Source organism: Paenibacillus sp. NPDC101420, assembly GCF_050277435.1.
In the GTDB taxonomy this organism is placed as follows: Bacteria; Bacillota; Bacilli; order Paenibacillales; family Paenibacillaceae; genus Paenibacillus_AQ.
On record NZ_JBNNSE010000011.1, the window covers coordinates 56960 to 114630 of the forward strand.

At 42.6% G+C, this 57671-nt stretch carries 56 protein-coding genes and 1 pseudogene (2 of these 57 running past the window's edge); 41 read left to right on the top strand and 16 right to left on the bottom strand.

Features of this window, described 5'->3' with window-relative positions; all coding sequences use genetic code 11:
• From ACQKMP_RS28770 to ACQKMP_RS28785, 4 genes are all read left to right on the top strand, one after another.
• Positions 1 to 616 carry the 3' portion of a thymidylate synthase gene (locus ACQKMP_RS28770; RefSeq protein ID WP_339241585.1) on the top strand. The gene continues 365 nt to the left of window position 1, outside the view, so only the last 616 of its 981 coding nucleotides appear in the window; its start codon lies off the left edge, out of view; it ends in the stop codon at positions 614 to 616.
• Positions 617 to 669: 53 nt separating this feature from the next.
• Positions 670 to 1161: a dihydrofolate reductase gene (locus ACQKMP_RS28775; RefSeq protein ID WP_427472275.1), complete on the top strand. Its 492-nt coding sequence runs from the start codon at positions 670 to 672 to the stop codon at positions 1159 to 1161.
• A gap of 230 nt (positions 1162 to 1391) precedes the next feature.
• Complete coding sequence (locus tag ACQKMP_RS28780; protein ID WP_427472277.1) at positions 1392 to 2879, top strand: glutamate synthase subunit beta; 1488 nt, start codon at positions 1392 to 1394, stop codon at positions 2877 to 2879.
• A gap of 417 nt (positions 2880 to 3296) precedes the next feature.
• Positions 3297 to 5012: a proline--tRNA ligase gene (locus ACQKMP_RS28785; RefSeq protein ID WP_427472279.1), complete on the top strand. Its 1716-nt coding sequence runs from the start codon at positions 3297 to 3299 to the stop codon at positions 5010 to 5012.
• Positions 5013 to 5023: 11 nt separating this feature from the next.
• Here the strand turns inward: ACQKMP_RS28785 and ACQKMP_RS28790 are convergent, their stop codons facing one another.
• On the bottom strand, positions 5024 to 5887 hold the full coding sequence (locus ACQKMP_RS28790) for a pentapeptide repeat-containing protein (RefSeq protein ID WP_427472281.1): 864 nt from the start codon (positions 5885 to 5887) through the stop codon (positions 5024 to 5026).
• 186 nt (positions 5888 to 6073) lie between these two features.
• Between ACQKMP_RS28790 and ACQKMP_RS28795 the strand changes: the two genes are divergently transcribed.
• Positions 6074 to 8329 carry a DNA topoisomerase 3 gene (locus ACQKMP_RS28795; protein ID WP_427472283.1) on the top strand — a complete coding sequence of 752 codons (2256 nt, stop codon included), beginning with the start codon at positions 6074 to 6076 and terminating at the stop codon, positions 8327 to 8329.
• Positions 8330 to 8418: 89 nt separating this feature from the next.
• On the opposite strand, the gene ACQKMP_RS28800 is transcribed toward ACQKMP_RS28795, so the two are convergent.
• From ACQKMP_RS28800 to ACQKMP_RS28810, 3 genes are all read right to left on the bottom strand, one after another.
• Positions 8419 to 9144: a DsbA family protein gene (locus ACQKMP_RS28800; RefSeq protein ID WP_427472285.1), complete on the bottom strand. Its 726-nt coding sequence runs from the start codon at positions 9142 to 9144 to the stop codon at positions 8419 to 8421.
• Positions 9145 to 9247: 103 nt separating this feature from the next.
• Positions 9248 to 9994 (bottom strand): HAD family hydrolase, encoded by a 747-nt coding sequence (locus ACQKMP_RS28805; protein WP_042188784.1) that lies wholly within the window; start codon positions 9992 to 9994, stop codon positions 9248 to 9250.
• Positions 9995 to 10030: 36 nt separating this feature from the next.
• Positions 10031 to 10948 carry an ArsR/SmtB family transcription factor gene (locus ACQKMP_RS28810; protein WP_076283561.1) on the bottom strand — a complete coding sequence of 306 codons (918 nt, stop codon included), beginning with the start codon at positions 10946 to 10948 and terminating at the stop codon, positions 10031 to 10033.
• A 162-nt stretch (positions 10949 to 11110) separates the two neighbouring features.
• Between ACQKMP_RS28810 and ACQKMP_RS28815 the strand changes: the two genes are divergently transcribed.
• The 6 genes from ACQKMP_RS28815 to ACQKMP_RS28840 all read left to right on the top strand — a co-directional run bounded on the left by ACQKMP_RS28815 (position 11111) and on the right by ACQKMP_RS28840 (position 17614).
• A complete protein-coding gene (locus ACQKMP_RS28815; protein ID WP_042194031.1) occupies positions 11111 to 12265 on the top strand; it encodes an MFS transporter in 1155 nt (384 codons plus the stop codon).
• 90 nt (positions 12266 to 12355) lie between these two features.
• Positions 12356 to 13081: a phosphonate ABC transporter ATP-binding protein gene (locus ACQKMP_RS28820; protein ID WP_076283562.1), complete on the top strand. Its 726-nt coding sequence runs from the start codon at positions 12356 to 12358 to the stop codon at positions 13079 to 13081.
• Between the two features lie 28 nt (positions 13082 to 13109).
• The gene (locus ACQKMP_RS28825; RefSeq protein WP_427472288.1) at positions 13110 to 14399 is read left to right on the top strand and encodes a hypothetical protein; all 1290 of its coding nucleotides are present in this window, start codon (positions 13110 to 13112) and stop codon (positions 14397 to 14399) included.
• The gene (locus ACQKMP_RS28830) at positions 14392 to 15090 is read left to right on the top strand and encodes a response regulator transcription factor (protein ID WP_042128265.1); all 699 of its coding nucleotides are present in this window, start codon (positions 14392 to 14394) and stop codon (positions 15088 to 15090) included. The genes ACQKMP_RS28825 and ACQKMP_RS28830 overlap by 8 nt, the downstream gene beginning before the upstream one ends.
• Positions 15087 to 16544, top strand: coding sequence for a sensor histidine kinase (locus ACQKMP_RS28835; protein ID WP_042188776.1), 1458 nt, complete (start codon positions 15087 to 15089; stop codon positions 16542 to 16544). Before ACQKMP_RS28830 ends, ACQKMP_RS28835 begins: the two co-directional genes overlap by 4 nt.
• Positions 16545 to 16555: 11 nt before the next feature.
• Complete coding sequence (locus tag ACQKMP_RS28840) at positions 16556 to 17614, top strand: GNAT family N-acetyltransferase (protein ID WP_427472290.1); 1059 nt, start codon at positions 16556 to 16558, stop codon at positions 17612 to 17614.
• Positions 17615 to 17711: 97 nt separating this feature from the next.
• Here ACQKMP_RS28840 and ACQKMP_RS28845 read toward each other — a convergent pair whose 3' ends face one another.
• Entirely contained in the window at positions 17712 to 18935 is a 1224-nt protein-coding gene (locus tag ACQKMP_RS28845; RefSeq protein WP_339241566.1) for a glucose-1-phosphate adenylyltransferase, read from the bottom strand.
• Between the two features lie 216 nt (positions 18936 to 19151).
• On the opposite strand from ACQKMP_RS28845, the gene glgB reads away from it, so the two are divergent.
• The 6 genes from glgB (at position 19152) to ACQKMP_RS28875 (ending at position 26877) form a co-directional block, all read left to right on the top strand.
• Complete coding sequence (gene glgB, locus ACQKMP_RS28850; RefSeq protein ID WP_427472292.1) at positions 19152 to 21089, top strand: 1,4-alpha-glucan branching protein GlgB; 1938 nt, start codon at positions 19152 to 19154, stop codon at positions 21087 to 21089.
• Between the two features lie 48 nt (positions 21090 to 21137).
• Complete coding sequence (gene glgA, locus ACQKMP_RS28855; protein WP_042188772.1) at positions 21138 to 22562, top strand: glycogen synthase GlgA; 1425 nt, start codon at positions 21138 to 21140, stop codon at positions 22560 to 22562.
• A gap of 328 nt (positions 22563 to 22890) precedes the next feature.
• Positions 22891 to 23709, top strand: coding sequence for a transporter substrate-binding domain-containing protein (locus tag ACQKMP_RS28860; RefSeq protein WP_042188769.1), 819 nt, complete (start codon positions 22891 to 22893; stop codon positions 23707 to 23709).
• A gap of 106 nt (positions 23710 to 23815) precedes the next feature.
• Positions 23816 to 24481 carry an amino acid ABC transporter permease gene (locus ACQKMP_RS28865; protein WP_042128253.1) on the top strand — a complete coding sequence of 222 codons (666 nt, stop codon included), beginning with the start codon at positions 23816 to 23818 and terminating at the stop codon, positions 24479 to 24481.
• Positions 24468 to 25190, top strand: coding sequence for an amino acid ABC transporter ATP-binding protein (locus ACQKMP_RS28870; RefSeq protein ID WP_042188767.1), 723 nt, complete (start codon positions 24468 to 24470; stop codon positions 25188 to 25190). Before ACQKMP_RS28865 ends, ACQKMP_RS28870 begins: the two co-directional genes overlap by 14 nt.
• 157 nt (positions 25191 to 25347) lie before the next feature.
• Entirely contained in the window at positions 25348 to 26877 is a 1530-nt protein-coding gene (locus ACQKMP_RS28875) for a Ppx/GppA family phosphatase (RefSeq protein WP_427472295.1), read from the top strand.
• Here the strand turns inward: ACQKMP_RS28875 and ppk1 are convergent.
• On the bottom strand, positions 26825 to 28939 hold the full coding sequence (ppk1, locus tag ACQKMP_RS28880) for a polyphosphate kinase 1 (RefSeq protein ID WP_427472297.1): 2115 nt from the start codon (positions 28937 to 28939) through the stop codon (positions 26825 to 26827). The two genes, ACQKMP_RS28875 and ppk1, sit on opposite strands and share 53 nt — an antisense overlap.
• A 400-nt stretch (positions 28940 to 29339) precedes the next feature.
• Here ppk1 and ACQKMP_RS28885 point away from each other — a divergent pair, with 400 nt between their 5' ends.
• Entirely contained in the window at positions 29340 to 29999 is a 660-nt protein-coding gene (locus tag ACQKMP_RS28885) for a 3D domain-containing protein (RefSeq protein WP_042188764.1), read from the top strand.
• 131 nt (positions 30000 to 30130) lie between these two features.
• Here the strand turns inward: ACQKMP_RS28885 and ACQKMP_RS28890 are convergent, their stop codons facing one another.
• A complete protein-coding gene (locus ACQKMP_RS28890) occupies positions 30131 to 31012 on the bottom strand; it encodes a polysaccharide deacetylase family protein (protein WP_042188762.1) in 882 nt (293 codons plus the stop codon).
• Between the two features lie 185 nt (positions 31013 to 31197).
• On the opposite strand from ACQKMP_RS28890, the gene ACQKMP_RS28895 reads away from it, so the two are divergent.
• The 8 genes from ACQKMP_RS28895 (at position 31198) to ACQKMP_RS28930 (ending at position 37537) form a co-directional block, all read left to right on the top strand.
• Entirely contained in the window at positions 31198 to 32232 is a 1035-nt protein-coding gene (locus ACQKMP_RS28895) for an NADH:flavin oxidoreductase/NADH oxidase (RefSeq protein ID WP_042188760.1), read from the top strand.
• Between the two features lie 87 nt (positions 32233 to 32319).
• Entirely contained in the window at positions 32320 to 33024 is a 705-nt protein-coding gene (locus ACQKMP_RS28900) for a dihydroorotate dehydrogenase electron transfer subunit (RefSeq protein ID WP_427472300.1), read from the top strand.
• Entirely contained in the window at positions 33017 to 33949 is a 933-nt protein-coding gene (locus ACQKMP_RS28905) for a dihydroorotate dehydrogenase (RefSeq protein WP_427472302.1), read from the top strand. The genes ACQKMP_RS28900 and ACQKMP_RS28905 overlap by 8 nt, the downstream gene beginning before the upstream one ends.
• A 23-nt stretch (positions 33950 to 33972) precedes the next feature.
• Positions 33973 to 34311 (top strand): hypothetical protein, encoded by a 339-nt coding sequence (locus ACQKMP_RS28910; protein WP_427472304.1) that lies wholly within the window; start codon positions 33973 to 33975, stop codon positions 34309 to 34311.
• 70 nt (positions 34312 to 34381) lie between these two features.
• Positions 34382 to 35050 (top strand): PspA/IM30 family protein, encoded by a 669-nt coding sequence (locus tag ACQKMP_RS28915; RefSeq protein ID WP_042188756.1) that lies wholly within the window; start codon positions 34382 to 34384, stop codon positions 35048 to 35050.
• Between the two features lie 123 nt (positions 35051 to 35173).
• Positions 35174 to 35578, top strand: a complete 405-nt coding sequence (locus tag ACQKMP_RS28920; RefSeq protein WP_042188754.1) for a DUF350 domain-containing protein — start codon at positions 35174 to 35176, stop codon at positions 35576 to 35578.
• A 14-nt stretch (positions 35579 to 35592) separates the two neighbouring features.
• The gene (locus tag ACQKMP_RS28925) at positions 35593 to 36099 is read left to right on the top strand and encodes a DUF4178 domain-containing protein (protein WP_149647342.1); all 507 of its coding nucleotides are present in this window, start codon (positions 35593 to 35595) and stop codon (positions 36097 to 36099) included.
• A gap of 175 nt (positions 36100 to 36274) precedes the next feature.
• Complete coding sequence (locus tag ACQKMP_RS28930) at positions 36275 to 37537, top strand: molybdopterin molybdotransferase MoeA (protein ID WP_427472306.1); 1263 nt, start codon at positions 36275 to 36277, stop codon at positions 37535 to 37537.
• Between the two features lie 230 nt (positions 37538 to 37767).
• Here the strand turns inward: ACQKMP_RS28930 and xerS are convergent, their stop codons facing one another.
• The gene (xerS, locus tag ACQKMP_RS28935) at positions 37768 to 38850 is read right to left on the bottom strand and encodes a tyrosine recombinase XerS (protein ID WP_339796103.1); all 1083 of its coding nucleotides are present in this window, start codon (positions 38848 to 38850) and stop codon (positions 37768 to 37770) included.
• A gap of 164 nt (positions 38851 to 39014) precedes the next feature.
• On the opposite strand from xerS, the gene ACQKMP_RS28940 reads away from it, so the two are divergent.
• The 4 genes from ACQKMP_RS28940 (at position 39015) to ACQKMP_RS28955 (ending at position 41191) form a co-directional block, all read left to right on the top strand.
• Positions 39015 to 39560, top strand: coding sequence for a GNAT family N-acetyltransferase (locus ACQKMP_RS28940; protein WP_427472308.1), 546 nt, complete (start codon positions 39015 to 39017; stop codon positions 39558 to 39560).
• Between the two features lie 184 nt (positions 39561 to 39744).
• Positions 39745 to 39846 carry a sporulation protein YjcZ gene (locus tag ACQKMP_RS28945; protein ID WP_197069683.1) on the top strand — a complete coding sequence of 34 codons (102 nt, stop codon included), beginning with the start codon at positions 39745 to 39747 and terminating at the stop codon, positions 39844 to 39846.
• 184 nt (positions 39847 to 40030) lie between these two features.
• On the top strand, positions 40031 to 40678 hold the full coding sequence (locus tag ACQKMP_RS28950) for a TetR/AcrR family transcriptional regulator (protein ID WP_427472310.1): 648 nt from the start codon (positions 40031 to 40033) through the stop codon (positions 40676 to 40678).
• 33 nt (positions 40679 to 40711) lie between these two features.
• The gene (locus ACQKMP_RS28955) at positions 40712 to 41191 is read left to right on the top strand and encodes a flavodoxin domain-containing protein (protein WP_427472312.1); all 480 of its coding nucleotides are present in this window, start codon (positions 40712 to 40714) and stop codon (positions 41189 to 41191) included.
• A gap of 288 nt (positions 41192 to 41479) precedes the next feature.
• Here the strand turns inward: ACQKMP_RS28955 and ACQKMP_RS28960 are convergent, their stop codons facing one another.
• Entirely contained in the window at positions 41480 to 42415 is a 936-nt protein-coding gene (locus ACQKMP_RS28960; RefSeq protein ID WP_427472314.1) for a Gfo/Idh/MocA family protein, read from the bottom strand.
• Between the two features lie 111 nt (positions 42416 to 42526).
• Between ACQKMP_RS28960 and ACQKMP_RS28965 the strand changes: the two genes are divergently transcribed.
• Complete coding sequence (locus tag ACQKMP_RS28965; protein ID WP_427472316.1) at positions 42527 to 43483, top strand: helix-turn-helix transcriptional regulator; 957 nt, start codon at positions 42527 to 42529, stop codon at positions 43481 to 43483.
• A 170-nt stretch (positions 43484 to 43653) separates the two neighbouring features.
• On the opposite strand, the gene ACQKMP_RS28970 is transcribed toward ACQKMP_RS28965, so the two are convergent.
• The gene (locus ACQKMP_RS28970; protein ID WP_427472318.1) at positions 43654 to 44889 is read right to left on the bottom strand and encodes an MDR family MFS transporter; all 1236 of its coding nucleotides are present in this window, start codon (positions 44887 to 44889) and stop codon (positions 43654 to 43656) included.
• Positions 44890 to 45032: 143 nt separating this feature from the next.
• Between ACQKMP_RS28970 and ACQKMP_RS28975 the strand changes: the two genes are divergently transcribed.
• From ACQKMP_RS28975 to ACQKMP_RS28990, 4 genes are all read left to right on the top strand, one after another.
• A complete protein-coding gene (locus tag ACQKMP_RS28975) occupies positions 45033 to 46808 on the top strand; it encodes an ABC transporter substrate-binding protein (RefSeq protein ID WP_427472319.1) in 1776 nt (591 codons plus the stop codon).
• Positions 46809 to 47095: 287 nt separating this feature from the next.
• Positions 47096 to 48019, top strand: a complete 924-nt coding sequence (locus ACQKMP_RS28980) for a ketopantoate reductase family protein (protein ID WP_427472321.1) — start codon at positions 47096 to 47098, stop codon at positions 48017 to 48019.
• Positions 48020 to 48053: 34 nt separating this feature from the next.
• On the top strand, positions 48054 to 48467 hold the full coding sequence (locus ACQKMP_RS28985) for a VOC family protein (protein ID WP_042188733.1): 414 nt from the start codon (positions 48054 to 48056) through the stop codon (positions 48465 to 48467).
• Positions 48468 to 49311: 844 nt separating this feature from the next.
• On the top strand, positions 49312 to 49989 hold the full coding sequence (locus tag ACQKMP_RS28990; RefSeq protein ID WP_427472323.1) for a stalk domain-containing protein: 678 nt from the start codon (positions 49312 to 49314) through the stop codon (positions 49987 to 49989).
• Positions 49990 to 50329: 340 nt separating this feature from the next.
• Here ACQKMP_RS28990 and ACQKMP_RS28995 read toward each other — a convergent pair.
• Together ACQKMP_RS28995 and ACQKMP_RS29000 are read right to left on the bottom strand one after the other, a co-directional pair.
• Positions 50330 to 50515 (bottom strand): annotated as a pseudogene (locus ACQKMP_RS28995) (transposase); the annotation flags it as partial.
• 289 nt (positions 50516 to 50804) lie between these two features.
• Positions 50805 to 51200, bottom strand: a complete 396-nt coding sequence (locus ACQKMP_RS29000; protein ID WP_339796074.1) for a hypothetical protein — start codon at positions 51198 to 51200, stop codon at positions 50805 to 50807.
• 148 nt (positions 51201 to 51348) lie between these two features.
• Between ACQKMP_RS29000 and ACQKMP_RS29005 the strand changes: the two genes are divergently transcribed.
• A complete protein-coding gene (locus ACQKMP_RS29005; protein WP_427472325.1) occupies positions 51349 to 52287 on the top strand; it encodes a GNAT family N-acetyltransferase in 939 nt (312 codons plus the stop codon).
• 131 nt (positions 52288 to 52418) lie between these two features.
• Here ACQKMP_RS29005 and ACQKMP_RS29010 read toward each other — a convergent pair whose 3' ends face one another.
• The gene (locus tag ACQKMP_RS29010) at positions 52419 to 52595 is read right to left on the bottom strand and encodes a hypothetical protein (protein ID WP_339241515.1); all 177 of its coding nucleotides are present in this window, start codon (positions 52593 to 52595) and stop codon (positions 52419 to 52421) included.
• 237 nt (positions 52596 to 52832) lie between these two features.
• On the bottom strand, positions 52833 to 53291 hold the full coding sequence (locus tag ACQKMP_RS29015) for an Hsp20/alpha crystallin family protein (RefSeq protein ID WP_339241513.1): 459 nt from the start codon (positions 53289 to 53291) through the stop codon (positions 52833 to 52835).
• A gap of 116 nt (positions 53292 to 53407) precedes the next feature.
• On the opposite strand from ACQKMP_RS29015, the gene ACQKMP_RS29020 reads away from it, so the two are divergent.
• Genes ACQKMP_RS29020 through ACQKMP_RS29040 form a run of 5 tightly spaced genes read left to right on the top strand, consistent with a single transcriptional unit; the run spans position 53408 to position 55076 of the window.
• Positions 53408 to 53632, top strand: a complete 225-nt coding sequence (locus ACQKMP_RS29020; protein WP_036687577.1) for a spore germination protein — start codon at positions 53408 to 53410, stop codon at positions 53630 to 53632.
• 12 nt (positions 53633 to 53644) lie between these two features.
• Positions 53645 to 53866 (top strand): spore germination protein GerPB, encoded by a 222-nt coding sequence (locus ACQKMP_RS29025; RefSeq protein WP_081951137.1) that lies wholly within the window; start codon positions 53645 to 53647, stop codon positions 53864 to 53866.
• 48 nt (positions 53867 to 53914) lie between these two features.
• The gene (gene gerPC, locus ACQKMP_RS29030; protein WP_339241509.1) at positions 53915 to 54535 is read left to right on the top strand and encodes a spore germination protein GerPC; all 621 of its coding nucleotides are present in this window, start codon (positions 53915 to 53917) and stop codon (positions 54533 to 54535) included.
• Positions 54516 to 54692, top strand: coding sequence for a spore gernimation protein GerPD (locus tag ACQKMP_RS29035; protein ID WP_339241506.1), 177 nt, complete (start codon positions 54516 to 54518; stop codon positions 54690 to 54692). The genes gerPC and ACQKMP_RS29035 overlap by 20 nt, the downstream gene beginning before the upstream one ends.
• Before the next feature lie 3 nt (positions 54693 to 54695).
• Positions 54696 to 55076 (top strand): hypothetical protein, encoded by a 381-nt coding sequence (locus tag ACQKMP_RS29040; protein WP_427472328.1) that lies wholly within the window; start codon positions 54696 to 54698, stop codon positions 55074 to 55076.
• 239 nt (positions 55077 to 55315) lie between these two features.
• Here the strand turns inward: ACQKMP_RS29040 and ACQKMP_RS29045 are convergent, their stop codons facing one another.
• Entirely contained in the window at positions 55316 to 56272 is a 957-nt protein-coding gene (locus tag ACQKMP_RS29045) for an alpha/beta hydrolase (RefSeq protein WP_427472330.1), read from the bottom strand.
• Positions 56273 to 56359: 87 nt separating this feature from the next.
• Positions 56360 to 57671, bottom strand: the 3' portion of a protein-coding gene (locus tag ACQKMP_RS29050; protein WP_427472332.1) for an APC family permease. 11 nt of this gene lie beyond the right edge of the window; the window shows 1312 of its 1323 coding nt (coding positions 12-1323); its start codon lies off the right edge, out of view; its stop codon occupies positions 56360 to 56362.

Here is a 57671-nt window from a genome sequence, read left to right on the forward strand (position 1 = left end):
AGCAGAGATGAAAGCATTTTGTGATCGTGTCTTAGAAGATGATGCGTTCGCAGCGAAGCATGGTGACCTAGGGAATGTTTATGGTAAGCAATGGCGAAATTGGACATCTTCTACGGGAGAATCCATTGACCAATTACAAGATGTAATTCATCAGATCAAATCAAATCCTGATTCTCGTCGTTTAATTGTAAGCGCATGGAACCCGGAAGATGTTATAAATGCTGGGGCAAAAGGGAGTAAAGCAGCGTTACCACCTTGCCACGTTATGTTCCAGTTCTATGTTGCAAATGGTAAATTAAGCTGTCACTTGCTGCAGCGCAGCGCTGACTCTTTTCTTGGAGCTAACTTCAATATCCCGTCTTACTCCTTACTTACACATTTGATAGCACATGAGTGTGGTCTAGAAGTAGGCGAGTTTGTATATAGCATTAGTGATGCACATATCTATTCAAACCATGTTGATCAAGTAAAAGAGCAATTATCAAGAGATTTAAGACCATTGCCTACATTGGTTATTAATTCAAATAAGAAATCACTTTTTGATATCGAGCTGGAAGACCTTATCATTGAAGGGTACAATCCGCATCCTTCGATAAAAGCTCCGATCGCAGTATAAATTAATGGTTATCAAGATTTTTTGATCTATATAGGTAGGAAGGAGCGTGTATCATGAGTATTAGCTTAATATGGGCAATGGGCACCAATCATGTTATTGGAAAAGATAATGATATGCCTTGGCATTTACCGCTTGATTTCGCTTATTTCAAAGCGGAAACACTGGGGAAGAGAATGCTTATGGGCCGAAAAACGTGGGATTCGCTCGGAGGGAAGCCTCTAAAGGGCAGAACAAGCTTAATTATGACTAGAGATACTGATTATGCTCCTGAAGGTGCAGAGGTTGTACACACGCTTGAGGAAGCTCTCAGCGAGGGTAGAAAACACGATGAGCTGATGGTGATCGGCGGTGCGGAAATTTATAAGCTGATGTTGCCGTATGCTGACAAGTTGATGTTAACGCAAATTGAACAGGATTTTGAAGGGAATACCCGGTTTCCTGATATTGACTGGAGTGTATGGAAAGAGGTTTCCAATAAGAAGGGAATTCGTGATGAAAAGAATCCGTATGATTACCGTTTTCTTGTTTATGAACGTACGGAATAGCAATAAAACGTTTTCTCTGACATAACATGTGAAATAGTACAAAAAATCAGTAGATTAATCCATTACTGTGCAAAAGTAATGAGTGCTACTATAATTAAAATTAGAAATGATAATCTACAGGTATAGAATGTGCAGGTACTTCATTGCGCTGCTCACGACCATACGAAGCCGCAATATGCTACAATGTACTATACTTCAACACGAAGAGAACGGATGGGGGAAACGTAAACATGTCTACACCTACAGGTTTTATGGAGTATAAACGGCAGCTCCCAGGTGATCGGGATCCTGAGCAGCGGGTAAAAGACTGGGAGGAGTTCCACCATCATTTATCCGAGGACGAGCTTCAGACACAAGGAGCGCGCTGCATGGATTGCGGAACGCCGTATTGTCATACAGGAATTGATATGGCTGGAGGAACCTCGGGTTGTCCAGTTCATAATCTAATTCCAGAGTGGAATAATTTGGTGTACCGCGGACTCTGGAAAGAAGCCCTGGAACGTCTGCATAAGACGAATAATTTCCCTGAGTTTACTGGAAGCATTTGTCCTGCTCCTTGCGAAGGCTCTTGCACAGTGGGTCTAATTGGACAGCCGGTGACCATTAAGACCATTGAGTTAGCTATTATTGATAAGGGCTTTGAAGAAGGCTGGGTTGTACCTAATCCTCCAGAGAAACGTACAGGCAAAAAGATTGCAATCGTAGGCTCTGGACCTGCTGGACTCTCAGCAGCAGCTCAACTTAATAAGGCTGGACATACAGTAACTGTATTTGAACGCAGTGACCGCATCGGCGGACTGCTGACATATGGCATTCCCACTATGAAACTCGATAAGAGAGTTGTTCAACGTCGTGTAGATTTATTAGCTGCAGAAGGTATTAATTTTGTAGTGAATACAGAGATTGGCAAGGATATTCCTGCTCAACAGCTAGTGGATGAGTATGATGCGGTTGTTCTGTGTGGTGGAGCTACAAAGGCACGTCGTTTTAACGTTGAAGGCAGTGAGCTTAAGGGTGTTATGTACGCCATGGACTATTTAAATGGTACGATTAAGAGCTATTTGAATTCCAATCTTGAAGATGGCAACTATGTATCTGCTGAAGGTAAAGACGTGATCGTCTTGGGTGGCGGTGATACTGGATCTGACTGTGTTGCTACAGCACTTCGTCATGGCTGCAGCAGTATCACTCAATTTGGTACACATGAAAAAGCACCTCTTCAGCGTGATCCGATTGCTAACCCTTGGCCACAATTCCCGAATGTATATAGCCTAGACTACGCGCAAGAAGAAGCTAAAGCCATATTTGGGGATGACCCGCGTGAGTTCTCTATCATGACTACTAAATTTGTTGGTGATGAAGAAGGTAACTTGAAAGAGCTGCATACTGTACAGATCCGCCGGATCGTGGATGAGACAGGTCGTAAGATCTATCAACCTGTTCCAGGTACCGAAGCTGTATATCCTGCTCAATTAGCTTTGATAGCCATCGGTTTTGATGGGCCAGAACAAGATATTATTCAAGAGCTTGATCTTGAGACAGATCGTCGTTCCAATGTGAAAGCACGTTATGGTAAATTCAATACCAACGTGGATAAAGTGTTTGCTGCTGGCGATATGAGACGTGGTCAAAGCTTGGTTGTATGGGCCATCAACGAAGGACGCGAAGCTGCGCGTGAAGTGGATAAATACCTGATGGGTTCAACCGTTCTTGTTTAAAACGTTAAGATAATAATTGTCTAATAAGCCGTTTCAAAAGCAGTTTACCTGCTGGAGAAACGGTTTTTTAAATAAAGCGATGCTTGACGTAGATATCAGTATCATATAAATTAAATACACATGATAAAAGCATTGACCAAGGATCTACGATTCAAGAAGCGTTAGAACAGAGAGGGAACCCACCGGATGAAAGGTTCCTCAAACACGTGTGAGTGGTATCCTGCCTTGGTAGCTGTAGCGATAGTATCTACTAACCCGCTACCGGAATCGACCGTTATCCGATTTGAGGATTGCCAAATCAGAATAGATTGTATGTTGAGCTGGCAGTTAAATAAGGGTGGTATCACGACACATTCGTCCCTGACGAATGTGTCTTTTTGCATTTAGAGAGATAATTTCTGGGGGAGGGTATTTAAGATGCGACAAAGCAATTTATTATTAACAACACTGCGTGAGGTGCCTTCGGAAGCGGAGACAAACAGTCATCAGCTACTGCTGCGTGCGGGGTATATCCGTCAATTAGCTGCTGGAGTATATACCTATTTACCACTTGGACGGCGGGTTCTGCGAAAGATAGAAGCGATTGTGAGAGAAGAGATGGATCATTCCGGAACGCAGGAGATTTTAATGCCATCCATGCAGCCTGCGGAACTTTGGAAGGAATCAGAACGTTATGATGTTTATGGTAAGGAGTTGATGACTTTTAAGGATCGTCATGAGCGGGAATTCATTCTCGGTCCAACGCATGAAGAAGTAGTAACCACACTTGTGCGGAATGAGATCAGCTCCTATCGTAAGCTTCCTGTTACCGTGTATCAAATTCAGACTAAGTTTCGAGATGAACGGCGACCACGTTCCGGATTGCTAAGAGGAAGAGAGTTCTTGATGAAGGATGCGTACTCTTTTGACATAAGCTCAGAAGGACTTGATAAATCATACCACCAAATGTTCGATGCTTATCACCGGATATTTAAGCGATGTGGATTGAAGTTCAGAGCTGTTCATGCAGATTCTGGTGCAATTGGCGGAGAAGGGGGCAGCCATGAATTTATGGCACTGGCTGATATCGGGGAAGATACGATTGCGGTATGTTCCTCTTGCGATTACGCAGCCAATCTGGAGCAGGCAGAAGCTGTGCGTCCTGTTAAGAAGGAAATGAATTTCGAAGTACCAGCGATAGAGAAATTCCATACTCCAAATTTACGTACAATTGATCAATTAGAGCAGGAGTTGGAGATCCAGCCAGAGCAGATTATGAAAACATTGATCTACGAAGGTAGCGGACAATTCTTTGCTGTAGTGGTTCGAGGAGATCATGAAGTTAATGAGATAAAAGTGAGTAAATATATCGGAGCAATGGAGATCAGGCTTGCTGACTATGAAGCTGTGAAATTCTTAACGGGTGTAGAGAGTGGGTTTGTGGGGCCTGTGGGACTTCAATTAACTGTACTAGTTGATGCCGCAGTTGCTGAGATGACGGAAGGTACGACGGGTGCAGGAGAAAAAGATTATCACTTCCGTAATGTTGTACCTGGTAGAGATTTTGGGCTTGAGCATGTGGGGGATTTTCGCAATGTAGCGGAAGGAGAAGCTTGTCCACATTGCGAGGATGGCGTTCTTCATTTTCATCAAGGCATTGAAATCGGACATGTCTTTAAATTAGGTACCAAATACAGTGAGAAGCTTGGAGCTTCCTTTTTAGATCGTTCAGGCAAAAGTCAGCCTATGATCATGGGTTGTTACGGAATTGGAATCTCGCGACTATTGTCCGCAATTGTAGAACAGAATCATGATGATCAAGGAATAATGTGGCCAGTTGCATTAGCACCTTATCAGGTTCATATTTTGATGATGTCCATAAAGGACTCGGATCAACTGGAAGTTGCAGAGGAGCTTTATAATCAACTTACTAAGCTCGGTTTTGAGACGCTTCTAGATGATAGGGATGAACGTGCTGGCGTTAAATTTAAGGATTCAAGTTTGATTGGTATACCCGTAACGCTAGTAGTTGGTAAGGAGGCTGCACAAGGTAGGGTGGAGTATCTAGAAAGAGCCTCCGCTGCGGGTAAAGAAGTCTTAGAAAAGTTAGAAGCAGTTTCTCGTATCCAAGAATTCTTTTCGCAGCTGAATTAAACTTCTATAACTCAAACTGAAAGCCATTGTTCAGGGCGGGAAAGTGGTGGCGGTAACTTTGTGAGATCATCACCTATTGCCGCATTAATCTGACCCTGAGTTAGAAAAATGCTCTCTGATAGATCAGCGCCCCTAAGGTCTGTGTCACGGAAATCTGCACCAATAAGATCTGCACCTCTAAGATTAGCGCCTTTAAGGTCAGCGGCAATCAAATAGGCTCCCCTCAGGTTGGCGCCCCTGAGATCTGCATTTTTAAGATTTGCGCCGACAAGGTCAGCACCACGGCTGAAAGTTCTCGATGCTTTTTTTAGTTTACGACGAGCCTCAGTACGCACAAGTTCACTGACTTGCAGCAGTAACAGATTAATCTTTGCTCGATGAGCGTCAACATTCACCTTCTGTAGAGAATCAGGGTTAAGTAAAGTGAGTTGTTCCGTCTCATCGAGTGCTGTTTGCAGCTCAACATGTATTGAATGGGTTATATCTAAGTTCAATGATTCATTTAAGTACCATAGCAATTCGTGCAAATGCCACATGGCCGTAAATACCTCGAACATTTGCTTTGCAGTTTTTGGATTCTTCCGCCAGTCCTCACCGGTATAAGTAACCTGAGAAAGCTTTTGCCCAGCCCCAAAACAGTCATATACAGTACAACCACGAAATCCAAGCGCTCTTAAATCTGTATGTACACCACAGCGAAAGTCTGATTGTAGGTTATGGCACGGCTGGCCAGCTGCTTTATCCATAGCAAAATCCACTGAAACTGAAAAAGGTAGTGCGGAACAGCACAAACCGAAGCAGCTCTCACATTCTGCTTTTAAATAGTGACCGTTTTTGTCCTTATAAGGTTCTGTAAATTTGTGATTTTCAGACACGTTTTGATTCCTCCGATATATAAAACTCGTTTACCAAACTATTCTAATTCATAGAAAAGACAAAGGGAAGTCTGAATTTTACCTAGGCCTACTAACCAATCCATTAAAAAAAACCGAGGTTAATGGTATAATAGAATACTGGACGCATTTTGGACTTAAGAACGAAAAGGTAAGGAGCGATTGTTTTTGAAGACACTCATTATTGCGGAGAAACCGGATATGGGGCGGAATATCGCCGCCGCAATAGAACCGAAGGCCAAAAATTACCGTTCCTATCTTGAAGGGGAGCAGTACATTATTACTTGGGCAATAGGGCATCTAATCGGTTTGGCCGAGCCGGATGCTTATGATGTTAAATACAAAAAGTGGAATATTAATGATCTGCCCATTATTCCAGACCAGTTCAAACTGGTTCCTAATGCACGGACAATCGACCAGCTCAAGGTAATTGGAGATCTTGCGAAACGTAGCGATCTTCTAGTGAATTCATGCGATGCCGGGCGAGAAGGGCAGCATATCTTTTCACTCATTCAACGACATTTGAAGCTGGAGCATCCTGTGAAGCGGTTGTGGATCTCGGATCTGACGCCAGAGACCATTCGCAAAGGATTCCAGGAGCTGAAGGATGGATCGGAGTACGAGAATCTAACGAAAGCAGCAAAAGCTCGCAGTGAAGCGGATTGGCTCATCGGCATGAACGGATCACGTGCTTTTACTACAAAGCATAATGTGCTGCTGTCCGTGGGTAGGGTTCAAACTCCCGTACTCGCGCTGATTTACGACCGTCAGAAGACGATTGAGGCGTTCTCTTCCCTAAAGTTTTTTGAGGTGGAGGGACATTTTACTCAGAATGAAATGACCTATAAAGGCATGTGGCAGGGGGATCGGCTGACTGACGGGGATAAGGCGGAGGCGCTGGCTGCCAAGGTCAAAGGAAAACCGGGCCGGATTGAGTCTTACGAGGTTAAGGAAACAAAAGAGTATCCGAATAAGCTGTACGATTTGACGCTGCTGCAGCGTGAGGCGAATGGAAAGTACGCTTTTTCCGCAAAAAAGACGCTTGATATTGCTCAAGCGTTATATGAAAAGCATAAGGTGATTTCTTATCCGCGGACGAACTCCAACTATGTTACAGAACAGAATATTCCTGAGATGCATAAGACGTTATCCGCGCTGCAAGGGACGGCGTATGATGAGTGGGTGAAGGGTGCGAATCGCAATCTCGTTCATAAAGGGAATAAATTCATCTGCAACCCCTCGAAGGTTGAGGATCACCACGCGATTTTGCCTACATATCGTAAAGCATCAGGACTTAGTGCAGATGAAGGAAAGCTGTATGATTTGATTGTGCGGCGTTTTTTGTCTCAGTTCTATCCGGCAGCGGAGTATAAAGTGCATACGGTGATGACCGAGGTAGAAGAGGAAAAGTTCAAAACCACAGTCAAGGAATTATTAAGCCTCGGCTGGAAGGTCATTTACGCGGACCAGAAGAAGGATAAAGCGAAGACTTCCAAGGGTAAGAACAAGGATGACGAAGAGGACGAAGAGGTCGAAGTGAACGAACCATTTTCTATTGCTCCGGCAGAAGAAGTGGTTTGTAGTGAGGCTATTGTTAAAGAGAAAGATACTCAGCCACCCAAGCATTACACAGAAGGTACGCTGCTTCGAGCGATGGAAAGTGCCGGAAAGCAGATTGAGGATGAAGAGCTTCGCGATGCTATGAAGGATTCAGGGCTTGGAACTCCGGCTACCCGTGCAGCAACGATAGAACGGCTGAAGAATGTCGGATACATCGAAATGCAGGGCAAAAAAATTGCCATCACACAAAAAGGACGAACAGCCATTGAGCTGATTCGTGGAGCGGGTATTGAGCTGTTGACTTCACCGGAAATGACCGGACAATGGGAACGTCGTTTGAACGAAATATCGAGAGGAACGGCGTCGGATGGGCAGTTTATGGAGAATGTAAAAAGATTCGCCTGCATGATCGTAGACAAAGTACGAGTACAATCCCGGGCGTCCAAAACCTCATTTGAAGGGGAGACGCCTTCTGTCAATACAAGTGCTAAAGGGCGAAATGCTGGAAGTACATCTCGTAAAACCACCGACAAACCTGTGGCGCCGCGAAAGCGCAAGGCAAGTAGTGAAGAGGAATCTGCCAATTCAGGGCCTAAGGTCATCGGAAACTGTCCGCGTCCCGGCTGCGGTGGAATGATTTTTATGGGTAAAAAAGGCTACGGCTGCTCTCATTACAAGGAAGGCTGCAAATTCGTGATCTGGAAAGAGAATCATGGTCGTACACTCACGGATACACAAGTGAAGGCATTGATTGAGAAAGGTCGGACGGGCAAGCTAAAGCTTACCAGCGAAGACGGTACACCACTGGAAGGCAAGCTAGTGCTTCAAAATATGGATACGGGCCAATTAGCAATTGAATCATAGTCGATCAAAAAGAATGAGTGTACGGTAAAAAGGTGTCTCTAGCCATGATGGATACATGGCGGAGACACCTTTTTAATCATGCCTTATAATTATTCAGTGGATTTAGCCAGCTGCGCTTCAATCGCTGCAGTTAACCCTTCATAGGAGGAGTCAGGAAGCAGGGTTCCGTTTACCATAAATTTAGGTGTACCATTTACCCCGTACGATCCCGCGATCTTGAAGTCTTCTTTGACGTCGAACATGTAGGTATGATTCTTGAGATCTGTTTCGAATTGTGCGTAATCAATACCTTCAATGTTATCTTTGACGAAATTTAGAATGAACTTCTGTGTGGCCCATATTTTGCTTTCATCGCCTTGATTGGCGTACAGCTTATGGAGATATTCCCAGAACTTCTCGTTGCTTTGCTTAAAAATGGCTTCACCTGCACTTGCAGCAAGATAGGAATCTCGATCAAGGAAGGCAAAGTTCATGAAGAAAAGCTCAACTTTTCCGGTATCCACGTAGTCCTTAACAAACGTATCCAGATATTTCTCCGTCCAGTTTTTGCAGGCAGGACATTTGAAATCTGCAAATTCGATGACTTTGATTTTGGCATCAGGACTACCAAGATGAGGTTGCTTTTCATATTTCAGCCCATCAACAACAATGCTCCCCTTCACATCAGTGTAGTTAGGTAAACCCTCTGAACTGTCCGTCTTGTCATTTAGAATGAAGACAATAACAGCGACAAGGATTACAACAACTATACCTAAGAGCATGGGAAGCATTTGTTTGTTAGTTCGAGAATGGTTGGACTTCACTTTCTTGTTCATATCTCATCTCCTACCTCATTTAGGAATTATACAAAAATAGTATAATCATCCCAGAGGTAGAGTAGATATGTCATTTGTAACAATGTCTGAGGTTACTTTGCACCTAGAGTTTCTGCAGGGTAGCAGTACGAATAACAGGAGGCACCTCATGGATGGAGGAAATGGTCTTCACTGCTTGTTGCATTTCTTGCTCCAGTTCAATAAGGTTATAGCTCCATTCATTCTGTTGCTTCAGATAGATACTGTTAATGCCTGCGGTTACTGCCGGAAGTACATCTGTACGTAAAGAGTTACCAATCATCCAGGTGCGTTTGCGGTCAAAGCCTTGCGTAGTCAAAATATTTTCAAGTGCCTCAACATTTTTATGTTGACGAATATAGATCCGGTCATCAAAGTAAGCATCTAGCTTCATTTGCTCAATTTTACGTTGTTGGATCGTATCGTCTCCACCTGTATACAGGAATAAATGGTGACCATCCTGCTTCAGAGTATCAAGCGTTTCAACCATGCCAGGGTAAGCTTCGATTTCTTGATCATAGACGCTTAGTCCAAGCTTGTGTAACTGTTGTTCTTGAAAACGGTCCGTCGGACGATTATATTTGGCGCAGAAATAGCGGTAGGTAGCGATTAGGGATTTAGGGAAATTATCGCTGGCAAGACCACTTGTGTTGACCGTGTGCACGTCAATTTCTATTTGTTTATCACGTAATTCACTGGTGCTTGGGCCAAATTCATTAAACCAATCAGTCATTAGCTCAAAATATTGCCCTAAAATCAGATCGAAATATTTGTTGCAGTGGACCAGTGTATCATCTAGATCGAAAATCACCTGTTGTGTCATGTATTTCATATCTCTCACTCCTTGGATCTGTATCTGTATAGTGTTCTATAGATAAATATAAGACTCTAGGAACATTTGCAGCTCTGATGCGCCGTCAGGGCGAATACTGAAACGTTCATCTTGTTCACCTCTAAGATGGATGCGGAGTAGGCCGGCTACTCGTAGAATCATAAGGTGATGCATCAGCATTTCTCTGGATTGATTCAGATCAGATTGCATCTCCCACAACGACTTGGGTTCATGTGCGACATAGCGAAGCAATCGAAGTCTTGTGGGGTCGGAAAGTGCCTTGGTCATGCGCAAAAGCACCATAGGTGGTTCATTTTCGTCTTCTAAAGGTACATCTACAGGATATTGTACGATCACCATGGTTTTGTAGAAGCAGTAGGTGTTAATCGGACGATTATGAACAGTTGGCAGTAATACAATCGTCTTTAGATCCGTGATCTCCTCGAAAACTACACCGCCAGATGCGTATTCAATTAGAGAAATGGGGTCCATTTTGCTTTCAAGCATTTTTTTCTCAGAAGCATCTTCAATTAATAGCGGTAATATTTTGTGCTCCACATGGCGGAAGTATTGCTCGTACCAGAGACGCAAAAGTGGACTATAGCTGCTCCGAATCCGAAAAGCATCTTCAATCGTAAACTCCTGAATGAGCGGAGCGATCTGCTGATAACATTCTTCTATGGAGGCTGAATCCAGATCATCTAGGAAATGCTGCACTGAAGTTGCGGGTCCTCGAATGTAAACCCAGGCATATAGCACATCATAATCCGTAAAAGGCCACTCGGCGGCTTGCATTAAAGCTGTTACCTTATGAGGAGAAATGCGATCTTCCACATCACTTATCCAGTGGGGACCAATGTCCAAATTGGAGATCCATTTTCTAGTTACATATAACATAAAACTGTCCAGCAGTTCATAAACCGGCGATACGTCGATCTTTAATTCGTACTCCATGTCTCATGCACCCCCAGGAAATCCGTAACATCTTCATATTATCTCTTGTTTTGAAGAGGGTTGTCCACTATAATGTTCGGTGTTTGCCAATTGGCGTTAGAACAAATTAGCGTTATTAATTATAGGGGGATATCATCTGTGTCAGACCGGCCAAAATTATCTATTCGAAGTAACAGCAAAATGAATTTCATGATTCTTATCACCGCTACTATAGCGGCTGGACTCAGCCAAGGAATGCTGCTTCCCGTATTATCCATTCTATTGGAGCAGAAAGGAGTTTCCTCTTCGCTTAATGGACTTAATGCAGCTGCTTTATACATAGGATCATTCGGAATGACCTTGATTGCTGAAAGAGTTCTCGGAGCGATTGGATTCAAAAAATTGATTGCTGGCGGGATAAGCTTAGTCTTAGTAAGCTTGCTCTTATTCCCCTTTTTTCCTGGAATCAAAATATGGTTTGTGTTACGTCTACTTGTAGGTGTTGGTGATGCAGCTATCAATTATGCCGCCCAGCTATGGGTGCTGCTAATGACGCCTGCCGAGCATCGTGGACGAAATCTTTCCCTGTATGGGATGTCCTATGGCCTGGGCTTTAGCTTGGGGCCACTTGGAATTAGTCTGCTGCGCTTTGGTCAGGCAACACCCTTTATTGTTCTAGCTTTTCTTTTTTTGCTGGTCCTAATACTAGCCGTTACATTACTTCCGGATTCACGTCCAGATAAAGTTGAGAGTGGAGAAAGTCAGGTACGCCGTTTTGGACGTTGTTACAGTCTAGCGTGGTTCGCTTTAATTCCTGCACTCCTATACGGTTTCATGGAAGCAAGCTTAAACAGTAATTTTCCAGTGTATGGCCTCCGGATCGGATACAGCACGGATCAAATTGCAGCCTTATTGCCTTTTGCGGGCATTGGAGGACTGTTGTTACAATTCCCGCTAGGACTGTGGAGCGACCGTTTTGGTCGTAAGAAGGTATTGATTCTTACTGGGATTGGAGGCGGGATTGCCTTCGCATTACTGCCATTAGCAGGTGACCATTTCAAAGTGACTATGGTGCTGTTGATGATTGCTGGTGGACTTGTAGGCTCCTTTTTCTCGTTAGGGCTTAGTCTGGCTGCGGACATTTTACCACGACATTTACTGCCTGCTGCAAATGTGGTTGCTTCTTTTCATTTTAGTATAGGCAGTATTATAGGTCCAGGTATCGGCGGTTTGCTCATGCAAGTCGGCTGGGGCGGGGGGATTTTCGGCTTGATGGGCGCTTTATATATCGCCTTCGGATTGCTTGGGTTATTTTTCTCGCCACGGCAAAAAATTTGAGGTAAGATAAGAACGAGTGCTCGCATGGAAATTCATCTGGCTTTCAGAGTACACTATAGATTATAGATAAAGACAGGGAGAGGCTGAACTATGATCACAGTTGAACACTTAGCCAAGGCAGTTGGGGAAGATAAGAATCCAGTTCTACAGGATATAGGGTTTCAATTAGAACCGGGTGAGTTCGTAGCAATACTTGGAGCTAGCGGTAGCGGTAAGACCACTTTACTGCGCTGTTTAGCGCTGCGTGAGAAGTGGGATAGAGGGAATTTTAGAGTGGACGGTACAGATATAATGGCGAGTGCCTTTACAGGTAAAAGAAAAATCCGCCGCGAGTGGGCATACCTGGAGCAGAATGCAGAGCTCAATCCTAACCGTACTGCATTGAAAAATGTACTGATCGGCCAGTCTTCACAAACGCCGTTATGGCGAATGGTCACTGGGATGGTACGTTCAGATGATTATATGGGTGCAATGGATGAACTGGACGCCCTTGGCCTCCTGGATAAGGCGAAGATGAAGACAAGTCAACTTAGTGGCGGAGAAAGGCAGCGTGTAGCGATTGCTAGAGCGTTGACTCACGGTGCTAAAGTGATTTTAGCGGATGAACCGGTTACGGGATTAGATCCTAAATCCGCGGAGAGTGTCTTGGAAACATTGCGGAAGCTGTGTAAAGAAACCGGTCTTACGGTTGTAACGGTGTTACCGATTGAATTAGCGGAACGTTTTGCTACGCGTCTATGGGTACTAGAAGACGGCAGAATTAAGCATGATATAAAGGGGCGTAGATTAACGTTCCAAGAACGTGCAAATCTTTAAATATAGGACACGGATAAGGAAAAGAGTGATGAAGTTGAATATGAGAAGTCTTAGGTGCTTTGTAGCCGCAACGCTGACGTTATCCGTACTGTCGGGTTGTACTTTCATCAGTGATCCTGTTTCTAAGATGAAATCCCCACAATTGTCTGCTGACAAAGCAACACTTATGGCTGCTATTAATTCACTTAAGCCAGCAGGTTCCACGTTGATTCGTCCGACCAATGACGATGATAGTACCATCTTTACTGAGGATCTCAATAAGGATGGAGTTATGGAGACGCTAGTGTTCTATAGGACTCCAGGTGAAGCCGTACAGATTCACGGGATGATACTGGAGAAACAGGGCGACACATGGGTCAAAAAACTTGTATTCGATGGCGACGGGTCTGTGCTGGAATCGGTTGATTTGAAGGATATGACGGGTGATGGGAAGCTTGAAATTGTTACCGGCTATTCACAAGGTGAAGAAAAGGGTCTTGTCGTCTATAGCTATTCCAGCGGAACATTAGAAGAAGTGCTTTCACATCCTTATACTAAATATATGATTGATGATCTTAATGGGGATGGAATTGAAGACATAACCGTTGTTTACTTTAAAAGAAATGAATTTGCAACCATTTCGGTCTATCAGTACAATGATGGCTTTAAGGTACTCGATAAGCTTGATAATATCGATCCTTATTTTAATAATTATTACAATATTGTTGCAGGAAAAATCTCAGAGAATAAAGAAGGAATCGTATTGGATGCTGCGGTGGATTCCCAATCTGCCTATACCTCTATTGTCGTTATGGAGAATAACAAGCTGCGTGTGGCATTACCAGGCGATGCGCGGACTTATAAAGATCGTCGGATTGCAAGTGAAGATATTGATCATGATGGCATTATTGAAATTGGATTGCTTGAGGCGCCTAAAGGATGGGAGTATTTCGATCCAGCTGAAATTCCATACTTTACCTCCTATTATAAATGGGATGGGAAAGAAGGTCTGACCTTCGCAACCCAGCTATATCATGATCCATCGGATCGATTCAATATTAATTTTTCTCCGGAATGGCATGGAAAGGTGACAGTTGATACGAAATCGGTTCTGGATAAGAACCTTAAGTTTATCATGTCAGATACCGGTGAGACGGTTGCTGAGGTTTCCTTCTTTTCTCCTTCAGAATGGGATCGCGTAAAAAATGACGGTTGGGATTTGCTTGCACGTGATGCAGACAAGGTCATCGCCTACCGCGGTAAGTTAGAACAAAGTACAACAAAGGAAGGAAGCAATAAAATTGCTTCCCCTATAGAAAGGAAGGGAATAGATGAGTAAAGTACTGATACTGGAAGATGAGGAGTCCATTCGTAGTTTTATTGTCATTAACTTGAAGCGTAATGGGTTCGAAGTGATAGAGGCTGCGGATGGGCATGAAGCTCTTCACAAGTTAACCACGATCCCTGATATTGATATCGCTCTGTTGGATGTAATGGTTCCGGGTATTGATGGATTTGAAGTATGTAGACGGGTCAGAGAAACCAATGAGCGTTTGGGTATTATTTTTCTGACAGCCAAGGTTCAAGAGCAAGATAAAGTGTATGCATTGTCTGTAGGAGCGGATGACCATGTTAGCAAGCCATTCAGCCCCACAGAACTGATTGCTCGAATTCAATCTTTGCTGCGCCGAGTGAACGTTCATCGTGAACAGTCAGCGAAAGTTTCATTCGTTTCAGGGCCATTTACCTTGGATCTTATTTCCAAACATTTTAAACGTGATAATGAAGCGATTGAACTGACGCCAACGGAATTTTCGTTGATTCAATTCTTCCTCGAAAAAGAAAATACACCGCTCAGCCGCGATCTTCTGCTGGATCATGTGTGGGGCAAGGAGTATATGGGTGATCCCAAAATTGTGGATGTGAATATTCGTCGTCTGCGTCAAAAAATAGAGAATAATCCGTCAGAGCCAGAATTTTTGCAAACGGTATGGGGACACGGATATAGATGGAAAGGCCAAGTACAATGATTAAGAAGGGGATGCGCAGACAAATTGTTCTACACTACATTCTTGTAGTTTTTTTGGCGCTTCTCCTCGTAGAAGTTATCTTCCTGCTTGCCATCAGAACGTATTATTATGACAGTGTATATAGCAAGATGAAAAATCACATTACCACGGCAGAGTCGTTTTTTCATAAATACGAGCTAGATGGCGATAACAACTCGAATCAGCTGCAAGTACTGCTGGATAGATTTGAGCTGCCCAATACAGAGCTAGAAGTATTGACCATGAATGGTGACATGATTACCAGTTCAACCGGTTTTCAGCCTGATCGTACGATTACAACTAGTGACGTCCCTGAAGCGGTAGGGGGCAGTATTGGCCGCTGGGTAGGACGCCAGAGTGGTACTAACGAGAGTGTTATGGCTGTGTCCAAGATGCTGCAGGTTCACGGACGTGATACGTATATTCTAAGATATCTTACTTCACTTGAGGGTATCAACAACGATTTGCTTAATCTTACGTTACTGTCAATTGGAATAGGTGCAGCTGTTATGGCTGTTGTTATCGTGTTCAGCTTCGGACTTGCCAATTCAATCGTAAAGCCGCTCAATAACATTACGGCGGTATCAGCCCAAATGGCTAAGGGTAGATTTAATGTGCGGATTAAGGGGAATTACAAATTTGAGATTGGTGACTTGGCTTCAACGCTGAATTATATGGCTCAGGAAATTGTGCGCAGTAATCAGATTAAGGATGATTTCATCTCGTCCATTTCACATGAGCTTCGGACACCCCTTACTAGTATCAAGGGCTGGAGTGAAACCTTGGTCTCTGGTGGCTATGATCCGGAGGAGACGAAGCTTGGAGTCAGCATCATTTCCAAAGAAAGTGAACGCTTGATTGGTCTAGTAGAGGAGATTCTAGACTTTTCAAAGCTGCAGCAGAACCAAATGAAGCTGTCCATTGGGATTGTTGACGTGAAAGTGTTACTTCAGGAGACTATACTTAATATTTGGGCCAAGGCGGAGAAGAAACGGATTCACCTGCTTCTTGAATGTGAAGACGGGATCTATGTTAAAGGGGATGCCAATCGTCTAAAACAAGTGTTCTTGAATCTGGTAGACAATGCCGTGAAGTTTTCACATGAGGAGTCCAGTATAGAATTGTCTGCGAAGAGAATTTCGGCTACAGAGACTGCTATCATGGTTCGTGATAGTGGGATTGGGATTAGTGAAGCACATATCTCCAGAGTGAAAGACCGTTTCTTTCAAGTGGATGCGTTGAACGGGGGAACGGGCTTAGGTCTAGCCATCTCACAACAAATCGTGGAACTTCACCATGGGAAGCTTGAAATGGAAAGTGAGCTAGGTAGTGGAACTGAAGTTACCGTAATCTTGCCACTTACTGAGAAGCTGCCTGAAGTCAATTCAGATCATGTAGCACAAATAACAGCTACCTTACCTGAATCAGATGTCTAGGAGGTATGGAAATGGAAGTATGGGGGAATTCGATTAGGATCGTTCGTGGAGAACCTGATCGGACTGGTGATATCTTGAGGCTGCTGCAGGAAGCAGCAAATTGGATGGAACGAAATGGGATTAAGCAATGGACCCCCGGCCAATTTAACGAGAATGATATCACAGGCTATTTCACTGATAGACATGTTTATCTTGCGATTGACGATGAAGCAGTAGTTGGAATGTTCACATTACAATTCAGTGATCCTCAATACTGGGGAAGCAAAAACGATGAGTCTTATGCATATTTGCATAGATTAGCTGTAGCGGGTTCACACCGCAGTCAGGGACTTGGTCAGCATATGCTTAAATATGCTGCGGTGCGAGCCAAAGAACTTGGCTGCAGAGGACTCAGATTTGATACCGTCGCACATAACATTAAACTCAATCGTTATTATCAGAGCATGGGTTTTCATTACATGGGTACTAACGATATGGGAAATGGTCGTTTAGTGAACCTGTATGAGCATTTTGAGGAACAACCTGATTCCGATCGTCTGATTCTTAGATTTATTTCTGAATCGGACTTTGAGCACCTGAAACGATGGAGTGTCTCACCTGAGTATCTGAAGCAATGGGCTGGACCTTCACTAACTTTTCCTCTTGACGATGACCAGCTTACTAAGTATTTAGATGGGGCTAATCATCCAGCGAATTCTGATCGCCTTATTTTCTGTGCGGTGCATGAAGCTACTCAGCAGGTCGTGGGACACATCAGTTTTTCAGCCATAGACCGGGCGAATCGATCTGCACGTATTGGCGGAGTAGTAGTAGATACTGATTATCAGGGCAGAGGCTTTGGAACAAGGATGATGAATGAAATGCTCCGGATCGGATTTGAGAGCTTGGATCTGCATCGTATTTCTCTGGGAGCTTTTGCTTTCAACACTGTTGCCCTGAAAACCTATGAAGCATTGGGCTTTAAGCGGGAGGGTGTAGAGCGCGAATCAGCGCTGTTTGGGGAGCAATATGTAGATTGTGTGGAAATGAGTATTTTAGATCGAGAATGGTTAGCGCTCCATGAATCATAAAGGTTAACTTCTAACAACCGAAGGGGCTGTTGCTCTGGTCATGTTCGACCAGGACAACAGCCCCTTTTTATATAAAGTATTTATATATATAATGGTTTTATGAAGGGAGAACTTCCCGTAGACGTCCTGTCTTCTCATAAACATCCTGAAACAGACGGGAGGGTTGATTTCGAACCGCTGGCTTAGGAGCTACGGTCTCATTAGGTCCAACAACTACAATATTATTAATACTTCCCTTGACGACAGCACCATCCTTAATAATGGCGCCTTCGCCAATAATGGCATTTTCGATCTGTACTCCACGTCCAATGCGAACGCCAGGCATAATAACGCTTTGTTTAATTTGGCTCATTTTGCCAATTTCCACACCATTGAAGATTACAGAACGTTGCAAGCTGCCTTCTTGCGTGCAGAATTCATTCACGAGAGAGTCCGTTGATGGAATCTGAACACGTGGTTTATGAACAGCAAGCTTAGTCCGGCGACTCCGGCTATACATCGGCCAATGAGCTTTGTCGAGCTTCATGCCATTGTTTTTTTGCAGAAGATCCATATGTGCTTCCCAGAGACTACCCACAGTACCTACATCTCTCCAGTATCCTTTGAAGCGGTAAGCGAATAAATCATCATTCTGATCAAGCATCGTTGGTATAACGTCTTTACCAAAGTCATGACTGGAATTAGGATTAGCTGCATCCCGCAACAAGTGCTCCTTCAGATAAGCCCACTCAAACAGATATATACCCATAGAAGCTAAATTACTTTTAGGTACTTTTGGTTTTTCCGCAAACTCAGAGATTTTTAGTTCATCATTTACGTTCATCACTCCAAAACGACTAGCTTCATCCCAAGGAACCTCCATTACGGAGATGGTGGCTTTTGCAGCCTTCTCTACATGGTAATCCAACATTTTCCGGTAATTCATATGGTAAATATGATCACCGGATAGAATGAGAACATGTTCTGGATTACGGCTATCGATATACTCAATATTCTTATAAATCGCATCAGCAGTTCCTGTATAGCTGTCTCTGCCTTCAACACCGGAAGGAAGCAGGGTTACACCTTTATCCTTTTGACTATGTAAACCCCAAGGTTCACCTTCACCGATGTGTTCATGTAAGGATTCAGCTTCATATTGCGTCAGGACACCTACTGTATCAATTTTAGAATTTACACAATTACTTAGTGGGAAATCAATAATTTTATACTGTCCACCGAAAGGGACTGCAGGCTTAGCCATACTGGAAGTCAAGGGAGCCAATCTGCGGCCTTCCCCTCCTGCCAAGAGCATGGCGATACAATCTTTTTTGTTATTCATTTGTTATCCCTCCCATTTATTTTGTCAATGCTTGATATATAAACTCACGACAAGCACTTGAAACGACATAGGTGAAGTATATTGCTGTGTAAAAAGAAAAATTACAATTAATATTTCTTTATCAGAAAATCTTTTGTTTTCACATCAAATCATTTTCAAAATGGTAATATTCGGGTAATGTAATAGGTACAAGCATTCAAAAAAGGTGGTGTAGAATTGGCTGAAAAAGCAACAATCGATACCCTTCCGTCAGCATCTGATATTTATTTGTTCCATGAGGGCACCAATTATCGCAGCTATTCTATGCTGGGTGCGCACACTGCCGCTGAAGAAGGCGTTACGGGCGTGCGCTTTACCGTGTGGGCTCCTCATGCGACATATGTAGGACTAGCTGGTGATCATAATGGCTGGGATGGAACGCAGGACATGGACTCGTTATATAAGATACCCGATTCAGGATTTTGGAGTCGTTTTTTTCCGGGAATACAGCCGGGAACTTTTTACAAATACAGGATTGTTGCCAGTGATGGCTCCAGCTTCCTAAAAGCGGATCCTTTTGCCTTCAAAGCTGAGGTTCGACCGGCGACTGCATCCGTTGTTACGGATCTCAGTGGTTATCGTTGGGGAGATGCTGCATGGCGGAGAAAGAGTAAAGCTCCATATCATCAACCGATGAACATTTATGAGATGCATTTTGGAACTTGGCGTCAAAAAGAAGATGGGGAATTTTACAGCTATCAGGAAATGAGTGAATTATTAATTCCTTATTTGGTGGAAATGGGTTATACCCATGTTGAGTTTATGCCGCTTGCTGAGCATCCATACGATTTGTCATGGGGCTATCAAGGTACGGGGTATTTTGCGGCTACGAGCCGATATGGTGAACCCCATGAGTTGATGTATTTAATCGATCATTTGCATCAAGCTGGAATTGGTGTCATTCTGGATTGGGTTCCGGCCCATTTTGCAAAGGATGCACACGGTTTAAGAATGTTTGATGGCTCGCCACTTTATGAATATGCAGATCCAATGTTAGCGGAAAAACCAGGCTGGGGAACCCTATCGTTCGACTTCAGCAAGCCTGAGATTTCTTCGTTCCTCATTTCTAATGCACTCTTTTGGTTTGAGTATTATCATATTGACGGGATGCGTGTAGATGCGGTTACCAGCATGCTTCGTCTCGATTTTGAAAAGCAAGCTCATCAATATCGACGCAATGTGAATGGTGGTCTGGAGAATCTAGAGGCCATCAAATTTATTCAGAACCTGAATAAGGCGATATTTCAGTATTTTCCTAAGGCATTAATGATGGCAGAAGAATCTAGTGCTTGGCCGGGAGTTACAGCACCAGCTCATGAAGGTGGCCTCGGTTTTAACTACAAATGGAATATGGGATGGATGAATGACACATTGGGCTACATAGAACATGATTTTGGGGGGCGCCCTCATCATCATAATTTATTAACATTTCCAATATGTTATGCTTATGCCGAAAATTATGCATTACCGTTATCACATGATGAGGTTGTACATGGCAAAAAGTCGTTACTGGACAAAATGCCCGGTTCTTATGAACAAAAGTTCGCAGGACTTAGACAGCTGCTTGGTTATCAAATATCTCATCCCGGAAAGAAACTCCTGTTCATGGGTGGAGAATTTGGTCAATTTATTGAGTGGAAGGATCAGGAGCAGCTGGATTGGCTACTGCTGGACTATGACAGCCATCGCGGCATGCTAGCTTACACAGCTGCACTTAATAAACTGTATCGCTCGGAGAAAGCCCTGTGGGAGCTTGATCATTCCCAAGAGGGTTATCAATGGATTGATGCAGATGACAATGAACAAAGCGTAATTTCATATCTGCGAAAAGGCAAGAAGCCTGGAGATACGTTGCTGTTTATCATTAATTTTCAACCTGTCCAGCGTCAACAGTATCGTATAGGGGTTCCACGCCCAGGGACCTATGAAGAACTTTTTAGCTCGGAAGATGTAGCGTTCGGAGGTTCGGGTATACACAACTTGCCTCAGAAGAGCAAAAAGTTAGAATGGCATAATCAGGTGAACAGTATAGAGCTAACATTACCGCCTCTTAGCTTCCTGGTGTTTAAGAAAACGTCACGAGTGGGTAAGAGTAAAGAGGCAAATGAGTCATAGATTAAAGAACGAATAGAGAATCCGTACACTTTAAAGGGGGAAATAATCATGAAAGTTTTATTTGCCGCAGCTGAAGCTCATCCATTTATCAAAACGGGTGGTCTGGCCGATGTCATTGGGGCATTACCTAAAGCACTGAAGGGTGCCGGGGTAGATGTACGAGTGATTTTGCCTAAATATCGTGGGATTCCAGAAAAGTTCACTTCAAAAATGGAGCATTTAACAGAAGTGTATGTGCCAATCGGTTGGCGTAATCAATACTGCGGGATCGAACATATGGTTTATGACGGTATTCCCGTTTACTTTATCGACAATGAATATTATTTTGGACGGGACGGAATCTACGGATATATGGACGATGGGGAACGCTTCGCGTTCTATAATCGTGCGGTGCTGGAGTGTCTGCCAGCTATTGATTTTCAGCCGGACGTCTTGCATTGCCATGATTGGCATGCGGCTGTAATCCCAATGCTGCTTCAGGGTCATTATCGACACAATCCATTTTACAGCGAAATGCGAAGTGTATTTACCATACATAACCTGTTGTATCAGGGTGTGTTTCCATATGAGGTGCTTGGGGAGCTATTGGGTCTTGACAGCAGTTATTTTGGAGGCGTGGAGTATTACGGGAATGTGAATTTCTTAAAAGGTGGCATTGTATACAGCGACCGTGTCACCACAGTAAGTCCAACCTACTCGGAAGAAATTCGAACACCTTATTATGGTTACGGACTGGATGGATTGTTGAATGCGCGAGCGGATGTTTTGAGCGGTATTGTGAATGGAATAGATACAAAAAGTTATAATCCTGCAACAGATACAAGTCTTGCTACCCGTTATCGTTCTAATCTGGCGAAGAAAACGGAGAACAAATTAGCCTTGCAGGAGGAATTAGGACTACCTGTGGATGCTAATATTCCGATGGTGGCTATGGTTACTCGTCTTGTGGATTCCAAGGGTTTAGATTTGCTTACGCGTGTATTGGATGAGCTATTGTATAAGGATGACATTCAATTTGTTCTGCTTGGAACGGGGGATGAGTCCTATGAGCGATGGTTTAAGGAAGCGGCTTGGCGTTATCCGACAAAGCTATCTTCACAAATCCTCTTTAATGATGCACTCTCACGCAAAATATATGCTGCTAGTGATATCTTTCTTATGCCTTCCAAGTTTGAACCTTGCGGGATCAGTCAACTTCTCGCTTTACGCTATGGTAGCATACCTGTTGTGCGGGAAACTGGTGGCCTGAATGACACAGTTCAAGCTTATAATGAAGAATCCGGTGAAGGGAACGGCTTTACATTCAGTAACTACAACGCCCACGATATGATGTTTACACTTCGCCGGGCGATCTCATTATACAAGCAGCCTGAACACTGGAAAAAGATTACGAAAAACGCATTCGCTGGCGATTATAGCTGGAATGTATCGGCGCAACAGTACATTGATATTTATAATGAAATTACGGAATAAGGATTCATTAGATTCCGTAATAGGTTAATAAGGGAGTGCACTGAAGTATAACTCATACTTTAGTGCACTCCTTTTATTAATGAAAATTAGGGGCGATTTGCCGCATGATTTGGTTAAGTTAGGGAATAGTAAAAATGTATAAAATTATATAAAATTTGAATAAATATTGAATAATATGTTTCAGAAGAATGAATTCTTTGCTTTGAAACCCATTAAAAGGAAGTTATTGTCACAATTATGCCTTTGCATATTCATGCGTTCTGATTTATAATAAGTCGGTCAAAGAGACAACTTGGATTTTTTTCATACGAATAGGGGAGATATAGAAATGAACAAATGGGGTAAACTTAGTTTAGGTATGTTATTAGCAGTAGGCCTGTTGTCAGGCTGCGGTCAAAATAAAAATGATAGTGATACCGCTGCAAGTGGAAATGCAACTAACGGTGGGGCTACTAAGAAGCTTACTATGGGCACAAGTGCAGATTTTCCTCCGTACGAATTCCATAAAGTAGTAGACGGTAAAGATACTATCGTGGGCTTCGATATCGATATCGCTAAGGAAATTGCTGCTGATATGGGTGCTGAACTTGTAATTAAGGACTTGCCATTCGACTCACTATTGAACGAATTGTCCAGCGGAAGAGTAGATATTGTAATTTCTGGACTTAGCCCGACGGAAGAACGTAAAAAAGCTGTTGATCTTTCAGACATTTATTACAAGGCTGAGCAAGCGATTGTTGTGCGCGAAGCGGACAAAGATAAATACGCCACTATGGATGCTGTAAAAGGTACCAAAATTGGTGTGCAGACTGGATCCATTCAAGAAGAAATTGCTAAAGGGATCGAGGGAGCGAAAATCACTTCGCTTGGTAAAATCTCCGAAATCGTTCTACAATTGCAATCCAATCGTGTAGATACTGCTATCATTGAAGGGCCCGTCGCCAAATCATTCGTTAAGAATGTTCCTGGTCTTGTAATTACTGATGCTAAGCCAGAAGTTGAAGATGACGGTTATGCTATTGGTATTAAAAAAGGAAACAAAGAGCTACTGGATCAAGTAAACAGCACACTGACACGTTTAAACTCAGAAGGTAAAATTGATGAGTACGTAACGGCAGCTAGTGAGCTTGCAGATAGCACGAAGTAAAGAAACAACGGATATTTTTAAAGTCTGCTAAAGTAAATTGTATGTGTATACAGAAAATAGCGACAATAAGCTATTTTCTATTTTTTTGGAGATGGGAGGATAGGTTATGGACATTACTTTATTTAAAATGGCTTATGATTATCGTGATTTTTTCCTAACCGGTTTGCAGTATACCTTGCTGCTTGCTGTTCTAGGCGTCTTCTTTGGTTTTATTCTAGGGATTATTGTTTCCTTGCTACGTATGTCCAAATGGGGTGTGCTTCGCTTCTTGGCAACAGCCTGGGTAGAATTCCTTCGTGGTACACCTATGCTTGTACAACTGTTTCTGATCCATTATGGATTGGCTACATTCGGGATTGAGTTTACACCGATTCAGTCGGGGGCAATCACTCTATCCATTAACAGTTCTGCTTACCTTGCAGAGATTTTCCGTGCTGGGATACAAGGGGTAGATCGTGGACAAATGGAGGCAGCCCGTTCGCTTGGAATGAAGCAAGGGATGACTATGCGCCATATCATACTCCCGCAGGCACTCAAGAGTGTTCTTCCGGCAATCGGAAATGAATTTATTACCATTATCAAGGAATCATCGATTATTTCTTTTATCGGCGTTACGGATTTGATGTTTCAAGCACGAACGGTTACAACGATTTCTTACGATGGTATGACACCACTTGTAATTATCGCATTTATGTACTTTGTGCTGACATTTACGCTATCGAAGATCCTGGGTAGACTGGAAAGGAGGCTGAATACCGATGATCGCCGTTAAGAACTTGCAAAAAAATTACGGAAAGCTGGAAATTCTCAAGGGAATTGACTTGGAGATTCATAAAGGTGAGGTCGTCGTCGTTATCGGACCGAGTGGATCGGGTAAAAGTACCTTTCTGCGCTGTTTGAATCTCCTGGAGCAGCCAACTGGTGGCGAAATTACTTTTGAAGGTGAATCTATTACCTCCAAAAAGCACGATATTAATGTCACACGTGAGAAGATGGGAATGGTATTTCAGCAGTTTAACCTCTTTCCTCACAAAACAGTTCTGCAGAACATTACACTAGCACCGATTAAGGTGAAAAAACAGCAGCAGTCCGAAGCTGATAAATTCGCAATGGAGCTGCTCAAGACTGTAGGCCTAGAAGATAAAAAGGATGCTTATCCTGCTCAACTGTCAGGAGGACAGAAGCAGCGGATCGCGATTGCCCGGGCGCTGGCGATGCAGCCTCATGTGATGCTCTTTGACGAGCCAACCTCAGCCCTTGACCCAGAGATGGTCGGTGAGGTGCTGGAGGTTATGAAGAAGCTTGCAGAAGATGGGATGACAATGGTCATAGTTACGCATGAGATGGGCTTTGCACGCGAAGTGGGCGACCGTATTCTATTTATGGATGGCGGCGTGATTGTAGAGCAGGGTACACCTGCACAAGTATTCGGAAATCCTCAGCATGTACGTACACAGGATTTTTTAAGTAAAGTGTTATAAGTAAGTCAAATTGTAGCGGCGCTCGGGCAAGTTATCCGGGTGCCGCTTTATTTTTTTAACAGTTGCATAATTTGAGGATATAATGGACTGAGTTCATTTATTTATGTAAACCATGTATAATAGATGGTCAAACAACTTGAAAAGGAGTACATACATAATGAAAGATGATCTGCGCCGGATAGGCATTATCGATATTGGTTCTAACTCCATACGTCTTGTAATCTATGATACAACGCCGGAGGGAGGCTATAAGATCATCAAGGAGTGTAAGTACTCTGCGCGTCTTAGTGAGAAGATTACGAAGGAAGGTCGACTGGAGCAGAAGGATATGGAGACGATCATCCCAGTCTTGCGCCAGTTTAAGGAGATCTGCAATGCTTTTGATGTAGAAACCATTCGTGCGGGCGCTACAGCAGCAATCAGAAATGCTGCTAACTCCAGTGAAATTATTGCCTTTTTGTCAGAAGCTTCAACCATACCCATTGAGGTTATCAGTGGTCATCAGGAAGCTTACTTTGGCTTCTTAGGTGTCATAAATGCATTTAATGTTGAAGATGGTTATGTCATCGATATTGGTGGCGGGAGTACTGAAATCACACTTTTTCGCGGGCGGCGTTATCAACATAGTATTTCCTTTCCGTTCGGAGCGGTGAATACCAATCTTATGTTTGGTCAAGGTGGGAACTGGAATGGAGAGCAGATTCAGAAGCTCGAGACCTATGTTCTGGGGAGATTGGTAGAGCATGATTGGCTTAACTCAATAGCAGGTCTTCCACTGTTTGGTCTGGGAGGTACGGTTCGTTCTCTAGGTAAGCTGGATCAAAAGACTAGAGCATACTCATTACCTAACTCTCACGGTTACACCATGGCCAGTGAGACGATTGAGCATTTTATGAACACATTACCTTCAATGCCTTATGATAAGCGTAAAGACTTAGATGGGTTGTCTAAGAGTCGAGCAGATATCATCGTATCCGGGTTGATTATTTTCCATACGGTATATCAGTATATTGGGGCTAGCCAGGCTGTAATCAGCGGGGAGGGGCTCAGGGAAGGTATGCTACATGATCTACTGAAGCCGGAGCAACCGGTGCGAGACAGTGCGCTTGAATACAGTTTAAATACGATTATTCGGTTTGATATTCGTACTTCTAAACGGTATTTAGATCATATTAACAAGCTTGCTCTAAGTCTGTTTGACGCGTTCAAGGATGAGGAGAATAAAGCTGAACATGAGATGTTAATTTATGTATCCATCATGCTACATCGGACAGGGTCTAACATTAACTATTATCAATCTAAACGACACACCCTGTATTGGCTGATGAATTCACCGATTCGTGGACTGACACACCGCCAGCTTATCCTGTGCGCGATGATTGCCTCGTATAGCACAAAAAGCCGGAAGCAGAAATTGTCCCAGATGTATAAGGACATTTTACTGCCTTCCGACGAAGAGTGGATTCATAAGCTCGGATCGCTTGTGCAGCTAAGCATTGCACTAGACAGCACCGAGATCGGGATTGTAAGCGGCCTGAAGGCTAATCTCCACGGCAATACTCTTAATCTGGATCTTGAGGGCGCTTCAGCGCTTCTGATTGGTCTAGAGGACATTGAGAATGCCTTAAAAGCGTTTAAGAATGCTTGGGCGGTGAAGGTGAAACTCGATTTTCCTTCCAACGTGTAACATCCATTGCTGCGAACTGGCTCCGGAAAGGGGCCTTTTTGTCGTCTGGTTGCTCGTAATACCCATTAGGCTGTAAGAAGCTGGCCTTCACATTATCTTTAAGGGATAGTTCAAGAATCTTAACGATTTGTTTACGAATATTGCTGTCTCTTACCGGACACATCAGCTCGATCCGTCGGGTTAGGTTTCTAGTCATCCAGTCTGCACTAGATAAATACACCTCAGGCTTCCCGCCATTTTCAAAATAGTAAATTCTTGAATGCTCCAGAAAGCGGTCGACAATACTGCGAACCGTAATGTTTTCGCTCAAACCTTCAATCCCCGGACGAAGACAACAAACCCCCCGAACGATTAAATCGATAGATACACCGGCCTGTGCGGCACCATATAAATCGTCGATGACTTGTTGATTAGAGAGTGAGTTCATTTTGGCAATGATACGTGCAGGTCTTCCAGCTGCAGCATGCTCCGCTTCACGCTTCATCAGCTTTTGTAAGGAAAGGCTCATGTCCGTTGGAGCTACAATGAAGGAATTCCAGTCAAAATCAGCGGAATAGCCAGTCATTTGATTAAACAGTTCGGAAGCATCAAGTCCGATATCGCTTTGAGCAGTAAATAGACTGAGATCCGTATAGACTTTGGCTGTACTGTCATTGTAGTTTCCTGTGCCTACATGCACGTAACGACGTAATTCATGGCCTTCCTGACGGACAATCAAGGTGACTTTGGCATGCGTTTTTAGACCAACAAGACCATAAACGACATGACATCCGGATTTTTCAAGTTGGCGGGCCCAAGCAATGTTACGTTCCTCATCAAATCTGGCTTTTAACTCAACAACGACTGTTACCTGTTTTCCGGATTCAGCAGCATTAGCGAGTGCAGTGATCAGAGGAGAGTTTCCGCTCACGCGGTATAAAGTCATCTTAATGGCCATCACTTGTTCGTCCTCTGAGGCTTGAATGATAAAGTCCGTCATCGCATCAAAGGATTCGTAAGGGTGATAGACCAGGACATCTCGCTCACGTAATACCTCGAAGAAATCCTCGTTCTCTTCAAATTCAGCAGGGTAGACGGGTTCAATGCTTGGATAGTTTAAGTAACTAAAGCCCTTAATACTGCCGGCGAAATTACGAAGGAAACTTAGATCTAGCGGACCTTCAATTTCGAATACGAAATCTTCAATTTCAAACTCAGCTTGCAGCTGTTCCAAGGCATATGGATGAATTCCTTTTTGTACTTCAAGTCTTGCTGGAACACCGCGGCGACGCTTGCGCAGCTCCTTTTCAATCTCTTCTAGAAGATCCTCGGCCCCTTCTTCGTCGATCGTGAGATCAGAGTTGCGGGTCAAACGAAATTCACTAACGGCAACGGGCTCATAACCACTAAATAAAGTTTGAATGTGATGACGGATGACATCCTCTATAAATACGAACTGCCGTTTCTTACTGTTAGACCGGTGTGGTAGCGGGATACATCTTGGCAGATTAGATGGAATTTGCAGAATAGCAAAAAAAGGCTCTTCTTCAAGGCCATTCTTACGAGTAAGAACTACTGCTAAATAGATAAATTGGCTATGAACGAGTGGAAACGGTCGACTCTGATCTACAGCCATTGGCGTAAGTACAGGATAAATGATATCCCGGTAATATTGTTCTATGGACTGTTCTTGTGCATGAGTGAGATCCTCATAATCAACAAAAACGATACCTTCTTTATGCAAGCTCCGTGAAATATCACGGAAAATTCGGTATTGGTCGGCAACAATTTTGGTAACTCGCTTGATGAGACGTTTGTATAGCCCGGAAGGGGTGTAGCCAGTGAAATCTTTTTTAGTATAGCCTGCCCGGATTTGATCTTGAATTCCTGCCACTCGAACGCTTATGAATTCATCAAGATTGCTTGAGACGATAGCCAGAAATCTAGCCCGCTCCATTAGCGGATTATCAGGGTCTTGAGCTTCTTTCAGCACGCGTCGGTTAAATTCGATCCAGCTCAAATCTCTATTGAGGTAAGCAGTGGCTGGGCTGCTTTGGTTATTTTTATTCTCTTCTGTATTCATGGGACCTCCAAATATGATTCGTTGTCTATATCTATTCTATTTATCATATTCTATCATTCTACTATTGGATAAAGCATGAAATGTTAACGCTATGTAAAATCTTCGGGAATTTTATATGATAATTTTAAAAAATGGTGCATGTATCTTTTAATGTAGTTTACATAATGAAAAATATGTTAACCATAATCCGAAAAAATGACAATATTGAAACTTGATTTTTCACAATGGTAACAATTACATAAGCACAGGTTACAAAATTGTGATATATTAAGTCCTGTCAGTTTTACAAAAGACTGCAACACATCAAGAAATCACACACGGGTTGTACATAAGTACTTAAAATGTACACGAGCGTATACGGAAGTGATACCGTTCACGCCCATCTAATGAGGAGGCAATTATGAAGAACAGATTTAGAACAATTAAAACCCTTGCTGCAATTATGGGAATCAGTGCATTACTGCATGCCGTTCCAGCTCATGCAGACAGCGTTCATATCGCTAAGGATGGCAACACTTTTTATACTTTATCCAAGCAATATAATGTAGGTGTGAATGAATTAATGAAAGCAAACCCAAACGTTGCAGCACTTAACATTTACGAAGGTCTTGAAATTACTATCCCTAGTAAGATGCAGGCTGAGTCCGTAACTACAACTGACAAATCACCAGTGATTACACCAAGTCTGAATGTAAACTCAGAGTCCAAAACAGTTGAAGCATGGGGTAAGTCCTTTAATTATGACAAATCGATTCAAGTCAAAGCTTCAGCTTATTCTTCTGCAAGCAGTGAGAACGGCGGATGGGGTGCAGTAGATTATTTCGGAAATTCTCTCAAGCTTGGAACTATTGCTGTTGATCCAAATGTGATTCCTCTCGGTACCAAAGTATTGGTGACAGGCCATTCACATGATGGATTGCCTAAAGATGCATTCTTAGCAACGGCAACGGATGTGGGCGGTGCTATAAAAGGCAATCGTATCGATATCTTTATCCCTGGTAGCCAAAGCTTTGTATCGTCATTCGGTTATCAATATGTACAATTATACATTGTTAAATAGAAAGATAAAAATAGAGAGAATACCTATGAGATATGAAAAGTTCTAAAATAAGGTTACACAGGAAACGGAGGGAGTCCTTAGCGGCTGCCTCCGTTTTTTTGCGTATTATTAAATATATATTTTTGGAAAATTTATTTACTTTTGGACACTTGAAGTAATTGAGGAACGGTAACGAATGTATAGCCCCGCTTGCGCATAATAGTGATTACTTCAGGTAAAGCCTGAATCGTTCCTTGTAGATGACTACCTGGACCGCCTCCACCGTGCTGAAGAATAATCGCTCCTCTTCCAATATGGGCTAGAATATTATTTCTGACTTGGTTTTTGGAAAGTCCTTTCCAGTCCAATGAGTCCACATTCCAATTCACGAGCGTGTAGCCATGGCTTTTTGCCCATTTAAGCTGCTGTTCACTGATATCCCCATAGGGTGGGCGAATTAGTCGTGGTTTATATCCGGCCAAGGTTTGTATAATATCCTCGGTCTTTATGATTTGTGATTGAAAATCATTCATCGCAAGCTTCACAAACTGAGGGTGGTTATACGAGTGATTTCCAATCGCATGTCCTTCTCTAATCATTCTTTTCACCAAAGCTGGATGTTTTTTTGCTCGGCTTCCCACCACAAAGAAGGTTGCTTTGACATTATATTTTTTCAGGATGCTAAGCAATTGGGGGGTAAATCTTGGATCAGGAACATCATCAAAAGTAAGTGCTATGACTTTATTCCGAGGTCCACTAGTCTTAAAAGTCTCTGGGTATTTGTGTAACAGCTGACTTAATGTCAGACCTTTAGTGTTTTTATTGCTGTTAAGCGTCGAACTATTTGTAGCAGCGCTACCTGCTGAAATTGCCGTATCTTCGTCTGAAGCGGGTACACTTTGTGTTTGTTCTTGCGGAGTCTTCTGACTCTGCACAGGCGCTGACGCAACCTCTGAAGAATAGGTTGGGAATAGCATAGTTATGATTGTTCCTAATACTATAAGCAGTTTCTGACCTCTCCGTTGAAAATACATCCCCATCTGCCTCCTTTACTACCTGATCACCGTCATATTCTTAATTGTTATCTCCATAGATGGGTAGATTTATGCTGATAACAATACAGTATTGGTTAAGATTTCTTGAAGGAACCAATGCGTGTATACTAATAGAACGGGGAATTCCCGAGTCAATTATAGATTACGGAAGGATGGAGACATGTATGTCTGATTTGTTTGCACCGTATGAATTGAAGGGGTTATCGCTGAAGAATCGTATTGTCATGCCACCTATGTGCCAGTATTCGGTGGATAAAGAGGATGGCATCCCTAATGATTGGCATTATGTTCATTATGTAAGCCGTGCTATTGGCGGTACAGGATTTATTATCGTGGAAATGACTGGCGTACATCCAGATGGTAGAATCACTAATCGAGATACAGGAATCTGGAGTGATTCGCAAATTGAAGCTTATCGTAGAATCACGGATGGTGTACATGCGTATGGATCAAAAATCGCTGTTCAATTAGGACATGCTGGACGAAAAGCTGTGGATGCAGAGCCGCCAGTGGCTCCATCAGCAATTCCTTTTGATGCTAATTTCAAAACGCCACAGGCCCTTTCTAAAAAAGGAATTTCAGAATTAATTGAGGCCTTCCGTGAAGGGGCGCGCAGAGCTATAGAGGCAGGATTTGATACGGTCGAAATTCATGGTGCACATGGTTATTTAATTCATCAGTTTCATTCTCCATTGACGAATACCAGAGATGATGAATATGGACAAGATCCTGCGTTGTTCGGAGAACAGGTAGTTAAAGCAGTCCGAGAAGTGGTTCCTGTAGACATGCCATTGATTATGAGAATATCTGCGAAGGAATATGTAGAGGGTGGATATGATGCTGAATACGCTCTGGATATTTGCCGACGGTATAAGAATGCTGGAGTGGATCTGTTCCATGTTTCTTCTGGAGGAGAAGGTCCTATAGGTTCAAATGGAGGGCCGGGTGCAGGCCCTGCTTATCAAGTGGATCTGGCAGAGTTTATCCGTAGTGAATTACAGGTGCCTGTAATTGCAGTGGGGCGGCTTGAATCCTTTACTGAGGCACAGTCCATCGTCGCGGAAGAACGGGCAGAGCTGATAGCCGTTGGCCGTGGGATGTTGAGCGATCCCTATTGGGCTTTACATGCGGAAGAGGCGCTTGGAAGCGTACGTAATGTCCCCAAACCTTATGAACGCGGGATCTGGAAAAAGGGATAGCGCGCTTTGAATGTGAAGTTTGTCACAGATTTTATACTCCTTCTAAGGCAATCTTAATAAAGATAAAATTTGAAGGAGCTTGATAACGTGGGGATGGTTTTAAGTAACGATCGGCTAACTGACGGAGTGTACCACCTTAAAGTTGAAACGAATAGCGGCGGTGAAATGGGTCAATTCTACATGTTACGGGCATGGGATGCTTATCCGATCCTTTCCAGACCGTTAAGTATACATGAAGTAAAAGAGGATAGTGTCGAATTTTTATATCACGTAGTGGGGGAAGGCACTGAGATATTTTCACGGTTGACTCCTGGTGACTTAGTGGAGCTTGAAGGGCCTTTTGGCACGGGATTCCCACAGGTCGAAGGCAAGGTTGCACTTATTGGTGGTGGAATTGGAATAGCGCCGCTATATTATTGTGCAAAGCAGCTGCCTGGTTGTGATATCTTTCTAGGTTTTAGTCGGGAAGCTTACCGGACAGAAGCTTTTCGTCCATTAGCAGCCGAGCTTACAATAGATGTAGGCGGATTTATTTTGGATCGTGTGGATTTTAGTCAATATGATCATGTTTTCGTTTGCGGCCCACATCCTATGCTTAAAGCTGCACAGCTTAAAGGCGTAGCGGCCGAAGAGGCGGGTAGCAATACAAAAGTTTATCTCTCTCTAGAGAATCGAATGGCTTGCGGCATTGGTGCCTGTCTTGTTTGTAGTGTTTCTTGTCGTGATGGTCAGCGAAAAGCCTGTGCAGACGGACCCGTGTTCCTTTCTGAGGAGGTGATTTTCCTTGACTAAGATGAGCACAACAATTGCAGGCGTTCATTTTAAGAATCCGATTGTAATGGCTTCAGGAACATTCGGCTTTGGTCGTGAATATGGAAAGCTGTATGATGTATCTTTGCTAGGTGGAATCTCAGGGAAAGGGCTCACCCTCCATCCAAAAGCAGGTAACCCTGGCACTCGAGTTTATGAGACAGCCTCTGGCATGCTGAATAGTGTAGGATTGGAGAATCCCGGTGTAGCTGCGTTCTTGGAAAAAGAATGCCCTTATTGGGAAACACTCGATACAGCCCGTTTGGTGAATCTTGGGGGCGGGACGCTTGAGGATTACGTACTTGGAGCAGAAATGATCCAGCGTGATGCAGATCTTCGATCAAGCGCAGGTAAACCAGCAGTTGATATGATTGAGTTGAATATTTCCTGTCCAAATGTAAAAGAAGGCGGAATTGCATTTGGAATCAAGACTTCAGAAGCGCAAAAAGTAGTACAAGCTGTTAGACGTGCCACTAGGCTACCACTTGCGGTAAAGCTGTCTCCAGGTGCTGAGAATATCGTTGAGATGGCGCAAATGTGTGAGGCAGAGGGAGCAGATGCTGTCTCGCTGATAAACACCATTTCAGGGATGAAAATTGATGTGCGACGGAGAAGTAGTGTATTTAATAACTTGTATGCCGGACTGTCCGGACCAGCGATTAAGCCAGTTGCTTTGCGCATGGTGCATCAAGTCGCACAGAACATATCTATTCCAGTAATCGGAATGGGGGGCATCACCACAGCTACTGATATTATTGAATTTATTATGGCAGGTGCTTCGGTAATCCAAGTAGGAACCTACAATTTCATGAATTTGAGAGCAGGTAGCCAGCTTGTTGAAGAGCTTGAGCAATTCATGGTTCAAGAGAATATTCAATCCTTGGATGAAATACGTGGCATTATATAAAGTGGAGTAGTGAGGAGATACTATTGACTTCTAACAAGATTAACCCCGAGGATATTGAGCTGACGGCGATGCCTGTCGGACGTGATCTTTTACTCGTAATTAGTGGGGGCGTTCGTCATATTGGAGCGGCAAGTACTGCGTATTTAAATGGAGAGCGGGTGGAAGTGCAGACCTCTGCGGTTCCTAATCATAAAGAGCATTCGATAAGCGAAGATATTGCCATTAGGGTAGCTGAGGCTTTAAACAGGACGGTCACAGTGGTTATGGGCATTCATTACGACGATCTCACGAAAGAAGGTATTAAAGAGGTCGTTGAGATCGTAAATAATAAAGTAATTCAATATTTAGCGCAACAAATGTGAAACGGGATTGGCAATTCTGCGTAAAAGATATCAAGTGAGTATTTAAATTATCTTTTGGAGGAATGAAACCATGTCTATATTTAAAAGATTGCGCGATTTAACAATGTCTAACGTGAATGCGATTATCGACAAAGCAGAAGACCCGATTAAGATGACCGATCAGTACATTCGTGATATGACCGAAGATTTGGAAGATGCAGAAAAAGCGGTAGCGGCTCAAATCGCTATTGAGAAAAAGTTCAAGCAGCTATATGAAGAGCAGGAAGCACTTGTTAACAAACGTACGCAACAGGCACATGCTGCAGCTCAAGCTGGTAATGTTGACCTCGCTCGCCGTGCTCTGGAAGAGAAGAAGGCTGCTGAAGCTAAACTGGTAGAATACAAAGCTAGCTTCGACCAGAACAAAGCATCAGCGGATAATCTTCGCGGCAAACTTGACGAGATGCGTAAGCAGCTCACTCAAATGAAGAACAAACGCGAAACCTTGGTTGCACGTTATAATGCTGCCAAAGCTCAAACTGAAATTAATAAAGCGATGAGCGGTTTCAGCTCTGATTCCGCATCTGCTGGCCTGAAACGTATGGAAGAAAAAATGCTGCAAGCAGAAGCTCAAGCCGAAGCTAGCAACGAGATGAGCTCGGGCAACAAATCACTTGATGATGAGTTCGAGAAGTTGAACAAAGATCAAGCAGTAGAAGATGAATTGGCTGCTCTGATGAAACAATACGAGAAGCAATAACATTTGATCTTAGCCGTTTCACGGCTGATGTTCACAGGCGAAGGGGAGACAGGAATATCGTTTCCTCTTCGCTTTATCTATGCTTATGACAGCATGCAAAATGAATAAGCGGGGGCTATTAGAATGGATTTCCATATCCTGGTGTCCATGGTCGTGTGGACAGTGAGCGGCGCGGTGTTGCTGTTTGTGCTGATGTTCGTAGATTCACTCTTCACTCGTTACAATGATTTAGAAGAGTTAAAGGCTGGAAATATGGCAGTTACTACACGTTTTGTAATGAAGCTATTGGCACAGGCGTTCATTTTATCATCATCGATAGCTGCTTCTAACAGCCTGCCAGATGCTTTGCTGATCTCGATTGTATCTTTTTTTCTTTTGCTTATATTGGAAAGAACGGTCCGTCTCCTCTTGGCTAAATGGGGGAGTCTGGATCTGGATCATGGTACACAGCTTGGCAAAATCGGGTACGGCTTATTATCAGGCTCACTGCAAATTACGGGAGCTTTAATTATTTCTGCATTTATGTAGGGGGAACGATCAAGTTGAGTATATGGAAACGTATAGGTAATCTTTTCTCCAAACCAGCGGCACAGGAAGTTCAGAAAAGTATGCTTAATTTGTCTCCTGGAGACATCTGTGAAGTATCGCTCGTTACCTACGAGGTTACCGGCAGGACCCATAATCGTGGACGAAATGCGGTAGTGCTGACATTAAGAGATGGTAGTCAAATTGCCTATTTGCATATTGAGGAGCGGGAACAGCTGCAATATGGTTTATATAAACCTATTGATGGGCGCTTAGATAATCCTGCTGAGGTTCCAACAACACTTGAACTGGACGATTATACATTTTTTCTGGAGGAAGAGTATGATGGATATGTTGCTGCCCTAGGCCAAACCCCTTTTATGAATGGTGGAGAGCAGCATGTATGGCAATATCAGTCAGATGATTCTCGGCTTCTGCGTGTAGAATGGCAACATGGACGGTTCATGCTGTATGAAGGGGAGAAAGTAATTCCTGGTGATGTGAAGGTAATTAGAGCATCCTAGACATGAATCGTAAGAGATGTGATCTTGAGATCGCATCTTTTTTTTGTAATTACGTAGATGAAATAGGTAAAGGATTTAATGTCGTTTCCACCATTCATTTTACTTCAGGATAGCTCATGTTAAAATAGTACCTATTGTACTACAAAAAACGGACGATTTAGAGCGGAGGTATGGTATGAAGGATCATAAATTTCAGCGCAGCGCGCTTCAAGTAAAAGAGGCACAGGCCAAAATAATCAAATTTGCGAATCCGCTAGAGTCACAGGAGGTCTCATTGAATGAGGTCTGTGGACGTTATTTGGCTGAGGAAGTGATTGCGCCACATTCTTTTCCCGCGTTTAACCGTTCTAGCATGGATGGATATGCAATTATTGCAGCAGATACAAGTCACTGTGTAAATGGACAAGTCGTATGGTTAGAAATGGTGGACAATATTCCATGTGGCGCTGTAGCATCGGTAGATATAACTTCGGGAACAGCCGCAAGGATAATGACTGGAGCACAAGTGCCGTTAGGGGCAGATACTGTAGTTATGCTAGAAGTAACAGAGACACGTGAGGAGGAAGGAAAGACTTACGTAGGTATTCGAAAGAAGCAGGAAGCGAAGTCTAATATCACACCGATGGGGCTGGAGTTAAGCTCTGGTGAGCTAGTGCTGCCAGCGGGGCGATTAATCTCTGCCGGGGATATAGCTGTTCTGGCAGCGTTTGGCATACATACAGTGAAAGTCTATCGTCGGCCTAAGGTAGCTATCTTTGCGACAGGCACAGAGCTGCTAGAGGTACATGAACCACTACAGCCTGGCAAAATTCGAAACAGCAACTCACCCATGCTCGAAGCTTTAGTCAAAGAGGCAGGTGGGGAGCCCGTGATGCTGGGATCTATTGTGGATGATCTGGAGCTGGCTCGAAGTAAAGTACAGATGGCGCTGGAAACCTATGATTTTGTAATCACTACGGGTGGAGTATCGGTAGGAGATTATGATATTATGGGCGATTTGGTTCGTGAACAGAGTGGAGATATGTTATTTAATAAAGTGACGATGCGTCCGGGGAGTGTAACCACTGCTGCTGTTAGAGGTGGTAAGCTGCTGTTAGCCCTATCAGGTAATCCAGGTGCTTGTTTCGTTGGTTTTCAATTGTTCGCACGTCCGGTTATCAGATTAATGCAGTGTGCGTCACAGCCGTTCTTACCAGAATGGAGCGCCACACTCGGTGCAGATTATAACAGAGTGAATGACTTTACCCGATTTGTTAGAGCGCGATTAGAGATCCGTGAAGGCAGCCTTTATGCCATTCCAGCAGCGATAGACGAATCTTCCGTGATGGTCACGATCAAGGATAGCGATTGTCTGATTGTTGTTCCACCAGGGGATCGAGGCTTATCTGCGGGTGCTAAAGTGACTATTATCAGGCTTCCGGGAGAAATACGGGGATAGGATAAAGGTAAAATGCTTTTTGACATTAACAATAGGACGGAAATAGCTAATTATCTAATATGCCAACGATATTATTTACAACATTTCAATATATGAAAAATTCACAATAGAAAAGCCGATAATTCAACATAATGCTAATCTGATCAGTCTTTCTAAACCATGTAAAAAGAGAGCCGGCCACACCTTTTCCATAAAAATCGGATAGGGTATGGCCGGCTTTTCGCAAAAAATTAACTATCCAAACGGCGTTCAATCGCCTCAGACATCGTTTTGTCCGTGAGATGAGCATAGATCTCGGTTGTTTCTGTCGAAGCATGCCCGAGCTGTTCTTTCGTTTTATAAATATCGTTTTGCAGATAATAGTCTGTTGCAAAAGAGTGACGAAGCTTATGTACCGTTAGATAGGGCTTACCAAAGCGTTTTGCATATTTAATAATCATTTCTTGAATGGCTCTTTTGGTCATGCGTTTGCCTTCTTGCCGTCCATTGGGCAAAGCGATAAATAAAGCTTTTTCCCTCTTCGGCGTTTTATAACGGGATTGACGTAGGCTTAAATAAAGAGCTAAATCCTCTTTAGCTTGTTCTCGAAAATAAACAGGGGTTTTGAAGGTTTCATCATTGTTCCCTTTTCGGGTGACATAGATCAGCTTGTTGTTAACATCCAGATCATCTACGTTTAGATTGACTACTTCGGATACACGAAGACCAGAATTCAGAATTAAGCTGGCAATACAAGCATCGCGTTCACGATTTAATTGAAAGGAGTAATAGGCCTGCTTGTTTCCTTCAACATCTCGTCCATATCCTTCGAAAATGTACCCCACAAATTCCAGCAGTTCCTCATCCTCTAGAATCTTGCCCTTTAATTTAGCAGCAGTATCCTTAGGTTTATGCGTTCGTTTAACTTCAACCTTAGCCATAATGTTTCGCTTAAGCAATGGATAGAAGTTCTCGTCCTCAGCGATTTGACTTAAATAATGAAATAAAGAGCGTAATGCGGACAGCTTACGGGACACGGTTACTCGTGTATTGGTTCCCTCAGCTCGGGTAGTGAGGTGTAGGCGGTATCCAACAATACTATCCATATGCAGGGTTTCTAATTCCAACAGAGTGATCTCTGTATTGGAGTTGGCCTGTGAGAGGCCTTCTGCACGCAGCCATCCAAAAAAGGACTCATAGTCCCGAATATACTCCAGCAGGGTGGATGGGGATAGATCAGGACGCTTATAATCAATAAACTGCTGAACGAACCAAGGCATGAGAGGTAGCTTTAGATCCAGTTTTTTACGGTCATCGTTCTTTTGAACGCTCATGTGATTCACCTTTTCCATAGTTTGCATATCATTTCTTCTTTCTATCTTATCATGTTTTGTCCTCCCATGGGCTTTGATCAAAGCTATTTACTAGTGATGAACTTGCTCCTGAAGTAACTAAGTTATATGATGTGTAGTAAACATAAATGGCAGAGGTGCACGAAATGGAACTTGGAATGGAGCTGGTTCCCAAAGAGCGGAAACAGACGATAAGCAAACTAATGCAGTACTATTTATATGATTTCACCCGTTATCTGGAGCTTGATGTAGATCAAGATGGAGTATATCCAGCTTATCCGGGATTAGAATCATTTTGGAGTAGTGGCAACAATAAATTTGCGTATTTGTTCAAAGTAGACGGGAATATTGCCGGATTTGCTTTGGTAGAACGGTTGTTGTATGATCCCGAAGGGCAATTTTACATGACTGAGTTTTTTGTGATGCAAAAATATCGCCGGAGCGGTGTGGGGACCTGGGCCGCGCATAAATTGTTTGATATGTATCCAGGCGACTGGAAGGTGTCACAGGTACGTGCGAATACGCCTGCCCGTAGTTTCTGGCATAGAGCGATTGGAGAGTACACAAATGGAGAATTTAAAGAGCGTTTTAATCCGCCTCAAGGAAATCCGAGTCAATACTTCAACACATTAACTAATAATAAGGTTAATGATTGTAAAGGTAACAGCGATGATGTAGTCATGAAAAATTAATGGTTATCTCACGATAATTAAGATAAACGCGGAAATAGTTTACATAATAATTATTATGTAAACTAACAATGAATAACCCAACAGCCTTAACAGGAATGTTGGGTTATTTTTGTTCATTTCACCCAAGCACAGAGTGGGATTTAGCATATCTTATGGTGTACTCAATTACAAAGGAGGAGTTAAAATGGGCGAATTCGCAGGAGGATATGGTGGATTTACTTCCACAGGAGCGATTCTGGTTCTGTTTATCCTGTTGGTTATCATCACTAAAACTCTTTGTCTGTAATCCTTTAACATCATGAAGTGTGGTTCCGCCAGTCTATAAGGACTGGCGGATTTTTCATGTTTGGATATGACAATAAGGGTTGGGTGGTTTGCCTGTGACTTACTATATAGAAAAGATCGTTATAAATTATATATATTTAACAGTGTTCAATGAATAAACGATGTTCAAATTATAAGGAGACGTCATGATGACTAAAGAACAACGGCAAATGCGTGAGCGTGAGGAAATGAAGAAAAGAATTTTAGAGGCTGCGGCCTTGTTGATTGCAGAGGAGGGGATTGAAAAGCTTTCTATTCGCAAAATTGCAGAGGAAATCGAGTATTCTCCGGGTATTATTTATCATTACTTTCAGGGTAAAGATGAAATTGTGGTGAGATATTTGCAACAGAAATATACAGATATGGTTGTCGGGCTTCAGTCCGTACAGCGCAAGGTGGAGCATGAACTGCCACCAGAGACACTTTTGAGACAATCGCTTGAGCAATGGATCAGGATGACCCTTACCACAAGTGTTGAGTACCGTAATGTTATGCTAAATGATACACCGGCTGTTCTTAGTTACACAGCAGTTCTATTCAAGGGAGCTGGTCAGGAGCGTAAAGCGATAGGTATGCTCTGTCAATGTCTATCTAGGTTCGAATCGAAAGAACAACATATGGAATCTTCGATAGAGCTCACTGCTCAAGTGATGTGGAGTGCTGCGTTCGGATTAATTATGCGTTTGATTGTAGAAAAGAATTTGCCAGAAGATCAGGTTGAAGCACTGATATCTTGTTATTTGGATTCTATGGTTTCAATAGCAACCAGGGAGATACGTGAGCCTTTAACATAGTAGGATGATCAGAGGGTGGAGGGAAGAATCAGAATGAAGACGATTATTATTTATACTTCTAAATATGGATGTACAGAGAAAGCTGCGTATTTATTGAAAAATCAATTGGATGATGAGACTGAAGTAGTTAATTTAATGCATGCTAAAGAGCCTACATTAGAACGGTACGATACTGTCATCTTAGGTGGGTCTATTTATTTTGGGAAAATACAAAAACAAATGACGGAGTTTACTTCAAAATATCAAAATGAACTAGCTAAAAAGCGCGTTGGATTGTTTATTTGTGCAGGAGCGAAGGGGGAGCAAGCCATACAAGAATTGAAATCTTCATTTCCAGAGAAGCTGTATAACCAATCAATTACAAAAGAAGTGTTCGGTGATGAGATTTACGAAGAGAAGATGACTGTATTAGATCGAGTGGTTCTTCGAGTGGTAAAAGGGAAGAATAAGAGTGTAAATGGATTATCCAAAGAGACGATAGAACGTTTCGCACTTGCGCTAAAGAAGCGGTGAACGAGTGTGGAAAATCGATTTCCTAAATTAGTTAACATATTCATTATTATGTTAACTAATTATTGTTTCAGATACCAATTATCATTAGTTAGGAGATGGGGGGCTTATAAAAAGTATTGATTTTTGATTTTATCGCTATTATTTTCCGCTAATTCATCATATGAAAAATTCACAATAGAAAAATCAAAATCCATTACTGTCTCACCCTATACACTACACATCAATAAACAATTCACCTCACCCTACAAACAAAACCCCTGAAAAAGGATATAACATCCCTTGATCCATTTATACAAGCTTTTTTTCAATGCAAATAGCTAGTTCTATAGCTTGTATCGCATTGTCTAACTCAATTATTGATGAACTACCCTCCACTAGACATTGGAGTGCATACTCCAAACTTTTTTCATAGGGATTAGCTGGTTCTAACAAAAGATCTTGTTTACCTACAGCGGTATATTCAATTAATGAGCTTTCAACAGCTCCATTCATGTTGTCACTCTCTTGAAAGACAAGCTTGCCTTGTTCAAAATATGCCTCATAGCCTACGGTAAAAGGATACGAAACCGGCATTTGTAAAGAAACAACGATCTCTGCGGATACATGAGGTTGCTGAAAAATTGCACGGACTAAGGCTTGATTACTTTTACCACCATCGGATCCCCAAACCGAGTGCGGCTCCATAGACCCCAGCATCCAGGTCACAAAATCCAATTCGTGAATCATCAGATTTGTAGCGATAGCGTGCAGACCGAGGTCACCCCACAAAGGAGGCGTCTCTCTTTTTAAGGTAAGAGATAAGAGTTTTCCGTATTTCTCATTATGATTCGCTTCGTAAAGATATTTGTACGCAGGATCGAATTTAATAAACTGGTTGACGAGAATTCGCGAATCATACAGTTGTTCAGCTTCCTTCATCGCAAGAGCATCTTCTAAGTTGTAGCAAACGGGTGTCTCACATAATACATGTTTCCCATGCTTAAGCGCATCGACTGCATACTGCCTATGTGAAAAAGAGGGCAAACAGATATCAATCACATTTATGGTGGAATCAAGCATAATATTGTCAATATTAGTAGTTATCTCAACGCCTAAAGATTGTTTTAGCTCCTGCAGCTTAGCTTCGTTCCGACCAAAGATAATTACTTTGTCTACTCGATCCATTGTCGTCCATAACTGCGCATGATAAGCTCCGAATCCAGTTCCCAATACGCCTATATTCATGTGTATCAGCTCCTTTAATGTAATGAACTAATCATAACCTTCTATTGTTGACAACAGCTTGGCAAGAATTATGATGTATACTATAAAAAAAGAAAAACTTGGAGGCTCCCCATGCGATTGCATCGTTTGATTGCAATTTTATTATTAGTGGAATCAAGAGGGAAGATGAAGGCCAATGACTTAGCTGAAGCCTTGGAAACCTCCGTACGTTCTATCTATAGAGACATTGATGTATTAGCTGAAGCAGGAATACCACTGTTATCCACGCCGGGACCGAATGGTGGCATCTCCTTGATGGAGGGGTATGCTGTTAACCTAAATCAGCTTCATGGGGAAGATGTAATCAATCTATTTCTAACAGGAATGGGGATTCATACTGGCGGACATACAGATTCCGGATTAAAGCTAAAGACAACTCTCTTGAAATTAGAAAAATCATTACCCGCTTCCTATCAAAATGATATCCAGAAGGCACAAAACCGTTTTTATTTTGATGATACACCTTGGTGGACAGAACGCTTAGAGATTCCATGTCTGGAATCGATTCGAACTGCTGTTTGGAGATCTCAGAAACTACAGATTGAGTACCACAAGATTAACGGAATCATCTCGAGCAGGAAATTACAGCCCTATGGTCTAGTTGTGAAAAAAGAAGAGTGGTATCTTATAGCCTACTGTGAAGAAATCGAACAAACCCGCACGTTTAAATGTGAGCGAATCGCCTCTACACAGCTTATAGATGAAGAGTATGCTATCCCTCAGGACTTTTCATTAGAAAGGCACTGGAAGCAACAGGAGAGGGGATTCAAGCAAGCTTGTAAAGAGGAAGAGATCTACCCAGTATTGATTAGAACGGATAAGAGCCGAGAGGCTTCTATACACGGGCTGGAGATCATGAACAGGGTAGAGGAAGGAGATCAAATAACCCTTACTGTAAATATGTATAGCTATGTTAGTGCATGTACGAATATTTGGGGAATACTTGGACAAGGCGAGATTGTGGAACCTTTGGAATTGAGACAATATGTGATAGTACAGGCGAATTTGCTACAGGAGGTTTACAATTAGCATGATTTTTTTGTGAAAAAGGGACCGTTTCGATTGCATGTTCTGCAATGAAACGGTCCCGCTCATTTGTGAATAGGCTTTATTCATTCAATAAGTTTACATAATAATTAATATGTTAACTAATTTGGGATTGCCCCATAATAACCTTTAGATTTAAAAAATTTAGCCATTTATGCGCTAGTCTCAACACCATGCGATAACTTCTCTCTGGCAGTAAGCCTCTTGTGCGCTACGAATAGAAAAGGAAGACCTATAGCCGTGGTTAAAGCGAGTGGCAGGAAGATCGTAAGGCCATTCTGAGCTCCATAATGATCCAGCAGCACTCCGCCGAAGATAGGCGCGATTACACTCCCCAAATTGTTAAAGCCAATCGTTCCAAAGTACGTACCCTTCATTTCTGGCTTCGCGATCCGATCAATTAACATATCCATCATCGTAAAGAGCAGTACTTCCCCTATCGTAAATAGTACGACACTAAACATTAGAAGGGCTACACCTTCAGCTAAACCTACTAAGAGAAGACTAATAGCAACGCAGATATTTCCGAGAATCAATGGAACAATCGGCGAGAATTTGCTTGCAGTACGTACGATAGGATACTGTACCACGAGCACTGTAATGGCATTGAGTGACAACATATAGGAGAATAATTGCCCACCATTTGTGAAATGGGTGTTCATTGCTAAATATTGCGCCATAGTTGAACCAAAATGTCCGTATCCAAGTACACAAAAGATTGTACCAAGTAGAACTGGCAAGAATACACGGTCTCTACCGGTTGTTGCCAAGGCTTCAAGTAAACGTGGTGGTTCAGCTTGCGTATGACTCTGCATGGTTGAACGATGCAATTTAAATTGGACGAATAATACAAGTCCATATGCAACATATACAACACCAGCGATCATAAAAGGAAACGTTGATTCGGCAGAACCGAGCTGTACTCCAATAATCGGACCAAAAACAACACCAAGGTTAATCGCAGCGTATCTAAGATTGAATACAAGCAGCTTACTTTCAGCAGGGGTAATGTCGGATAAAAGTGCCCGTGATGTGGGCTCAAACACGGATCTGCATAAACCGTTCAGGGTGTTGACCAGGAAGAATACCCACAGATGTTGTGCAACAGAGAATCCGAAGAATACTGCTGCCCAGCCAAACACGGAGATTAACATGACAATTTTGCGGCCTACAATATCCGAGATATATCCTCCGTAGAAGCTGGCCATTACGCCCGCCAGAGAGCTGACGGCTACCGTAATCCCCGTTTGTGTGGGGGTGGCTCCAAGGACTTGGGTTAAATAGATGGATAAGAACGGAATGCTCATTGAAGTTACCAAACGTCCGAACATCGTACCGACGATGATGGTCCAAGCTAGTGGGTGAATATGCCTAAGATGCTGGTTCATAATTGAAAAGGTCTCCTAATCTGATAGCTATAATTTAGTACTGCATATTCATTAACGATATATGTATAATTATAATGATAAAAGGGGGAAGTAAAAGTGTAAGAATTACTTACTGTGTTTCACCTTTAAAGGAGTGAACGATCGTGGACCATATTAGTAATCATTTTTTATGTTTAGCAATAGCCATCCCATCCTCAATAGATATAGGGGAAGCTAATCCTGTGACGATAGATAGACTAGCTTCGATTCTGTGCTGCACTCCGCGTAATGTAAAGTTTATTCTGCGAAAACTTGAAGAGCAGGGTTTTATACACTGGCAGCCTGGAAGAGGACGTGGAAATATCTCGCAGCTAACTTTTCTTCGAACGATTGAAGAGGTGCTGGAGGACAACTTTCAGGAACTGATTAATAAGGGGAAGATTAAGGAAGCTATAGAGTTATTAAGTCGTGGTCAGGTTAGCGACACATTAAAGGAACGGTTATTAATGGTGTTAAATAAGCAGATGGGCTTCCGTAGTGAAACGGAGTCGACATCAGGATTGGATGTCTTGCGAATTACACGAAACCGGCATATGGAAGTGCTGGATCCAGCTTATGTATATACCGCGTTTGAATCCTATTTACTCGGACAAATATATAGCACATTAGTTACCTATGATGCAGGAAGTGATACTTTTCTCCCTGGTCTGGCTCATATGTGGGAAGCCAATGAAGATTGTACAAGTTATATTTTTTATCTCCGTAAAGGTGTGCGATTCCATCACGGCAGGATAATGACCTCCAAAGACGTAAAAGAGACATTTCAACGCCTTATAGATTTGAACAGTCCAGCATTGAGCCTATACAAAGATATAGAACGAGTAGAGCCCGAAGGAGATCACAGGATCAGGTTTGAGCTATCTCGTCCCAATCTCTTTTTTCTACACATGTTCAGCTGTATTCATATGTCGATTCTTCCTCATGACGTAGATCTTGTTAATGAAGTGTGTGGAACAGGGCCCTATCGTTTACTAGATCTTAATGAAGATGTGCTAGTCCTCGCGGCATTTGACTATTATTACGGTATACGCCCGCTACTAGATCGTGTGGAAATCTGGTATTTGCCAGAACAAGCTTCAAATGAACGATTGTATGAACTTCCTGAATCTGCTCAGGAAGGTTTATTACCTAATATCATCTGTAACCACAGTATTGACTACCCTGCCTTGGGATGCCGATATCTCTTGTTCAATTTCCATAAAGACGGAATTCATCAACAGCAACTATTCCGGCTGGCTATACGAATCCTTTACAGCCGAGAAGCCTTAATTAAGGAGTTAGGAGGGAACCGTAGTACCCCTGCTGATAGCTTTTTACCTTGGGAGAGCAGTAAGAGAAGTATTATTGAGCCTACTCTGGAACATGCGAGAGAGCTTCTAGTGGCAAGTGGCTACCAGGGGGAGACCTTAAGATTAGCTACAAAAGATAAAAAAGAAGAGCGAGAAGAATCCCTGTGGCTTCAAGCACGAGCTGCTTCAGTAGGACTGCATATTGAGCTGTATTTATTCAACGAGTTTAACTCAGCAGATATAAAGAACACCTCCGAAATCCTCCTTGCTGAAGAGGTTCTTGAAGATGATTGGCAGTGGGGAATGGTTAACTACTTTAATAATAAACTTAATTATCTTTTTTCTCTGCTGAGAGATGAACAGATCTTGTTATTCTCAGATGTACTTACCGATTTCACGCAATCCCCAAAGGAAGAAAGAATAAAGTTGCTGGATCAGGCAGAAGGTGTGCTTAGGGACAACTATTGGGTGTTATATGGTTGTCATATGAATAAAAAAGCGCAGCTAAATCAAAGCTTGTTTGGACTTCACACCAGTTCATTCGGATTTCTGGATATCTCAAAACTGTGGATCAAAACTACTAGTCTTTAAGGAGAGTTACCTAAATATGCTTGTACAGGAATGTTTTCTTTTGCTATACTTTCCAGGGAGGCTGTATCGATAAATCATCGAATGGTGCTCTAATAGGTTTTAATAAATGAATAGTAATTAACATGTAGCCATGGAGGTGAACTCGTTGGATTTTGCTCAGATCCGTAAGGACCGAGACAAAAGAACGGTCGATACTTGACTCTTTTTTTGCCTTTCGGACCTGTTTAGCAGATAGCTAAAAGGTCTTTTTGTTTGTTTAAATTAAGGGAAAAGAAGGGGAGATTATTATGCGTTTTCTTATCGTGGGTGCAGGAGCTATAGGTGGATATTTCGGGGGACGTCTAGTTCAAAAAGGAGAAGATGTTACTTTTCTCGTCCGAAATGCCAAACAGATTCAGTTAGAAGCGGACGGTTTGATTGTAAAAAGTGTTCATGGGGATTTTCAGACTTCTGTACGAACGATTTCTAATAGGGAAGCAGTAGAGCCCTTCGACTGCATTATTATAGCGGTCAAGGCATACCATTTGCCTCAGGTGATGAATGACATTGAACCCTACGTTGGTGAACATACACTGATCCTCCCGCTCCTCAATGGTTACGATCAATTTAGCATTTTGCAGAAGCGTTTTGGCCCAGAACATGTACTGGGTGGTCTTTGTTATATAGAAACAACTCTAGATTCAGCAGGTACTATCGTTCAAAGCAGTTCGTTCCATAGTATTGTGTTGGGTGAATGGGCAGGTGGTGAGTCAGAACGAACACAGTTGCTGCTGAGTCATTTGGATCATGCTGGATTCACAGTGACATTAAGTTCTGACATTCAGCGCGAAGTGTGGCAGAAATATATATTTGTAGCTAGTCTAAGTGGGATTACCACTTTAATGGACAGCTCTGTTGGGCCTATTTTTGCTTCCCCAAAAGCACGTGCAATCTATGAGCAGCTTCTTCAAGAGATTGTTAGCTTGGCTCAAAATGCTGGAATGCCTGTGGGACCGGAAAATATAGCTTCCATGATGCAAAAGATGCTTTCTGTGTTACCTGAATTTACTTCATCCATGCATCGGGATATGCATAAGCAACTACCTGTAGAAGCGGACCATCTGCATGGGGCACTTCTGGCTATGGCTGTTCCGGGTCAAGGCGCGTATCCGGTTCTCGAAACCGTGTATGCCCGTTTGAAAGTATACGAAAGCGTTAATGATATGAAATGATCTACTTTAAATCACAATAAGGAGCTGGACAATTATGAAGGAAACGAATCAAAAGATCATGACTTTTCTAATGTTCGAAGGTAAGGCAGAAGAAGCTATGAATTTCTATACGTCCTTGTTTGATGATTCCGAAGTTATTAGCATTAAGCGATATGGAGCGAATGAAGCAGGACCTGAAGGGAGTGTAATGCAAGCTTCCTTTTCTATGCATGGACAAGTATTTATGTGTATAGATAGTTATGTTCAGCACGGGTTTACCTTTACTCCAGCGATATCCTTATATGTAAATTGTGAGAGTGAAGCTGAAATTGATCGGGTCTACGAATCATTAGCGCAAGGTGGACAGGTCCTAATGCCTCTTGGAAGCTATCCGTTTAGTCCGAAATTTGGCTGGGTAGCGGATAGATTTGGCGTGACTTGGCAATTAAATTTTTCGGGGAATGCATAACGATTGAAGTGTTGCGCGGTCAAATCTTTTAGGGTTTGACCCGACATACTTTCCAAGTGAAAAAGTAGGTTTTCTACGATTAAAGTTGATAGCCCACTCTCCATTTTTAATCCGCAAAAAGGTCAAAAGAGCAGCAATTCTCCCGTCACTGGAGAATTACTGCTCTTTGTTTATGGTCATAGCAAGTGAAAGTCAACCGACCTTAAGCGTCACTTTTTCCATGCTGTCAAAAGAAAATAAAGTATTAGACTCCAAAAATAAAATTGTAGACTGGCATGGCGATTAGCAAACGGCTGAGCAGCGAGGCTGTAGCTCGAGCTCCTGATTCTTTTGGATGCATTGGGGTGGACAGCCGGGTGAGATTATATTCTCAAACAGAACCGTAGCAAGGATACGCTCGTCCGACTAGTTGAGGTCTTAAAAGAGTAACCGGCTACATCACAAAGAAGGTTGGTCGAGCTAATCGGTGTATCCCAGGGACGAGTGAGTCAGTTAATTCAAAAATTGAAAGAGTCAGCCCGCGGATTTGGAGAGTAGTTGGTACTGCTATGGGAATGAAGTAGGCGCTTCTGGACTACTGCCGGGAGCGCCTTTTTTCGTGTTTTGATGATAATACACAGAAGAAGAGTTATATGCTTTTAGAAAGGGCTGGGTTAATCAGTAGCTTGGAAGAAGGGAGAATTGGAAATGAAGCATTGGGCTTTGTGATATAATATGGTAAAATATTCAACTCTACTGAGACTATCGCACATGTAGCGTCATCTTTCAGAGAGATTATCTCTCAAATAACCGTTGTTTGCGGAATACCTGGATTTGAAGAAATCCCAAGAGGAGGAAAACAGAAATGAAGAAGAAGGTTGTTACGACTTTATGCGGTACCATGATACTTTTAGTGGGCATGGGCACAGGTGCTTTCGCGAGCTCGCAGCTCCAAGAAATTAAAGCGTTGTTAAACGGAGATTTAAAAATCAGAGTGAACGGGGAGATTACCCCTCTCAAAGATGGCAATGGCAAAGCGGTACTTCCAATTACTTATAAAGGAACTACTTATCTTCCGGTACGATCTGTTTCTGAGCTTCTGGATGTTCCGGTGAATTATGACGGGACAGCCAAAGAGGTGATTATTGGCGAACAGCAGGCAGGCGTTCCCGTGAAGCAGGAGGATTTTAACACGAGTCTGTATACCAAGGACCCTGCACTGACCAAATACGGCGGCAAAAATTATAAGGAAGTTCTGTACAGCGCACCTAATTCAAATATTAAATATACCGCGCTCAGCCCTAACGGCAAATATCAGAAGCTTGTTCTACAATTCGCTTCAGTCGGCAAGGAAGTGGAATCTCTTGAAATTAGGGATAATGACAAGAATGTGCTCCTTAAAAAAGTAGAGAAGATTTCACCAAATAGTGATCTCCTGACGATTGAGGTAGATATTTCTGGAGTAAAGACCATCGCAATAAATGTGACACAAGCTGTTGACGGCGGGTTCATTATTCCGCTAGATACTTCAATATACAAGTAAGATTAAGCAGCGAAGCCCACAATGCCCGAATAGGCGTAGTGGGCTTATTTTCACGTGAGGTTACATTGGATTTTTTCTCGTTCTTTTGCTATAAAGAGATTTAAATCCATCTTTCGTTATATGTGGACATGCTTAGAGGGTATGTGTCGACTCGAAAAATAAAGTTGTAGACTGGCATGGCGATTAGCAAACGGCTGAGCAGCGCGCCTGCAACTCGTGCTCATGGTTCTTTCGGATGCAACGGGACGGGCCGCGATCGGTATGCCGACGACAAGAATGTGTTCGCCGGTAGCCATTTAAAGGGACGTTACTCAGTCTACTAATTTATTTTCTTCGAACACATGCCGCGAAGCAGAAATCGCCGGAAGCTCCGATTGTTCTTTAGTTGTCCAAACATACTCTCTAGTTCTATCATTCGACGTACGGACAAAGCATAGTCTTCCTCGCTTCGCAGGATTTCCTGAGCTTGGTATACTGAATGTTCAAAAGAAACCTCTTCTTTGAAATAGTTGTGTGGTAACTCCATTTTACCAAAAGAGAGTTTTTTTTTGCGTTTTTTTAAATATTGTAGTCCATTTCCCGCCTACACAGCGGAGAGAACGGACTGATTGTGGAAAAGCGATAGCGGTCGCCTTTGTTTCCGGATTTTATCCGCTAAGGAAAATTGAAAAAAATCTGGACACAACAGCGATTGGAACAATGGACTGTTCGCGGAGCGTCCTTATGGAGCGCAACCGTCTATCCGACTCCAAAAACAAGGGATCTCCTAAGCATCCGTTTCATGGCTTTTGGGACAGCCCCTTAGAAGAAAGGATTTAATTACATTGCTGAACAACAGTTGTGCCCTCATTAGTAATCGTGACAGTTGAATAACCAGATAGATACTCTGTATAACCGCATACCGTTTCTTGGGTGGATTGTCCTTTTGCGTTAGTATACTTAAGGTATATAGAACCTTCACCACTTAAGCTCAATGTAGGTTTGAACTTTTTTGTTTCACCTTTCTTGATGGGATCTGTAAATAATTCCTTAGAATCCATATGGATTAAACCTATTTCAATAGAGCTAATTTCATCATCCGACTGATTATCAACAGTGAGTAAGAAATTCTTAAATGGAGTTAGGATATTTGATATCGTACCGATCCCGAAAGCTATCACAATACCTAATGAAAATATAGCAATACCTATAAAAAATCGTCTCTTCATCATTTAGTCCCCCTATGTAAGTAAGACAGGGTTCACTCGATAAATGTTACGGTATATAAGAATTAATTATAACTATTCATTAACAAGTGAAATTGGAAGAGTTGTGCTACCCTTAATGTATGCCAAAATTTATATGAAAAGGGGTTTTGTTTTGACAAAATCTACGATTCTTTCATCAGAAGGAATAACGATTCGTCATTTTGAACAAGGGGACATGCCATTACTGGGTGAGTTATATAACTCGGTTACTTCGCGGGGAAATGCTGTTTTTTGGTGGGTTGGCGATAAGGAAAACTGGGAGAATGTGTACTGCGCCTTTGAAAATGGAAAAATGGTTGCCAAAGGTCAAGTAGAGATCATAAATATTGTGCCGCCTGGGCGTTCAAAGGAAAGCAGACATTCGATCTATTTGAATTTGAAAACAATACCTGATCGAGAAGAAGACTACGATTTATTAGAGAGCATGTATCAAACGCTCCTCTTGAGAGCACTTGAATTGAAGGAAACTTTATCAACAGCGTACAAAACGACACTATGTGTCGGGAATAACGCATCAGAGATCGCAAATACGCAATTTTTTGAAAAAGAAAAGGGCTTCTGTCAATTCAATAGCTTATTTAAAATGAATCATACTCTTGATCATTCCTACACCGTACCTGAACTGAAAAAGGAATTTGAATTTGCAACTTGGATGATGGAGACGCCACAAGAAGAAGATCTTTATTTAGAATTGGAAGCAGAGGTTTGGCCAGAAACCCCACTCGGGAAAGAACGGCTATCTCAGTTTAAGCAAAATCCGCTTTGGAACTCTATGGTTGTTCGAGAAGGGGAGAGGGTTGTAGGCAGCTTGATGGTATGGCAGGAAGAGAAAAGTGGGTATATTGAAAATGTTTTTGTACTAGAGCCGTGGAGAAGATTTGGGATTGCTACGTACATGCTTTCTCAAGCGTTAAACTATTTCAGAACACATGGACTTGAAGAAGCCTATTTAATGGTGTTAACAGATAATGATTCTGCATTGCATCTTTATGAATCTGTCGGATTCAGTTTATCGAGTGAGGAAAGACGGTATCGTATAGAACTCCTATAGTTTTTGAAGTGGAGGATTACTAAGCAAAGTGTGATTCAGTTTCATCGAGGTTCGATGACAGGATTGCACTTTTTTAGTAATCCGTTCGCCTTGTAATAAATGATGACAGGAAATCCTCTGAACAATTTTGTTCAGTTACTGTTAGTTACTTGTTTACCCTCGCATTTCTTACACACGTTAACCTTTTCGCCAGAAAGTCCTTTTCCGATGTACAACAGCTTAATACGAGTGCTGCCGCAGATCAGACATGTTCCTCTGCTTCGGGATGGCATACGCCAGAGTGCTTTGCCGCGCTTGTTTTTGGACATAAATAGCCCACCTTTGCGATTGATACCCTATCTTATGAGCGAGGGAACCTTAAAGTTCGGAGAATGAAGCTTATAAATTCCTTTGTGATTGCAGACAAAATTAAGGATAAAAAGGGCAAAAAACGCCCTAAAAAAACAGCGCATAACTTAAATTATACGCTGTTTTAGTTTTAAGGCATTTTTTTGAGGAGAGATCGCCACTTGGACGAGCAAAAAGGTGGGGTTTTAAGGATTTTTTTATAAATAACGGATGTCGATATTTCTAAATTTTCCTACTGACATTTTCGGCATTCTGAATTGCAATGAGCCTTGTTTATAAGTGCCTCTGCTCTGATCCGGATTGACTGGAACGGGGAGTGGGATGATCTCGCTATGATCTTTTCCGAGACCGCTTAATTTGATTTGTGTTCGGTTGATTTGTGCCCAAATACTTTCGGGGTGAATTCCACTTGGAATACGAATTTTCGTGATCAAATAATTATGTGTGTCCAGATGCTCAAATTGCAGACTTGAGGTTTCGTCCGTCAATGAGGAAGAGGTGGCCGCGGTAGCTTCTCTGATTATTTTTTCAACATAGCCATCGATCTGGCTTGGATCCAGCTTCCATTGCTCTTCAAGCGACTTTAGGGATAACTTTTTCTTAAAAAAGGGATCTTCGTTCATCCAATCTAAAGGGTTCGATTTATTGGGGCTCATGAATGCTGAACCTCCTTCATTTTTTTATCCATTGTATGGGCGTATGACTTATTCAGTGACATCTGGGCGGATATCTACATAGAATAGGTTATCATTCCGAAGGGAGGAGTGGTTTGGTGGTTTCAATCATCGGCAACATTAAAATTAACAGCGTAGGCCCCAGTTCCACAGTCTTAGTAGGAAATACGGCATCCGTTATCTTGAGCAGTAACTCCAAAATCTATGCCGGTGCCAACTCCTTCTCCATAGGTGACTCCATAGGTACAAACATTACGAATAATGCAGCCAGCAGTACGAACACGATGGATTCAGATGTGGTGGATCAAGTATCGCCTCCTTAAGGATGGGTTTACATGAATATTACGGTGTATCAGTGCATCTCGGTCAATAATCTAAAAATTGGTATAATCTCAAATTCATCGGTTCTTCAGATCGGCACTTCCGGCCGAATTAATGCCTTGTCTCATAGTTATCAGTCTATTGACGTTCCAGACTCTCCTCCTGCTTTATCATCAGCGAAAAGTGATTCACCGCTTGTTTGCTTGCCTACACCAACTGAACTATATACACGCTAGAATTAGGCTTGTATCCCTCGCATACAATAAACCATAGGAGGGGGTTGTATGCATCCGTATTATGTTCAGCAAGTCTTTAACGCATTAAGAATACAAACAGAAAAGATTCGACTTCTAGAAAAACAGCTCCAAGATTTACAGTGTGAAGTAGTCAGCATAAAGAACAATAACATTGCAAGTATAGGTCCTATAAATTATCATTTTGAACAATTGAAAATCGAGAAGCTGGAAGGCACTCTAAATATAGGCATTACACCAAATGAGGGGAATAATCTGGATGAAGCAATGATCAATGGTAAGCCTATTGGGGAGCAAGAGGGAGTGACACCAACTGCAACTGCATTATCTGATAAAATTCGTCCAGAGATTCTGAAGTATGTGCAAGAGGAAGTTCCTTCTCAATTTTCACGCTTAGAAAAAGAGCAGAACTTAAGTATTGATGAGCAGTATATCCAAATGGTAATTCAGGATCTGCTGAATCAGATGGATGGCCGGATTAACGAGTATGTAAGCCAGCTCCCTACCGCAGAGGAAGGGCGTGGATACACAGAAGAGGAAAGTGCTTCTATAGTAGAGCAAATCAAACGAGATATTGTTACTGCGGTAGAACGGCATTTGGAAATAAACATAACTGGAAGGCGGGAGCCGCATGAAAGTAACCGTGATTAACAGAGAGATAAATGTAAACGCAGTAAAAGTGGTTTCGATATCAGGTTCTTCGTTATTTTTAGTAGGGGATACGCAGACGATTAACTGTTCTTCGGCGTTTGACAGCGTGATAGAGTATGCTCCGATTGCTCCAGATCAAGTCCAAAAAGGCAGTTAATAAATGCACACCTCACGCATACTAGATGTGTATATCAATAATCTGTCTGACAGTTCGATTTTCATATGTGGCTCTGTAGAGCGGATTCAGTCTAAATTTGTGGGTAGTAAAGAAAATTACCTATATAACATGAAAGAGATTAATAGCAATAATAGAGAGGCTTCACCCTTAGAGATCCCACTTACGGCATGGTCGAAGCAAGTGAATGAAGATGAAGTTGAGATTTTAAATGATTCCAAGGAATCAACGATTAATATGCAATATATTAGGATTTTATCGATTGGGTCTGGGACGACCTTCCAGATTGGAAATGGTGGCTCAGTTCATCTGGAGAGTCGAACCAGTGAGTTCAAGCGAGAAATAGCTTCAGAAGATGAGGGGTAATTTGGCATATTTGTTGATACTTATTTCATAAAAATAAAATAGTTTACATAATAATTATTATGTAAACTAACAAGAGGTACTGTCCTATAAGAAAGTACTTTTCACAAATAAGGGAGTTTCGAGCTACGAAAAGGAGGGCCATCAAAGGTATTCTGCTATAGAAATAGCATTAAACTTATAATTAGAGAAAGCCTGCACATTTGCAGGCTTTCTCTAATTTGGTGAACGAACATATTTATTTAGAAACCTTCACGAAGCCATGTAGTCGCCAGCTTGATGGCGGCTTTTTTGGCATTGGTTTCAGCTAAAGGATTTAGCATCACGAAATCATGTATGATTCCTTGAAAACGAACTGCCGTGACTGTGACTCCAGCTTCACGTAATTTGGCGGCATAAGCTTCACCTTCATCACGTAGAACATCTGCTTCACCCGTTATGACTAGTGCTTCGGGTAGATCGCGTAACTGATCTACACTAGCTCGAAGCGGGGAGGCTGTGATCTGCTTCCGCTCCTCAGGGTCAGTTGTATATTGATCCCAGAACCATTTCATTCCATCACGCTGCAAGAAGTATCCTTCTGCGAACTCATGATAAGATTCGGTATCAAAGGAGGCATCCGTTACCGGATAGAACAAAAGTTGTTTCCCTATCTTCGGGCCACTGCGTTCTTTAGCAGTAAGCGTAATGGCGGCTGCCATATTTCCACCGACACTATCACCGCCTATGGATAGCTTGCTAGCATCAAGTGCATGTTCACTACCCTGTGCAGCGATCCATTTCAGAACAGCATAGATTTCTTCAATTGCTGTAGGATATTTAGCTTCTGGAGAGAGGCTGTAATTTGGAAAAACAATGGCAGCCTCCGCTCCAACAGCTAGCTCACGGATCAAGCGGTCATGGGTATGCGCATTACCAAACACCCAACCAGCACCATGAATGTAAAGGATCACTGGCAACAACGTGGAAGAGGAGCTAGGGGGCCGAACAATTCTTATGGAAACATTACCATTAGGTCCTCCTGGCACCATAAGATCTTCAATTTCGACTTCAGGTTTATATATCTCACTGGATTGTACAGTATCTACCGTTTCACGGCCTTTTTCTGGTCCAAGATCAGGAAGGAACGGAGGTTTGGAATTATCATCGGCAAATTTCTGCGCTGCTGGCTCAAGAATAATCTTTGGTTGATTTGGCATGATGTATCGTCTCCTTTGTCTGGTCATAGTATAGTTTACCCTCTTCATTCCATAACCATCTAAACGAATACTGAAACGATATGAGTCTTACAATGCTTTTTGTTGATCCTCACCAATTTCACTTTTTAAATCCCTTATTCCTTCAACCGTTTGTTTATGTTTGATACGGAAGATCAAAATAAACATCAAAGTAATAAGTAACGGATAGCCTATTGCCCAGCCTGTAAAAGGAAACACGGCAGCGGTAGCTAGAAAAGAGATCCAGCTAATCGTTACGCCTAATCTACTTCCCTTAAGTAGGCGTATCCCCGCAGCACAACCTCCGATATAAGTCAGGATAAATGTCGCATTTGGAAACTGGATCAAAGTAGTGATAGATATCAATCCGCTGCTGTACAGTGACATGACCGTTACAAAACAGAGGAGCAGGAAAGCTATCCCACCGATAGGGGTATGATAGGGTTTGGACAGTCTCCCCATCCATTGCGGTGCGTAGCCCTGACGTGATAACGCATAAGCCACACGCGAGGCAGCACCGGCATAAGCGATAATGGTGGCGGTACAGATGAAGAGACCTGTAAGTCCTGCGATAAATCCTCCCCAGCGTCCAAGGGGCTGGCTGATGATCCAGACAAGTGAAGTGCTCGACCCACCTTTAAGGTAACTTTGTGTGCCAACCGTTGCTAAAGCGGATAAGAAATATAGAACACCTACAATAATAGCAGCGATGGTCACACCTTTAACTGCAGCACGTTGTGGATCTTTGAACTCCTCAGAGAGATGTGAGACAGCTTCCCAACCAATAAAACACCAAAATAGGATTGCTGCAGCCTGTCCAATGCTCATCCATCCGTGTGGGGCAAAGGGAGTGAAGTGTTCAACCTCCATTCGAGGAAGCGCAGTAGCAAACGAGAAGACGAGAACAGCTACAATCGCAATCACTACAGCAATTTGTACCTTTCCCGCCACTTGCATACCAATCCAGTTTGTAATTAGCCCAATGGCCAACATCACCGCAGCGATAGTAATTCTCGCAGTTTCATCCCAGCCCATTGCGGCTGTCATATAACCAGCTCCGGTCAGCGCAGCGACAGGCGCACCAATCGGAACAGACATTAGAAAAAACCAGCCCACTAAAGATCCGGCTTTAGGTCCGAAAGCAAGGGTGACGAAGTGGGACACGCCTCCTGCGTTAGGAAATTTGGCAGAGAGCAGGCCCATCGATAAGGCCATTGGCAAAATCAACAGCGTCATAAATCCCCATGCCAGCAATGAAGCGGGACCTGCCATTTCTGCAGCCAGTCCGGGAACGATTAAGACTCCCGAGCCCAATACAGCGCCGATATAAAGAGCTATGGCTTGCGGCATGCCGATGTTTCTTCGTAAAGTGGTTAAACTT

Excerpts from the sequence above, each read along its gene's own strand:
- ACQKMP_RS28775 (WP_427472275.1), top strand. The coding sequence starts at position 670 with ATGAGTATTAGCTTAATATGGGCAATGGGCACCAATCATGTTATTGGA.
- ACQKMP_RS28780 (WP_427472277.1), top strand. The coding sequence starts at position 1,392 with ATGTCTACACCTACAGGTTTTATGGAGTATAAACGGCAGCTCCCAGGT.
- ACQKMP_RS28785 (WP_427472279.1), top strand. The coding sequence starts at position 3,297 with ATGCGACAAAGCAATTTATTATTAACAACACTGCGTGAGGTGCCTTCG.
- ACQKMP_RS28800 (WP_427472285.1), bottom strand. The coding sequence starts at position 9,144 with ATGAACAAGAAAGTGAAGTCCAACCATTCTCGAACTAACAAACAAATG.
- ACQKMP_RS28805 (WP_042188784.1), bottom strand. The coding sequence starts at position 9,994 with ATGAAATACATGACACAACAGGTGATTTTCGATCTAGATGATACACTG.
- ACQKMP_RS28810 (WP_076283561.1), bottom strand. The coding sequence starts at position 10,948 with ATGGAGTACGAATTAAAGATCGACGTATCGCCGGTTTATGAACTGCTG.
- ACQKMP_RS28820 (WP_076283562.1), top strand. The coding sequence starts at position 12,356 with ATGATCACAGTTGAACACTTAGCCAAGGCAGTTGGGGAAGATAAGAAT.
- ACQKMP_RS28825 (WP_427472288.1), top strand. The coding sequence starts at position 13,110 with ATGAAGTTGAATATGAGAAGTCTTAGGTGCTTTGTAGCCGCAACGCTG.
- ACQKMP_RS28830 (WP_042128265.1), top strand. The coding sequence starts at position 14,392 with ATGAGTAAAGTACTGATACTGGAAGATGAGGAGTCCATTCGTAGTTTT.
- ACQKMP_RS28835 (WP_042188776.1), top strand. The coding sequence starts at position 15,087 with ATGATTAAGAAGGGGATGCGCAGACAAATTGTTCTACACTACATTCTT.
- ACQKMP_RS28840 (WP_427472290.1), top strand. The coding sequence starts at position 16,556 with ATGGAAGTATGGGGGAATTCGATTAGGATCGTTCGTGGAGAACCTGAT.
- ACQKMP_RS28845 (WP_339241566.1), bottom strand. The coding sequence starts at position 18,935 with ATGAATAACAAAAAAGATTGTATCGCCATGCTCTTGGCAGGAGGGGAA.
- glgA (WP_042188772.1), top strand. The coding sequence starts at position 21,138 with ATGAAAGTTTTATTTGCCGCAGCTGAAGCTCATCCATTTATCAAAACG.
- ACQKMP_RS28860 (WP_042188769.1), top strand. The coding sequence starts at position 22,891 with ATGAACAAATGGGGTAAACTTAGTTTAGGTATGTTATTAGCAGTAGGC.
- ACQKMP_RS28865 (WP_042128253.1), top strand. The coding sequence starts at position 23,816 with ATGGACATTACTTTATTTAAAATGGCTTATGATTATCGTGATTTTTTC.
- ACQKMP_RS28870 (WP_042188767.1), top strand. The coding sequence starts at position 24,468 with ATGATCGCCGTTAAGAACTTGCAAAAAAATTACGGAAAGCTGGAAATT.
- ACQKMP_RS28875 (WP_427472295.1), top strand. The coding sequence starts at position 25,348 with ATGAAAGATGATCTGCGCCGGATAGGCATTATCGATATTGGTTCTAAC.
- ppk1 (WP_427472297.1), bottom strand. The coding sequence starts at position 28,939 with ATGAATACAGAAGAGAATAAAAATAACCAAAGCAGCCCAGCCACTGCT.
- ACQKMP_RS28885 (WP_042188764.1), top strand. The coding sequence starts at position 29,340 with ATGAAGAACAGATTTAGAACAATTAAAACCCTTGCTGCAATTATGGGA.
- ACQKMP_RS28890 (WP_042188762.1), bottom strand. The coding sequence starts at position 31,012 with ATGTATTTTCAACGGAGAGGTCAGAAACTGCTTATAGTATTAGGAACA.
- ACQKMP_RS28895 (WP_042188760.1), top strand. The coding sequence starts at position 31,198 with ATGTCTGATTTGTTTGCACCGTATGAATTGAAGGGGTTATCGCTGAAG.
- ACQKMP_RS28915 (WP_042188756.1), top strand. The coding sequence starts at position 34,382 with ATGTCTATATTTAAAAGATTGCGCGATTTAACAATGTCTAACGTGAAT.
- ACQKMP_RS28920 (WP_042188754.1), top strand. The coding sequence starts at position 35,174 with ATGGATTTCCATATCCTGGTGTCCATGGTCGTGTGGACAGTGAGCGGC.
- ACQKMP_RS28930 (WP_427472306.1), top strand. The coding sequence starts at position 36,275 with ATGAAGGATCATAAATTTCAGCGCAGCGCGCTTCAAGTAAAAGAGGCA.
- xerS (WP_339796103.1), bottom strand. The coding sequence starts at position 38,850 with ATGAGCGTTCAAAAGAACGATGACCGTAAAAAACTGGATCTAAAGCTA.
- ACQKMP_RS28940 (WP_427472308.1), top strand. The coding sequence starts at position 39,015 with ATGGAACTTGGAATGGAGCTGGTTCCCAAAGAGCGGAAACAGACGATA.
- ACQKMP_RS28945 (WP_197069683.1), top strand. The coding sequence starts at position 39,745 with ATGGGCGAATTCGCAGGAGGATATGGTGGATTTACTTCCACAGGAGCG.
- ACQKMP_RS28950 (WP_427472310.1), top strand. The coding sequence starts at position 40,031 with ATGATGACTAAAGAACAACGGCAAATGCGTGAGCGTGAGGAAATGAAG.
- ACQKMP_RS28955 (WP_427472312.1), top strand. The coding sequence starts at position 40,712 with ATGAAGACGATTATTATTTATACTTCTAAATATGGATGTACAGAGAAA.
- ACQKMP_RS28960 (WP_427472314.1), bottom strand. The coding sequence starts at position 42,415 with ATGAATATAGGCGTATTGGGAACTGGATTCGGAGCTTATCATGCGCAG.
- ACQKMP_RS28965 (WP_427472316.1), top strand. The coding sequence starts at position 42,527 with ATGCGATTGCATCGTTTGATTGCAATTTTATTATTAGTGGAATCAAGA.
- ACQKMP_RS28970 (WP_427472318.1), bottom strand. The coding sequence starts at position 44,889 with ATGAACCAGCATCTTAGGCATATTCACCCACTAGCTTGGACCATCATC.
- ACQKMP_RS28980 (WP_427472321.1), top strand. The coding sequence starts at position 47,096 with ATGCGTTTTCTTATCGTGGGTGCAGGAGCTATAGGTGGATATTTCGGG.
- ACQKMP_RS28985 (WP_042188733.1), top strand. The coding sequence starts at position 48,054 with ATGAAGGAAACGAATCAAAAGATCATGACTTTTCTAATGTTCGAAGGT.
- ACQKMP_RS28990 (WP_427472323.1), top strand. The coding sequence starts at position 49,312 with ATGAAGAAGAAGGTTGTTACGACTTTATGCGGTACCATGATACTTTTA.
- ACQKMP_RS29000 (WP_339796074.1), bottom strand. The coding sequence starts at position 51,200 with ATGATGAAGAGACGATTTTTTATAGGTATTGCTATATTTTCATTAGGT.
- ACQKMP_RS29010 (WP_339241515.1), bottom strand. The coding sequence starts at position 52,595 with ATGTCCAAAAACAAGCGCGGCAAAGCACTCTGGCGTATGCCATCCCGA.
- ACQKMP_RS29015 (WP_339241513.1), bottom strand. The coding sequence starts at position 53,291 with ATGAGCCCCAATAAATCGAACCCTTTAGATTGGATGAACGAAGATCCC.
- ACQKMP_RS29025 (WP_081951137.1), top strand. The coding sequence starts at position 53,645 with ATGAATATTACGGTGTATCAGTGCATCTCGGTCAATAATCTAAAAATT.
- gerPC (WP_339241509.1), top strand. The coding sequence starts at position 53,915 with ATGCATCCGTATTATGTTCAGCAAGTCTTTAACGCATTAAGAATACAA.
- ACQKMP_RS29035 (WP_339241506.1), top strand. The coding sequence starts at position 54,516 with ATGAAAGTAACCGTGATTAACAGAGAGATAAATGTAAACGCAGTAAAA.
- ACQKMP_RS29040 (WP_427472328.1), top strand. The coding sequence starts at position 54,696 with ATGCACACCTCACGCATACTAGATGTGTATATCAATAATCTGTCTGAC.
- ACQKMP_RS29045 (WP_427472330.1), bottom strand. The coding sequence starts at position 56,272 with ATGCCAAATCAACCAAAGATTATTCTTGAGCCAGCAGCGCAGAAATTT.